The sequence below is a fragment of the Curtobacterium sp. MCLR17_042 genome, assembly GCF_003234695.1.
Classification (GTDB): Bacteria; Actinomycetota; Actinomycetes; order Actinomycetales; family Microbacteriaceae; genus Curtobacterium; species Curtobacterium flaccumfaciens.
Window position 1 is genome coordinate 1 of sequence record NZ_QKTD01000010.1, and the last position, 55829, is coordinate 55829.

55 protein-coding genes (1 of these 55 running past the window's edge) are annotated in these 55829 nt (G+C 71.8%); 34 read left to right on the top strand and 21 right to left on the bottom strand.

What is annotated here, in order from left to right; genetic code table 11:
* Positions 1-751: 751 nt before the first annotated feature.
* The 4 genes from DEJ02_RS10945 to DEJ02_RS10960 all read right to left on the bottom strand — a co-directional run bounded on the left by DEJ02_RS10945 (position 752) and on the right by DEJ02_RS10960 (position 3591).
* Positions 752-961 carry a cold-shock protein gene (locus DEJ02_RS10945; RefSeq protein ID WP_071405807.1) on the bottom strand — a complete coding sequence of 70 codons (210 nt, stop codon included), beginning with the start codon at positions 959-961 and terminating at the stop codon, positions 752-754.
* 16 nt (positions 962-977) lie between these two features.
* Positions 978-2087, bottom strand: coding sequence for an acyl-CoA desaturase (locus DEJ02_RS10950; protein WP_110864824.1), 1110 nt, complete (start codon positions 2085-2087; stop codon positions 978-980).
* 134 nt (positions 2088-2221) lie between these two features.
* Positions 2222-3265, bottom strand: a complete 1044-nt coding sequence (locus tag DEJ02_RS10955) for an AraC family transcriptional regulator (RefSeq protein ID WP_111033096.1) — start codon at positions 3263-3265, stop codon at positions 2222-2224.
* A complete protein-coding gene (locus DEJ02_RS10960; protein WP_111033097.1) occupies positions 3259-3591 on the bottom strand; it encodes a hypothetical protein in 333 nt (110 codons plus the stop codon). Before DEJ02_RS10960 ends, DEJ02_RS10955 begins: the two co-directional genes overlap by 7 nt.
* Positions 3592-3773: 182 nt before the next feature.
* Here DEJ02_RS10960 and DEJ02_RS10965 point away from each other — a divergent pair, with 182 nt between their 5' ends.
* Genes DEJ02_RS10965 through DEJ02_RS10980 form a run of 4 tightly spaced genes read left to right on the top strand, consistent with a single transcriptional unit; the run spans position 3774 to position 7079 of the window.
* Positions 3774-4562, top strand: coding sequence for a helix-turn-helix transcriptional regulator (locus DEJ02_RS10965; protein ID WP_111033098.1), 789 nt, complete (start codon positions 3774-3776; stop codon positions 4560-4562).
* Positions 4555-5268, top strand: a complete 714-nt coding sequence (locus DEJ02_RS10970) for a GAF and ANTAR domain-containing protein (RefSeq protein ID WP_111033099.1) — start codon at positions 4555-4557, stop codon at positions 5266-5268. Before DEJ02_RS10965 ends, DEJ02_RS10970 begins: the two co-directional genes overlap by 8 nt.
* Positions 5265-5978, top strand: coding sequence for a GAF and ANTAR domain-containing protein (locus DEJ02_RS10975; RefSeq protein ID WP_071405801.1), 714 nt, complete (start codon positions 5265-5267; stop codon positions 5976-5978). Before DEJ02_RS10970 ends, DEJ02_RS10975 begins: the two co-directional genes overlap by 4 nt.
* Before the next feature lie 54 nt (positions 5979-6032).
* Positions 6033-7079 carry a LacI family DNA-binding transcriptional regulator gene (locus tag DEJ02_RS10980; RefSeq protein WP_111033100.1) on the top strand — a complete coding sequence of 349 codons (1047 nt, stop codon included), beginning with the start codon at positions 6033-6035 and terminating at the stop codon, positions 7077-7079.
* Between the two features lie 71 nt (positions 7080-7150).
* Here DEJ02_RS10980 and DEJ02_RS10985 read toward each other — a convergent pair whose 3' ends face one another.
* The 4 genes from DEJ02_RS10985 to DEJ02_RS11000 are packed head-to-tail and all read right to left on the bottom strand — an operon-like array spanning position 7151 to position 12839.
* On the bottom strand, positions 7151-9652 hold the full coding sequence (locus DEJ02_RS10985) for a TIM-barrel domain-containing protein (protein ID WP_111033101.1): 2502 nt from the start codon (positions 9650-9652) through the stop codon (positions 7151-7153).
* 10 nt (positions 9653-9662) lie between these two features.
* On the bottom strand, positions 9663-10574 hold the full coding sequence (locus DEJ02_RS10990; RefSeq protein WP_111033102.1) for a carbohydrate ABC transporter permease: 912 nt from the start codon (positions 10572-10574) through the stop codon (positions 9663-9665).
* Complete coding sequence (locus tag DEJ02_RS10995; protein WP_111033103.1) at positions 10571-11542, bottom strand: carbohydrate ABC transporter permease; 972 nt, start codon at positions 11540-11542, stop codon at positions 10571-10573. Before DEJ02_RS10995 ends, DEJ02_RS10990 begins: the two co-directional genes overlap by 4 nt.
* Positions 11543-11567: 25 nt before the next feature.
* Positions 11568-12839, bottom strand: coding sequence for an ABC transporter substrate-binding protein (locus DEJ02_RS11000; RefSeq protein WP_111033104.1), 1272 nt, complete (start codon positions 12837-12839; stop codon positions 11568-11570).
* Between the two features lie 365 nt (positions 12840-13204).
* Here DEJ02_RS11000 and DEJ02_RS11005 point away from each other — a divergent pair, with 365 nt between their 5' ends.
* Both DEJ02_RS11005 and DEJ02_RS11010 read left to right on the top strand, forming a co-directional pair.
* Entirely contained in the window at positions 13205-13489 is a 285-nt protein-coding gene (locus tag DEJ02_RS11005; RefSeq protein WP_111033105.1) for a YrhK family protein, read from the top strand.
* A 54-nt stretch (positions 13490-13543) separates the two neighbouring features.
* Positions 13544-15373, top strand: coding sequence for a BCCT family transporter (locus tag DEJ02_RS11010; protein ID WP_258378721.1), 1830 nt, complete (start codon positions 13544-13546; stop codon positions 15371-15373).
* Between the two features lie 156 nt (positions 15374-15529).
* Here the strand turns inward: DEJ02_RS11010 and DEJ02_RS11015 are convergent, their stop codons facing one another.
* On the bottom strand, positions 15530-16684 hold the full coding sequence (locus DEJ02_RS11015; protein WP_111033107.1) for a low temperature requirement protein A: 1155 nt from the start codon (positions 16682-16684) through the stop codon (positions 15530-15532).
* A gap of 151 nt (positions 16685-16835) precedes the next feature.
* Between DEJ02_RS11015 and DEJ02_RS11020 the strand changes: the two genes are divergently transcribed.
* Both DEJ02_RS11020 and DEJ02_RS11025 read left to right on the top strand, forming a co-directional pair.
* A complete protein-coding gene (locus DEJ02_RS11020) occupies positions 16836-22307 on the top strand; it encodes a discoidin domain-containing protein (RefSeq protein WP_111033108.1) in 5472 nt (1823 codons plus the stop codon).
* Positions 22308-22340: 33 nt separating this feature from the next.
* Positions 22341-23087, top strand: a complete 747-nt coding sequence (locus DEJ02_RS11025; RefSeq protein ID WP_111033109.1) for an NAD(P)-binding domain-containing protein — start codon at positions 22341-22343, stop codon at positions 23085-23087.
* Here the strand turns inward: DEJ02_RS11025 and DEJ02_RS11030 are convergent.
* Complete coding sequence (locus DEJ02_RS11030) at positions 23084-23467, bottom strand: helix-turn-helix transcriptional regulator (protein ID WP_111030386.1); 384 nt, start codon at positions 23465-23467, stop codon at positions 23084-23086. The genes DEJ02_RS11025 and DEJ02_RS11030 overlap by 4 nt on opposite strands.
* 89 nt (positions 23468-23556) lie before the next feature.
* Here DEJ02_RS11030 and DEJ02_RS11035 point away from each other — a divergent pair, with 89 nt between their 5' ends.
* The 11 genes from DEJ02_RS11035 to DEJ02_RS11085 all read left to right on the top strand — a co-directional run bounded on the left by DEJ02_RS11035 (position 23557) and on the right by DEJ02_RS11085 (position 34624).
* Positions 23557-24156: a type 1 glutamine amidotransferase domain-containing protein gene (locus DEJ02_RS11035; protein WP_220034783.1), complete on the top strand. Its 600-nt coding sequence runs from the start codon at positions 23557-23559 to the stop codon at positions 24154-24156.
* Positions 24149-25096 (top strand): SDR family NAD(P)-dependent oxidoreductase, encoded by a 948-nt coding sequence (locus DEJ02_RS11040; RefSeq protein ID WP_111033110.1) that lies wholly within the window; start codon positions 24149-24151, stop codon positions 25094-25096. The genes DEJ02_RS11035 and DEJ02_RS11040 overlap by 8 nt, the downstream gene beginning before the upstream one ends.
* A gap of 82 nt (positions 25097-25178) precedes the next feature.
* A complete protein-coding gene (locus tag DEJ02_RS11045) occupies positions 25179-26138 on the top strand; it encodes an alpha/beta hydrolase (protein ID WP_111033111.1) in 960 nt (319 codons plus the stop codon).
* Positions 26131-26622, top strand: coding sequence for a nuclear transport factor 2 family protein (locus DEJ02_RS11050; protein WP_181440331.1), 492 nt, complete (start codon positions 26131-26133; stop codon positions 26620-26622). Before DEJ02_RS11045 ends, DEJ02_RS11050 begins: the two co-directional genes overlap by 8 nt.
* Positions 26623-26678: 56 nt before the next feature.
* Positions 26679-27035 carry a nuclear transport factor 2 family protein gene (locus DEJ02_RS11055; protein WP_244993449.1) on the top strand — a complete coding sequence of 119 codons (357 nt, stop codon included), beginning with the start codon at positions 26679-26681 and terminating at the stop codon, positions 27033-27035.
* Positions 27036-27129: 94 nt separating this feature from the next.
* Positions 27130-27645, top strand: coding sequence for a MarR family winged helix-turn-helix transcriptional regulator (locus DEJ02_RS11060; RefSeq protein WP_111033113.1), 516 nt, complete (start codon positions 27130-27132; stop codon positions 27643-27645).
* A 72-nt stretch (positions 27646-27717) separates the two neighbouring features.
* Positions 27718-30537, top strand: coding sequence for a LuxR family transcriptional regulator (locus tag DEJ02_RS11065; protein WP_220038381.1), 2820 nt, complete (start codon positions 27718-27720; stop codon positions 30535-30537).
* Between the two features lie 129 nt (positions 30538-30666).
* Complete coding sequence (locus DEJ02_RS11070) at positions 30667-31359, top strand: hypothetical protein (protein ID WP_111033114.1); 693 nt, start codon at positions 30667-30669, stop codon at positions 31357-31359.
* Positions 31356-32090, top strand: coding sequence for an ABC transporter ATP-binding protein (locus DEJ02_RS11075; RefSeq protein ID WP_111033115.1), 735 nt, complete (start codon positions 31356-31358; stop codon positions 32088-32090). Before DEJ02_RS11070 ends, DEJ02_RS11075 begins: the two co-directional genes overlap by 4 nt.
* Position 32091: 1 nt before the next feature.
* A complete protein-coding gene (locus DEJ02_RS11080; RefSeq protein ID WP_111033116.1) occupies positions 32092-33462 on the top strand; it encodes an FtsX-like permease family protein in 1371 nt (456 codons plus the stop codon).
* Positions 33463-33484: 22 nt separating this feature from the next.
* Positions 33485-34624: a nucleotide disphospho-sugar-binding domain-containing protein gene (locus DEJ02_RS11085; protein ID WP_111033117.1), complete on the top strand. Its 1140-nt coding sequence runs from the start codon at positions 33485-33487 to the stop codon at positions 34622-34624.
* A gap of 12 nt (positions 34625-34636) precedes the next feature.
* Here the strand turns inward: DEJ02_RS11085 and DEJ02_RS11090 are convergent, their stop codons facing one another.
* Complete coding sequence (locus DEJ02_RS11090) at positions 34637-35236, bottom strand: TetR/AcrR family transcriptional regulator (protein ID WP_220038382.1); 600 nt, start codon at positions 35234-35236, stop codon at positions 34637-34639.
* 24 nt (positions 35237-35260) lie between these two features.
* Here DEJ02_RS11090 and DEJ02_RS11095 point away from each other — a divergent pair, with 24 nt between their 5' ends.
* From DEJ02_RS11095 to DEJ02_RS11110, 4 genes are all read left to right on the top strand, one after another.
* Positions 35261-36316 carry a hypothetical protein gene (locus DEJ02_RS11095; RefSeq protein WP_146249268.1) on the top strand — a complete coding sequence of 352 codons (1056 nt, stop codon included), beginning with the start codon at positions 35261-35263 and terminating at the stop codon, positions 36314-36316.
* A 144-nt stretch (positions 36317-36460) separates the two neighbouring features.
* Complete coding sequence (locus DEJ02_RS11100) at positions 36461-36733, top strand: hypothetical protein (protein WP_146249269.1); 273 nt, start codon at positions 36461-36463, stop codon at positions 36731-36733.
* Positions 36734-36807: 74 nt separating this feature from the next.
* Complete coding sequence (locus DEJ02_RS11105) at positions 36808-37053, top strand: hypothetical protein (protein WP_111033121.1); 246 nt, start codon at positions 36808-36810, stop codon at positions 37051-37053.
* 5 nt (positions 37054-37058) lie between these two features.
* Positions 37059-37367: a hypothetical protein gene (locus DEJ02_RS11110; protein WP_111033122.1), complete on the top strand. Its 309-nt coding sequence runs from the start codon at positions 37059-37061 to the stop codon at positions 37365-37367.
* Here DEJ02_RS11110 and DEJ02_RS11115 read toward each other — a convergent pair.
* Together DEJ02_RS11115 and DEJ02_RS11120 are read right to left on the bottom strand one after the other, a co-directional pair.
* Positions 37336-38256, bottom strand: coding sequence for an NmrA family NAD(P)-binding protein (locus tag DEJ02_RS11115; RefSeq protein WP_111033123.1), 921 nt, complete (start codon positions 38254-38256; stop codon positions 37336-37338). The genes DEJ02_RS11110 and DEJ02_RS11115 overlap by 32 nt on opposite strands.
* Positions 38253-38846: a MarR family winged helix-turn-helix transcriptional regulator gene (locus tag DEJ02_RS11120; protein WP_071404274.1), complete on the bottom strand. Its 594-nt coding sequence runs from the start codon at positions 38844-38846 to the stop codon at positions 38253-38255. The genes DEJ02_RS11115 and DEJ02_RS11120 overlap by 4 nt, the downstream gene beginning before the upstream one ends.
* 93 nt (positions 38847-38939) lie before the next feature.
* Between DEJ02_RS11120 and DEJ02_RS11125 the strand changes: the two genes are divergently transcribed.
* Positions 38940-40121 (top strand): epoxide hydrolase family protein, encoded by a 1182-nt coding sequence (locus DEJ02_RS11125; RefSeq protein WP_111033124.1) that lies wholly within the window; start codon positions 38940-38942, stop codon positions 40119-40121.
* On the opposite strand, the gene DEJ02_RS11130 is transcribed toward DEJ02_RS11125, so the two are convergent.
* From DEJ02_RS11130 to DEJ02_RS11145, 4 genes are read right to left on the bottom strand one after another with little or no spacing between them, the layout of a single operon-like run.
* The gene (locus DEJ02_RS11130) at positions 40027-40674 is read right to left on the bottom strand and encodes a signal peptidase I (RefSeq protein ID WP_181440332.1); all 648 of its coding nucleotides are present in this window, start codon (positions 40672-40674) and stop codon (positions 40027-40029) included. The two genes, DEJ02_RS11125 and DEJ02_RS11130, sit on opposite strands and share 95 nt — an antisense overlap.
* A complete protein-coding gene (locus DEJ02_RS11135; RefSeq protein WP_111033126.1) occupies positions 40671-41939 on the bottom strand; it encodes an RICIN domain-containing protein in 1269 nt (422 codons plus the stop codon). The genes DEJ02_RS11130 and DEJ02_RS11135 overlap by 4 nt, the downstream gene beginning before the upstream one ends.
* Complete coding sequence (locus DEJ02_RS11140; protein ID WP_111033127.1) at positions 41936-42487, bottom strand: hypothetical protein; 552 nt, start codon at positions 42485-42487, stop codon at positions 41936-41938. The genes DEJ02_RS11135 and DEJ02_RS11140 overlap by 4 nt, the downstream gene beginning before the upstream one ends.
* A 23-nt stretch (positions 42488-42510) precedes the next feature.
* Positions 42511-43080 carry an alternate-type signal peptide domain-containing protein gene (locus tag DEJ02_RS11145; protein WP_111033128.1) on the bottom strand — a complete coding sequence of 190 codons (570 nt, stop codon included), beginning with the start codon at positions 43078-43080 and terminating at the stop codon, positions 42511-42513.
* A gap of 339 nt (positions 43081-43419) precedes the next feature.
* Between DEJ02_RS11145 and DEJ02_RS11150 the strand changes: the two genes are divergently transcribed.
* Genes DEJ02_RS11150 through DEJ02_RS11160 form a run of 3 tightly spaced genes read left to right on the top strand, consistent with a single transcriptional unit; the run spans position 43420 to position 45982 of the window.
* Positions 43420-44067, top strand: a complete 648-nt coding sequence (locus DEJ02_RS11150; protein WP_111033129.1) for a MerR family transcriptional regulator — start codon at positions 43420-43422, stop codon at positions 44065-44067.
* Positions 44064-45026, top strand: coding sequence for an NAD-dependent epimerase/dehydratase family protein (locus DEJ02_RS11155; protein WP_111033130.1), 963 nt, complete (start codon positions 44064-44066; stop codon positions 45024-45026). Before DEJ02_RS11150 ends, DEJ02_RS11155 begins: the two co-directional genes overlap by 4 nt.
* Complete coding sequence (locus DEJ02_RS11160) at positions 45023-45982, top strand: hypothetical protein (protein WP_258378722.1); 960 nt, start codon at positions 45023-45025, stop codon at positions 45980-45982. The genes DEJ02_RS11155 and DEJ02_RS11160 overlap by 4 nt, the downstream gene beginning before the upstream one ends.
* 4 nt (positions 45983-45986) lie before the next feature.
* Here the strand turns inward: DEJ02_RS11160 and DEJ02_RS11165 are convergent, their stop codons facing one another.
* Positions 45987-46553 (bottom strand): TetR/AcrR family transcriptional regulator, encoded by a 567-nt coding sequence (locus DEJ02_RS11165; protein WP_111033131.1) that lies wholly within the window; start codon positions 46551-46553, stop codon positions 45987-45989.
* Between the two features lie 78 nt (positions 46554-46631).
* On the opposite strand from DEJ02_RS11165, the gene DEJ02_RS11170 reads away from it, so the two are divergent.
* The 5 genes from DEJ02_RS11170 (at position 46632) to DEJ02_RS11190 (ending at position 52337) form a co-directional block, all read left to right on the top strand.
* Positions 46632-47567, top strand: coding sequence for a ketopantoate reductase family protein (locus DEJ02_RS11170; RefSeq protein WP_111033132.1), 936 nt, complete (start codon positions 46632-46634; stop codon positions 47565-47567).
* Positions 47568-47683: 116 nt separating this feature from the next.
* Positions 47684-48856, top strand: coding sequence for an ROK family transcriptional regulator (locus tag DEJ02_RS11175; protein ID WP_111033133.1), 1173 nt, complete (start codon positions 47684-47686; stop codon positions 48854-48856).
* A gap of 206 nt (positions 48857-49062) precedes the next feature.
* The gene (locus tag DEJ02_RS11180) at positions 49063-50178 is read left to right on the top strand and encodes a sugar ABC transporter substrate-binding protein (RefSeq protein ID WP_111033134.1); all 1116 of its coding nucleotides are present in this window, start codon (positions 49063-49065) and stop codon (positions 50176-50178) included.
* 129 nt (positions 50179-50307) lie between these two features.
* Positions 50308-51072 carry an ATP-binding cassette domain-containing protein gene (locus DEJ02_RS11185; protein WP_110864792.1) on the top strand — a complete coding sequence of 255 codons (765 nt, stop codon included), beginning with the start codon at positions 50308-50310 and terminating at the stop codon, positions 51070-51072.
* Complete coding sequence (locus DEJ02_RS11190; RefSeq protein WP_071404281.1) at positions 51069-52337, top strand: sugar ABC transporter permease; 1269 nt, start codon at positions 51069-51071, stop codon at positions 52335-52337. The genes DEJ02_RS11185 and DEJ02_RS11190 overlap by 4 nt, the downstream gene beginning before the upstream one ends.
* Positions 52338-52420: 83 nt before the next feature.
* On the opposite strand, the gene DEJ02_RS11195 is transcribed toward DEJ02_RS11190, so the two are convergent.
* The 3 genes from DEJ02_RS11195 to DEJ02_RS11205 all read right to left on the bottom strand — a co-directional run bounded on the left by DEJ02_RS11195 (position 52421) and on the right by DEJ02_RS11205 (position 55104).
* Entirely contained in the window at positions 52421-53428 is a 1008-nt protein-coding gene (locus tag DEJ02_RS11195) for an SPFH domain-containing protein (protein WP_152377666.1), read from the bottom strand.
* A gap of 213 nt (positions 53429-53641) precedes the next feature.
* A complete protein-coding gene (locus tag DEJ02_RS11200) occupies positions 53642-54241 on the bottom strand; it encodes a hypothetical protein (RefSeq protein ID WP_146249271.1) in 600 nt (199 codons plus the stop codon).
* Positions 54238-55104, bottom strand: coding sequence for an SMP-30/gluconolactonase/LRE family protein (locus DEJ02_RS11205; protein WP_111033136.1), 867 nt, complete (start codon positions 55102-55104; stop codon positions 54238-54240). Before DEJ02_RS11205 ends, DEJ02_RS11200 begins: the two co-directional genes overlap by 4 nt.
* A gap of 70 nt (positions 55105-55174) precedes the next feature.
* On the opposite strand from DEJ02_RS11205, the gene DEJ02_RS11210 reads away from it, so the two are divergent.
* Positions 55175-55567 (top strand): VOC family protein, encoded by a 393-nt coding sequence (locus DEJ02_RS11210; protein WP_111033137.1) that lies wholly within the window; start codon positions 55175-55177, stop codon positions 55565-55567.
* A 63-nt stretch (positions 55568-55630) separates the two neighbouring features.
* Positions 55631-55829 carry the beginning of an LLM class flavin-dependent oxidoreductase gene (locus DEJ02_RS11215; RefSeq protein WP_111033138.1) on the top strand. Its footprint extends 851 nt past the window's final position, so only the first 199 of its 1050 coding nucleotides appear in the window; it begins with the start codon at positions 55631-55633; the stop codon falls past the right edge of the window.

Below are 55829 nucleotides of genomic sequence, written 5' to 3' on the forward strand. Positions count from 1 at the left end.
ACATCTCCGAAGACGCCGCCGGCCTGCTGAACAAGACCTTCGGCACCGACGCCGTCAAGCGCGGCCTCCTCGTCGGCACCGCCACCATCACCGCACAGATCAAGTAACACCCCGCACCACCACAATCGGCCCGGACCACGCAGCAGCGTGGCCCGGGCCGACTTGCGTCGCGCGTCGAGCAGAACCGGGCGTACCTGGCGGAACCGGGCATACCTGGCGGAACCGGGCGTACCTGCTGGAACCGGGCGTACCTGGCGGAAACGGGCGTACCTGGCGAGTTCTTTCGACCAGGTACGCCCGTTCTTGCAAACCAACACGCGCGCGATGGGAAAGAACGGGCGCACACGACGGACGGGAGGCCCAGTGCCAGCTGGCACCGGGCCTCCCGTCCGTCATGTGCGGACGCCGGGCCGGCGGCCGCCGTCATTACGGGCTGGGCGACACCTCACGTGCTCACGTCCGCGTGGTCTGTCGCTCAGCGCGAAACACAGCACAGCCGGCAGCTATGGACCGGGCGCAGGCGGCACGACGGCCGTGCCGGGAGGGATGGTGCCAGCTGGCACCGGGCCTCCCGTCCGTCATGTGGGTGCGCCGGCCGGCGGCTCCTGCCGAGACTCGGTTCCGCGGACAGGTTGCGGGTGCCGGGACGCGCGGTCTGTCCAGCGGAGCGAGGCTCGGCCAGCGACGGCGACGCGCACAACGAGCAACGCCCCGACCGGACCGGTCGGGGCGTTGCTCGTGGTGGTGCCGATCAGCGGATGATCGAGATGTTGTCCGCCTGCGGGCCCTTCTTGCCGGGCCCGATCTCGTACTGCACGTGGTCGTCCTGGGCGAGCGGCCGGGAGCCTGTCGCCGCGACGATGCTGGAGAAGTGCGCGAACAGGTCCTGGGACCCGTCGTCGGGGTGGATGAAGCCGAACCCCTTGCTGTGGTCGAACCACTTGACGGTGCCCGTGGGCATGGCGGTCAGCACGGCGTCAGTGGATGCGCAGCTGCGCGACCATGGGGCACGCGAAGGGATCGCGGGCGGCGAGGCCGACGCGGTTGAGGTACCGGACGACGATCCCGTACGAGCGCAGCAGCGTCGTCTCGGTGTACGGCACGTCGAGGGTGTCGCAGTGGTCACGCACCAGCAGGCGGGCCTGCTTCAGCGCCGGACGCGGCATCGACGGGAACAGGTGGTGCTCGACCTGGTAGTTCAGGCCACCCATCAGGAACGACACCCACCAGCCGCCACGGATGTTGCGCGAGGTGCGCACCTGGCGGGAGAAGAAGTCGACCTTCGCGTCGTGGGCGATGGTCGGCATGCCCTTGTGGTTCGGGGCGAACGAAGCACCCATCATCACGCCGAACACGGCCAGCTGCACCCCCAGGAACGCACACGCCATCCCGAACGGCAGGAACCAGAACACCACCGTCAGGTAGATCGCGAAACGGGCCACCAGCAGGGCGCCTTCGATGAGGCGGTGCTTCTTGTCGGCCTTGGTGCCGTTGCCGGTGACGATGGACATCACGGCGTAGCGGTGCAGGTTCAGGCCCTCGAGCGTGAGGAGGGGGAAGAAGAGCCACCCCTGGAAGCGCATGAAGGTCTTCATGGCGCCACCCTTGACGGCGGCGGCGTCCTCCGGCAGGAAGCGGATGCCGTCGGGGGCGATGTCGGGGTCCTTACCGACGGTGTTCGGGTTGCCGTGGTGGCGGGTGTGCTTGTTCATCCACCACGAGTAGCTGAGGCCCACGAGGAACGTGCCGAGCCAGCGGCCCGCACGGTCGTTCCACTTCTGGGACTCGAACACCTGACGGTGCGCGGCCTCGTGCGACAGGAACGCGAACTGCGTGAACAGCACGCCCAGCGCGCCGGCCACGATGAGCTGGAACCACGAGTCGCCGAGGAACGCGAACGCGACCCAGGTGAGGGCGAGGCTGCCGACGAGTGCGCCGAACAGTGCCCAGTAGAAACCGGTACGACGGCGCAGGAGGCCGTTCTCCTTCACCTGCGCCAGGAGCGCGGAGTAGGTCGAGGTGCCCTTGCGGGCCCCCGTAGCGGGACGAGTGCGGGTGTAACCCGGAGCGAGCGGAGTGGTGGTCATGTGGACCGCCTTCCGGTACGGATCGGTCCTTCAACCGGTTCGAGGGAGTTCACGCGATTGCGCTTGCGGCGACCCTAGGGGCCGAACTTGCGTGTTCACCGTGGTGTCCAGAACACGTTGCGCAGTGCTCGAACTCAGCCCGCGTGGCGCTCCGGACCGTCGGCGCACCGATCGGACGATGCGCGCAACGTCTGCCCCGGGTACTCCCCGAACCGACGGAAGTACGTGCCCGAGAACCGCCCCAGGTGCCGGAAGCCCCAGGCCATCGCGGCCTCGCTCACACTGGTCTCGTGCCGGCTGCTGGACTCCAGTGCCGCGCGCACCCGGTCGAGCCGCATCTGCAGCAGGAACGTCATCGGCGAGACACCGTGTTCCCGCATGAAGGCCGTCTGCAGGGTCCGCGGACTCACGCCCACGGCGTCGCAGATGTCGGCGAGGCACAGCATCCGCTCGCAGTGTCCGTCGAGGTAGGCCTCGGCGAGCTCGACCGTCGACGGCGTCACCGCACGGCGGAGGACCGCGGATGTCCGCACGCCGAAGGCTCCGACCACGGCTTCGACCAGCGCGACCTGGGCGGCGCTCCGAGTGCCCGAGGTGAACCCGTCGCGGGTCGCGGTGACCGCCACCTGCTCGACGCACCGGCGCAGGTGTTCGAGGGCCGCGACGGCGGGCTCGGCGCCCCGGGTCGGCAGGTCGGGCGCTGCTGCTCCCAGCGACGAACACACCTGGTCGAGGAGCGTCCGGTCGATGCTCACGAGCTGCAGCGTGCCCTTCGGGGCGTGCACGGAGAACTCCCCCGACGTCGGCATCAGGACGGGCGTGCCGGGTCGGGTCTCGAGGACGACGCCGTCCTCGACGGCGATGCGGACACCGCCGGTGCTCGACCACCCGACGACGATGCGGTCGAGGGGCTCGAAGACCCCGGAGAAGCCGGAGGTCGCCGACGCTGTGACGAGACTCACGCAACCGTCGCGGCGGGTCCGGTAGCGGAACCGGAACGGCAGCCGGAAGGCGTCGTCCTCGACGTCGAAGCGCACGTCTCGACCGTGCCCGGCCTGGGCGAGCACGCGCGCGGCGAAGGTGCGGTCGGTCCCGGATCGTTCGGTGCGCCGGCGCCGGTCGTCGATCCGCGCGGTGACGGTCCGGGCGGCGTCGGTCCCGTGGACCGCGGTCAGCACGGTGCCTCGTCGACGGGCTGTCCGCAGCGGTGTTCGAACCAGGCGCGGGCGTCCTGCAGGCTCGCGCGCCGGTCGTGCTCGTGCAGCGTCGCCATGAGCGTGCAGTCGAAACCGTCCACCGTGCGCTCGATGAAGCCGAGGAGCATGTCGGGGTCGCCCCAGGCGGCCGCCGCGTCGACGACGCGCCAGCACCCGGCGTCGACCGGCTGGACGCGGATGTCCGTCGGGTCCGTCGCGGCGAGCGCACGGATCCGATCGGTGTGGACGATCTGCTGCCAGACGGCGGCCTCGGTCATCACGGTCGTGGATCCCTGGCGGTGTCCCATCGCGCCTCCCTGTCGGTTCGATGTGGCGCACTGCTCCACCGCAGTGCGCGAGACACTTTCAGTATCGGCAGGACGATTCCGGTCATGTCAGGGGTTGACTTCGTACCGCGCAAGGTGGATCATCCGTCGCCTCGATCGGTGCCCTGGGAGCGCGCCATCGGCGGGTCCCGTACGGTCGGCGCATGAGCGACGGGAGCAGCGCGACCCAGGACGGCCCGCCCCGACTCTCGCGTGCGGTCCGGGATGCGATGCGGTTCGTCCACGAGCAGGCTGCGACCCACATCACCGTCGCCGACGTCGCCGCGGCCGTGCAGCTGTCGCCGCGGAGCCTGCAGAAGCGGTTCCAGGCCGAGATCGGGCAGTCCCCGGGAACCTTCCTGCGCGCCGTGCGCCTGGAGGGGGTCCGTCGCGACCTGCAGGAAGCCTCCGGTGCGCCGGACCGGCGGACGATCGCGGAGATCGCCGAACGCTGGCAGTTCAGCAACGCGGGCCGGATGGCTGCGGCGTTCCGTGCGGCGTACGGCATCGCGCCCTCGTCGGCGCTGCGGTCCTTCGTTCCCGAGGACGACGAGGACGGCGCACCGAGCCTGTCGGACCGGAGCCAGCGACGCTTCCGCCTGGTGCTCGACTGCGAGGTCGACGTCGACGACGCGAAGGCGGTGCTCGCCGGTGCCCTGCAACGCGCGGGGGCCGGTCCGTGGCGTGATTACCGGCCGGACGGCGGCAGCGAGGACCTGATGGCGTTCCTGCTCGGCAACGCGGTGCGGACGGTGGTCCGTGAGACCTCCGGCGTGACGCTGGTGGCCCTGGACGCGATGCTCCGGGTGCAGGACGAGCAGGGGTCGTACCCGCCCGCAGAGCTGCCGGCCTGGCGCGCCGGCCCACCGCCGAACGTGCCTGCGCCGTCCGGATCGTCCGACACCGACCAGCGCGTAGGATCGAGAGACGGCAGGGAAGGCGCCCATGGATGACGCATTCGAGCGTGCACTCCGTGCGCTCCGGTCGGCGGAGATCGCCGACGACGAACTCAGTCGGCCGTTCGCGCTCGCGCTGCCGATGGGCGGTGTCTCGATCTCCACGTTCGGTGAACTGTGCCCGAGCGAGACCGTGTCCGCGTCGGACGAGGTCGCCACCCGCGTCGACGAGATCCAGTTCGACCTGTCCGAGGGACCCTGCTGGACCGCGCTCGCGACCGATGCCCCGGTGCTGGAGACGGATCTCGTGCAGCGCCCGAACGCCGCGTGGCCCGCCTTCAACGATGCAGTTCGGAGCGAACCCGTCGGCGCGGTCTTCGCGTTCCCGGTCGCCTTCGGGCCGTTCCCGCTCGGCGCGGTCGACGTGTACGTGCCGGAGCCCGCGACGATCGAGGACGACACCGTGCGGCAGGCCATGACCCTCGCCTCGGCCGTCAGCCGCCGGGTCCTGCGCCGGGCGCTCCGCTCCATCGCGGACGAGGACGACGCCCTGCTCGACCGCAGCCCGTCGTCGCGGCGCGTGGTGCACCAGGCCACCGGGGTCGTGCTCGCGCAGCTCGACATCAGCCCCGAGGACGCCTACCTGCTGCTGCAGGGCCACGCCTTCGCCCGCCGGACGACGATGCGGCGGGTGGCGGAGGAGATCCTCGACGGCACGGTCCGGTTCGAGAAGCGAGGCGACCTGATCGAGGAGGTCCAGTGACGACGGCAGGCAGAGAAGCCCGGATCCTCGAGACGTTCACGTCGCTCGCCGACACCCTGGTGGACGCCTACGACGTCGTGGAACTGCTGCAGACCCTGGTCGAGACGTGCGCCGACGTGCTCGGCATCGACGCCGCGGGCATCCTGCTGGCGAACGACGACCAGGAGCTCGAGGTCGTGGCCTCCACCTCCGAGGCGACCCGTCTCGTCGAGGTGCTGCAGCTCGATGCCGAGGCCGGCCCCTGCATGACCTCGTTCGCGACCGGACGGGTCGTGACGTGCCCGGACATCGAGGTCGCCCCGGCGGAGTGGGCGATGTTCCGCACGGGTGCGCTCGCGCTCGGGTTCCGGTCCGTGCACGCCGTCCCGCTCCGGCTGGGGAGCAACGTCATCGGCACGCTCAACCTGTTCGGGGCCGGCGTCGGTGCCCTCGCGGAGTCGGACCTGCGCGTCGCCCGGGCCCTGGCGGACGTGGCCACGATCGGCATCCTGCACGAACGGTCGCTGCGCGAGCACGAGGTCGTCCGCGCGCAGCTGCAGCGGACCATCGGGTCACGCGAGGTCATCGAGCAGGCCAAGGGCGTCGTGTCGTACCTGCGCGGTGTCTCGATCGAGGACGCCTTCGCGGTGATCCGTGGGTACGCGCTCGAGCACCACGAGCCGCTCTCCGAGGTCGCCCGCGCGATCGTGCAGCGCCGACTCGTCCCCTGACGAGCCCGGCCGGTCCGCCGGGTCCGGTGCCCCTCCGCCCGCTACGGTGAGCGGATGGGCAAGGTCACGCTGCAGGACGTCGCCGCGCACGCCGGCGTCTCGATGAAGACCGTGTCCAACGTAGTCCGCGGCTACCAGCACGTCAGCGACCCGATGCGCAGCCGGGTGCAGGCCGCGATCGACGAGCTGGGCTACCGCCCGAACGTCTCGGGGCGGTCCCTGGCGACCGGACGCTCGAACATGCTCGCCTTCGCGTTCCCCGACCTGCGGCGTCCGTACTTCGCCGAACTGGCCCACGTGTTCTCGCGGGTGTGTGCCGACCGCGGCTACCAGCTCCTGCTCGAGGAGACCGGCGGCGACCCCGACGGTGAACGCTCGGCGGTGCGGGGACGCGAGGCCGGTGTGGTCGACGGGGTCGTGATCCACCCGCAGGTGCTCACGCCCGAGGCGATCGACCGGATCCGCGGGGACACCGCCGTGGTGTTCCTCGGCGAGGACGTCCGGCCCCCGCACGCCGACCAGGTCGTCATCGACAACGCCGGGGCCGCCACCGAGGCCGTCGCGCACCTCGTGGCGCTCGGCTGCCGCCGCATCGGGTTCTTCGGGCACGAGACCGGCCCGTCGTCGCGCACGTCCGGACTGCGTCTGGACGGCTACCGCGCCGGACTCGTCGCCGCGGGCCTGTCGCTCGACGACGCGCTGCTGGTCCCCCGCGAGGTCGGTGACGCCGCCGGCGCCGAGGTCGCCTTCGGCGCCGCGCTCGACGCCGGACTCCGCGTCGACGGTCTGCTCTGCCGCGACGACCTGGCCGCGCTCGGGGCGCTCCGGGCGATGCGCCTGCGCGGACTGGACGCCCCCGGCGACGTCGCCGTCGTCGGGTGGGACGCGGTCGGCCTCGGGTCGAGCCTGGTGCCGAGCCTGACCTCCGTCGCGCCCGACACGGTCGCCCTCGCAGACACCGCACTCGACCTGCTGGTCGAGCGGATGGACGGCTCCGACGTGCCGGGCCGGCTGGTCACGGTCGGCCACCGCTTGCTCGTCGGGGAGAGCGCGCCGTACGCGGACGGCACGTCGGACCGGGCGGCGCACCAGGGCGCGTGAAGGGCGGACGGGAGGCACGGCGCGCGCCCGGCCACGAGCCTCCAGTCCGCCTTTTCCCCCGTCGCGTGCCGTCAGCGGCCTGCGGGAGCCGACTCCCCCGGGTGCACGCTGCCGAGCAGCTCGACGACGACGTCCCGCAGGGCGTCGGGCAGGCCGACGGTGCCGAGCTCGACGATGCGGTCCGCACGCGGCAGGTCCTTCGCCACGACCTCCCACGCCTCGAGCTTCTCCGGGTTGCCGGCCTGCGCGCCCTCGAGGACCCGCCGCACGGCCTCCCGTGCGTCGACACCGACGACCGGAGCGCCGACCAGCGTGACCGATCCGCCCGACGCCGAGTCGACGGACACGTCGACCGAGAACCGGTCGGCCGAGCGTGCCGAAGTCGGTTGCCCGTCGGCCGGTACGGCGAGGAACGTGATCCGCCAGTCGCGGTGGGCGGGGACGACGTCGAGGGCCCCGGTGGTGGCGTGCACCCGGAACTCGGCGTGCTCTGGATCCCAGGTCAGGCGGGTCCGGGCGGTGCGGCTGCCCTCGCCCTCGTGGTCCTCGACCAGGGTGAACTCGCCGGGCGCACCCGGTGCGACGAGGACCTCGAACGCCGTCGGGTTGACGGTGGCGTCGAGCTGGTCCTCCGCGGCGAGCGGCAGGACCCCACCGGCGCGCAGCAGGACCGGCACCGCGTCGAGCGTGCGGTGCAGGTCGACGAACCGGTCACCCGCGTACACCGTGCCGGTGAAGACGTCGGTCCAGGTGCCCGGCGGCAGCCAGCCCCGGGCGACCCCGTGCCGGCTGACCGGGTCGCGCGGTGCCACGATCGGGGCGACGAGCAGCTCCGAGCCGAACGCGTAGGTGTTCGGCACCCGGTACGCCTCGTCGCGGCGCGGCTCCAGGTGGTAGAGCGGCCGGACCAGCGCGGTGCCCTCGGCGGTGCCGTGGTTCATCGTGTGCAGGTACGGCACCAGGCGGTGACGGAAGCGGAGCGCCTCCCCCATCGCGGCACGGGCCTCGGCCGGGAACACCCACGGCTCCTTGCGGATGAACGGGTTGTTCGCGGAGTGCAGGCGCATGATCGGCGAGAACACCCCGAACTGCACCCAGCGGGTGGCGAGCTCGTCGTCGCGGACGCCGCGGGTGTGGCCGCCGATGTCGTGGCTCCACCAGGGGTAGCCGATGTTCGCGGCGGTGGCGGTGAACTCGGGCTGGAACGCCAGGGACGCCCACGACACGACGGCGTCGCCGGAGAACCCGACGGCGTACCGGTGGCTGCCGGGCCCGGCGTAGCGCGAGAAGGTCATGCCGTCGACGGGGGCCGGGACTGCGGTTGTGTCGGTGTTGGTGTCCGCGGTGGTGTCCGCGGTCGTGTCGGCGGTTGCGTCGCCGGACGCCGCGTGTCGCGCCGAGTCGAGCAGGTGGAAGTGGTTGAGCAGCCACAGCGGGTCCACACCGGGCAGCCCGGTCTCACGACCCTGCTGCCAGTCGATCCACCAGAAGTCGACGCCCTGCTCCTCGAGTGGGCGGTGCAGCTGCTCGAAGTAGGCCTGCAGGAACCGCCGGTCCGTCGGGTCGAACGGGATCGGCTGCTCGGTCTCCGGATCGACGCCCATCGCCCGGGCCACCGCGGGGTAGGCGTCCTCGAACGCCCGCACGCCGTCGGCCGGGTGCAGGTTCAGCGTCGTGCGCATCCCCCGGCGGTGGAGCTCGGCGAGGAAGGCCTCGGGATCCGGGAACAGCGACGGCTCCCACGAGTACCCCGTCCAGCCGTTGCCGAAGCGTGGCGGGACCGAGTCCACCCGGTGCCAGTCCATGTCGATGACGGCGACCGAGAACGGCAGGTGTTCGTCGGCGAAGCGGTCCAGCAGCTCGAGGTACGAGGTGTCGCTGTACGGGTGGTACCGGCTCCACCAGTTGCCGAGTGCCCACCGCGGCATCCGTGAGGGCGGCCCGGAGACGGCGTGGTACGTGCGGAGCGCGGCGTCGTAGTCGCGGCCGTACGCGAAGACCGTGACGTCGCGGCGCCCGGGGACCCGTGTGCCGATCCAACCATCGTCGGCGAACAGGAACGACTCGCTGTCGTCGAGCGCGGTGATGCCGTCGCGGGCCAGGATCCCCGGTTCGAGCGGCATCCGGCCGTCGACGTCGTCGAGGGTGCGACCGGTGCCGCCGAGGTCGCGCGGCTCCTGCCCCCAGCGCCAGCGGTTGGCGTCGGGGCCGGTGGTCTCGACCACCAGGCCGCTCGGGCTGAAGGGGCGGCCGTCGTAGCGCAGGCGGGCGCGGTCGGTGGTGACGACGACACCGGCGGCGGCGGTGCCGTCGGCGGCGGTGCGCTCCACGGTGAACGCCGGCACCGGCAGGCGACGGCGCATCGCGAAGGTCGACGCGCGGTCCTCGAACCCGCCGTCGTCGCTCCACTCGATGCGGAACGCCCCGGCGTCGAGCACGGTGATGCGCCAGTGGTCGCCGGTGACGACGGCTGCGGGGTCGGCGACCGGGTCCGACCCCGGGAACGGACGGATGGTGGGGAGGACCGCGCCGGTGGTGCCGGTGGTGCTGGTGCGGGTGGTGCTGCTGCTCACGTGGTGCCTCTCAGCTCTTGACCGCGCCCTGCGTCACGCCGCTGATGACCCAGCGCTGCGCGAACAGGTAGACGATGATCGTGGGCGCCATCGCCATCAGGTACGAGGCGAAGGCGACGTTGTAGTTGGTGCCGAACTGACTCTGGAAGATGTTCTGCACCACGGGCAGGGTCTGCAACCCCGGATCCGCCGTGATGAGCGACGGCATCATGAAGTCGTTCCACGATGCCAGGAACGCGAAGATACCGACCGTCGCGTTCATCGGGCCGAGGAGCGGCAGGATGATCCGCCAGAAGATCTGCCACGTGGACGCCCCGTCGATGCGGGCGCTCTCCTCGAGTTCGACCGGGATCGACCGCAGGTACGCCGAGTAGAGCAGCACGCTGAACGACAGTTGGAACATGGCGTGCAGGATCCCGACGCCGACCGGGTTGTCGAGGCCGATCTCGGCGGTCAGCTTGATCTGCGGCAGTGCCACCACCGGGAACGGCAGGAACATCGCCGCGAGCAGGTAGACGAACGAGTACCGGAAGAACCGCTTGTGCCAGTTCCGGACGATCGCGTACGAGGCGAACGAGCTGAGCAGCAGCGTGGCGACGACGGTGAGCGCCGCGACGCCCAGGGACACCGAGAAGGACACCGGGAACCGGGTCAGCTGCCAGGCCTCGGCGAACGAGCCCGGGTTGAACGGGAACGGCAGCGAGAGCGCGTTGCCGTCGACGGACTGCTCGGTGGTCTTGAACGCCATCGAGAGCGTCACGTACAGCGGGATCAGCACGGTCAGCGACGCGAGGCCGAGGACCACGGTCAGCGTCCAGTTCGTGCCGCCCAGTCGTCGGCGGGGGCCACGGCCGGAACGTCCGCCGCCGCCGGTGGTCACGGCGCGGGTGTCGGTCGGGGGTCGGGTGTCGATGGCGGTCATGCGAGTCGCAGGTTCCTTCCGCGGGTCGCCGCGAGCTGCAGCACGGAGATGAGGACGGTGATGATGAAGAACACGGTCGCGTTCGCCATCTGGTAGGCGTAGTCGCCGCCGGTGAAGCCGCCGAAGATGGTCATCGCGACGCTGCTCGTCGCGCTGCCGGGGCCGCCGTTGGTCAGACCGACGATCACGTCGTAGGCGCCGAGGTAGCCCTTCACGCCGAGCACGGTGTTGATGACGATGAAGCCGCCGAGCAGCGGGAGCGTGATCGAGCGGAGCTGCTTCCAGCCGGTCGCGCCGTCGAGCGCACTGGCCTCGTACAGCTCCTCGGGGATGGACGTCAGGCCCGCCGTGTAGATGAGGAGCGCGCCGGGCACGGTCTGCCAGGCGGACACGATCACGATCGCCAGCCAGGCGAGGTTCGGGTCGCCGAGGATGCTCTGCTCGAGCGGGCCGAAGCCGACGCTCGTGGCCAGGGCCGGCACGGTGTTCGAGAACAGGAAGTTGAACACGTAGGCGACGATGATCCCCGAGATCACCATCGGGATGACGAACACCGACCGCAACCCGGCGGCGAACCGGATCTTCTTCGCCAGGGCGATCGCCAGGGACAGCGCGACGACCTGCGTGACGACGACGGTGACGGCCGCGAAGCCGAGCGTGAAGCCGTACGACGCCAGGATCGCCGGGTCGGAGACGAGCGCCTTGTAGTTCTCGACGCCGATGAAGTCCCACTGCCCGAACCCGAGGTAGTCGGTGAAGCTGTAGAAGACGCCGACGCAGGCGGGGGCGACGACGAACGCCGTGAACAGCACGAGGGCCGGCACGAGGAACAGGTAGTACATGCCCTCCGTGCGGCTGAGTGAACCGACACCGCGGGAACCCACACGCCGGTGCGTGCGGGCTGCGTCGGTCGCCGGTCCGGAGGTGTCCGGGTCGGTGTCGCGGGAGAGCGGGGTCTGCATGGTCATGGTGACTCCTGTGTCCTGGTCCGGCTCAGACCGTCGCGGAACGGCCGGCGAGCCGCCGCCAGTCCGAGTCGAGCCGCTGCAGCATCGAGGTGAAGTCCCCGCTCCGGATCGCCGACTGCAGGTAGTTGCCGAGCGGGATCGACGTGGGGATGAAGGTGCCGGCGCCCTGGTAGAACGCCGCGTCGTCGACGTACTGCTGCAGGCCGGCGAGGCGCTCGTCCTGCTGCGGGGGTGCGTCGATGCGGGGCGAGTACGCCAGGTTGTCGCGGTTGTAGGCGTCGATGACCTCGGGCTGCATGAGGAACTCGACGAGCTCCTTCGCCTGCTCCGGGTGCTCGGACGCCGTGGGGATCCAGAGCCCGAGGTCGATGTTGACCCGGGCCTTGCGGTCGGCCGGGTCGTTCGACACCGGCAGGGCGAAGGTGCCGACGGGCAGCTTGTCGTCGATCAGCGCGATCTGCCCGAGCGCCCACGGGCCCTGCAGGTACATCGCCGCCTCGCCCTTGCCGAACGCCAGGTTGCCGTCGGCGTAGGCCCGGGTGGCGTGGTCGCGGTTGAAGAACGACGAGATGGTCTTCGCCCGCTCCATCGGCACCGCGAAGTCCTGCTCGAACGACACCTCGGAGTCTGGGCCGACGTCGGCGCCGAGGGCCTTCATCTTGCGGAAGAACGAGCCGGTGTCGACGAGGCTGCCCACCGAGTAGTCGAACAGGCCCTGCCAGAGCGTCCAGGTGTCCCGGTCGGTGGCGTAGATCGGCGTGATGCCGGCCCTCTGCAGCGTCCGGCAGACCTCGACGAACTCGTCCCACGTCGTCGGGACCGGCAGGTCGTGCTCGGCGAAGATCCGCTTGTTGTAGATCACCCCGGCCGCCGCGAGCGAGTACGGCAGCACGCTCGTGCGGTCCTCGAACTTCGCGTACTGGTTCGTCAGGGTGTCGATGTCCGGTCGGACCCGCGCCGCCGACGGCAGGTCACTGAGGTCGCTGAGCACGCCGCGCGAGATGTACCGCGCCAGCTCGAGGTTGTCGTTGAAGCACCCGACGTCCGCCGGTTCGCCGCGGACGAACTGCGGGGCGATGGCCGCCGTGCTGTCGTGCACGACCGACAAGCCGGCGTGCTCCCCCTCGAACTTCCGCAGCAGCTTGTCGAAGTACGCGATGACCTCCTGCTTCTGTTCGTAGAAGCGGAGCGTCGTGGCACCACCGGCGGCACGCCCCGGGGTCGCGCACCCGGCGAGCGCCATCGTGCCGAGTGCGATGCCACCGGCCGCGCCCGCGAGGAACCCCCGCCGGCTCACCGCCGCCTGGAGTGTTGCGGTCCTGCTTCCCACCATCGGGTCTCTCCCTCGTCGCGCATCGTCGCGCAGGCTCCTGTTTACAGCGCTGTAAAGCGTACGTCAACGTTGTAATCGCATGTGGCAGTGGTCAGTGCGCCCCACGGACGGGAGGCACGGCGCCAGCCCGCCCCGCGCCTCCCGTCCGCCGTGCAGCGCGTCCACGGACGCGCGCCGCCACTTGGTGCGAGGTTGCGCACTCCGTGCGAGGGCCGGAGCGCCGCACGGAATGCGGAACCTCGCACGGGGCGTGCCGCACGCATGACGCGAGCACGGCCGCGCGCCGCCGCGCCCGGACGGACACGGCACGGAGCTGGCAGGATCGTCTGATGGCTGAGGACGAACGGGACATCGCACTCCGGGTGGGGCACGAGGAGCTCCGCATCCGCGGGGTCTACGAGACCATCAGCATCATCAACGACGTGATGGTGGCGCTCTGGTTCATCGTCGGCAGCGTCCTCTTCTTCTCCGAGAGCACCACGACGGCCGGCACCTGGCTGTTCCTGACCGGGAGCATCCAGCTGCTCATCCGTCCCGTCATCCGGCTGTCGCGGAGACTGCACCTGGGTCGGGTCGGCCGGGGGAACCCCACGGAGTCCGCGCGCGATTTCTGAACCACGACACGCCTGGGCGAACACACAGGAACGCGAGCAGGCACCATGGACTGCATGGCAAGCACCACTCCTCCCCTGCCCGGACCCGTGACCACGACACCGCAGTTGCGGCGGTGGGTGTTCTGGCCCGCCGCCGTCATCGTACTGGGGTTCGTGGCGTTCACCTTGATCTCCCCCTCGACCGCCGAGGCGCTGTTCCTCGGTCTGCAGGACGGGATCGTCAAGAACTTCAGCTGGTACTACGTGCTGATCGCTGCGTTCTTCGTCGGCTTCTCGCTGTTCGTCGGCTTCAGCCGCTTCGGTGACATCAAGCTCGGCAAGGACCAGGACGAGCCCGAGTTCTCGACCGGTTCCTGGTTCGCACTGCTCTTCGCCGCCGGCATGGGCATCGGTCTCGTGTTCTACGGCGTCTCCGAGCCCCTCAGCCACTTCGCCTCCCCGCGCCCCGGCGTCACCGGGAACGAGAAGGAACTCGCGCAGCAGGCACTGACCCAGACGTTCCTGCACTGGGGCCTGCACGCGTGGGCGATCTACGTCGTCCTCGGCCTGGCCCTGGCGTACGCGATCCACCGTCGGGGTCGCCCGGTGTCGATCCGCTGGGCCCTCGAGCCGCTGCTCGGCAACCGCGTCCGCGGTGGCTGGGGCAACCTGATCGACGTCATCGCCCTGGTCGGCACGCTGTTCGGCGTCGCGACCTCGCTCGGCCTCGGCGTCATCCAGATCGGTGCCGGACTCGAGAGCGCCGGCATCGCCGACAGCAGCATCGTCAGCCAGATCGCGATCATCGCGGTGATCACCGCCGTCACGATCGTCTCGCTCGTCACCGGCGTGACCAAGGGCATGAAGATCCTGTCGAACTTCAACCTGCTGCTCGCCGCCGCACTGCTGCTGTTCGTGCTCATCGTCGGCCCGACGCAGTTCCTGCTCCGCGACTTCGTGCAATCGATCGGCTCCTACCTGCAGAACATCGTCGGCCTGTCGTTCAACGTCACCGCGCAGCAGGGCGCCGAGGGCGAGGCCTGGCAGGGCGCCTGGACCACCTTCTACTGGGGCTGGTGGATGTCGTGGGCGCCGTTCGTCGGTGTCTTCATCGCCCGTATCTCCAAGGGCCGCACGGTCCGCCAGTTCGTGTTCGGCGTCCTGCTGGTGCCGACCGCGCTCACCTTCCTGTGGTTCGCCGTCCTCGGTGGCACCGCGATCCACCGCCAGACCGATGGCTCGGGTGGCCTGATCGGCTCGGACGGCTCGGTCGACATCGAGGGGTCACTGTTCGCGGTCCTCGGTGACCTGCCCGCCGGCATGGTCCTGACCTACGGCGCGATCCTGCTCATCGGCGTGTTCTTCGTGACCTCGTCGGACTCCGGGTCGCTCGTGATGGCGATGATCGCGTCGGGCGGTGACATCGAGCCGAAGAACTGGCTGCGGGTCTTCTTCGCCGGTGTCGCTGCGATGCTCGCCGTCGCCCTGCTGCTCAGCGGTGGACTGAACGCCCTGAAGACGGCGGCGATCACGACCGCGTTGCCGTTCAGCATCGTCCTGCTGCTCACCTGTTGGTCGACGATCATCGCCTTCACCCGCGAGCGCCGTGCCTACGACAAGGCCGAGCGCGAGGTGCTGCTCGAGCACGTCGGCGCCTACTACGGCCTCGAGGTCGAGGCGCCGACCGAGCGTCCGGCACGGTCCGGCCTCGGCCGTCCGTGGGCCGCGGTGAAGAACCGTGTGCGCGGCGGCCGCGGAACCGCGGCCCCGACGGTGGGCGCGGGAGCGCTCGAGGACTTCCCGGTGCGGCCCGAGTCGATCTCGGCCGACCCTGCGGTCGACCCGAGCCTCGACGCGCGACCGGCAGCGGACGACGGGCCCGCGACGGAGCAGCCGGAGCGCTGACGGGCGGCGCGCGCGGTGTGGTGCGAGGTCCCGTAGTCGGTGCGACGAACGTGCCCTCGCACCGGAGACGGAACCGCGCACGGGCGGTCGACGCGACCACCTGACGGACGGGAGGCACGGTGCCAGCTGGCACCGTGCCTCCCGTCCGTCAGTGCGTCAGGTCTCGGTCCGTGCGGACGCGACCTCGAGGGTCACGACGACCGCCACCACGGCGAGCGCCGTGACCGGCAGCGACACCGCCGGCACCGCGATCGACGCGAGGACCACGAGCACCAGGGCCACCACGACGGCGTTGGCCCGTGCCGACAGCGACGGCCGGATCGCGAGCGCCCAGATCGACAGCACGAACACCGCGACCGGCACCGCGACGGTCGCGGCGACCGAGGCGGACGACAGCGCGACGTGTCCGGCGTCGGCGCTGACCGCGACCTCGATGCCGGCGGGCAGGGCACCGGCGGCGGCGAAGACGAAGTAGTGGCCGTAGCCGAACACGAGCGCGGTCGGCAGCGAGCGGATGTGCGCGTGCTGCTCGCGGGAGAAGTAGATCCACCACATGCCGACGGTGATCACCAGCCCGCACCCTGCGAGCGCCAGCAGGGCCCCGAGGTGCTCGGTGTGCGCGAGAGCGTCGATCACCGCACCGGCCGAGGCCACCAGCCCCTCGCCCAGGACGATGAGGGTGAACAGGGAGAACCGCTCGGCCAGGTGCCGGGTGTGCCACGGGGCCGTCCCCGTCGAGGTCTGCGCCCAGATCGGCACCGACAGCTCGGCGAGCACGAGGAACGGTGCGGCGTACCCCCAGACGTCGTCGGGCAGGGCCAGGGAGACCACCCAGAGCACCTGCACGACGGTGACGCCGACGGCGTGCAGGGTCGCTGTCCGCCGGTACCGGGTGGAGGACGCGGCGGCGCGGATCCACTGCCCGACCAGGGCCAGCCGCATGACGACGTAGCCGATGACGCCGATCGTGAAGTCGTTCTCGACCATGGCCGCGTGCACCCCGGCGGCGAGGACGAGCACCCCGGCCATCTGCACGAAGGTCATCGCCCGGTAGAGCCAGTCGTCGGTGTCGAACGACGTGGCGAACCAGGTGAAGTTCATCCACGCCCACCAGATCGAGAAGAACACCAGCCCGTAGGCCAGGACGGCGGAGGCGACGTGTCCCTCGAGCTCGATCTCGTGCAGGTTCGTCGCGGCGAAGCCGACCGCGACGACGAACACCAGGTCGAACAGGAGCTCCAGCGGGCTCGCGGCCCGGTGTCGCTGGTCGGGGTCGCGCGGCACCATCCGGCGCAGTCCGATGGTCGGCATGGGGCCAACGGTAGGGCATCCCCAGAACGCGGACTGCTGACGGCGGGACCGGCCCTGCCGATCTGTCCTTGTGCAGGCCCCGCACCACCAGACCCAGCCCGTCTCGGCCGTGTACGTCGTGTCCGGCCGAACCCCTCCGACAGGAGTCCCGGTGACCTCACCGCGTCCCGCCGTCCGTCCCAGGTCGTTCCGCCGAGCGGCCGTCAGCGCCACCGCCGGCGCACTGACCGCCGCCACGCTGCTCGCGTTCGCCGTCACCCCGGCGCACGCCGCGACCTCGGACACCCCGCGCTCACCGGCCGATCCGACCGCTGCGGTGGCCGCACCACAGGAACAGCCTGGAGGCTCGTCCCGCGTCGGTCCCGCCGCGGACGGCGTGCAGGTGGGTTCCGGCTCCTACGCGCCGGCCCCGCCGGACGAGATCACGGACATCGCCGACGTGCGGAAGACGCTGGACCAGCGGCTGTACATCGACCCGTCGAAGGCCGGCGAGCCGGTGCCGACGAACCAGTGGTGGACGGACCTGCTGGTCAGCAAGTACTCCGGCGACATGTGGGCGTACCCGTTCGTCTCGTCGAACAGTGCCGCGGGCACGAAGCTCACGATCCCGACGCGGTGGAACAGCGACGGCACGGCGATGCGCCTGGAGTCCCCCGTGACGGTGGGCGGGACGGTGGAGCCGACCCCCGACGCGAGCGACCGCACCCTCGCCGACTTCGAGGACGGCCTGCCCGACGGCTGGACCGCGACCGGTGACGCCTTCACCGCCACCGCCACCGGGACGGCCGCCGGGCAGAGCACGGTCTCCGGGTGGCTCGGCGGACGCTTCCTGAACTCGTTCAGCGACGAGGACGGCGACGGCGCGACCGGCACGCTCACGTCGCCGGCGTTCACGATCGACCGTTCGACCCTGGCGTTCCTGGTCGGCGGTGGCCGGCACCCCGACCACGAAGCCGTGCAGCTCCTGGTCGACGGCGACGTCGTGGCGAGCAGCACCGGGACGGACAGCGAACAGCTGCGCTGGGACAGCTGGGACGTCTCCGCCCACCGAGGGCAGTCCGCGCAGCTGCGGATCGTCGATGACCTGCGTGCCGGGTGGGCACACGTGCTGGTCGACCAGGTCCTGCTCACCGACGCCCCGGACGGCCTCGCTGACCGCTTCGCGACCACGTTCCGGGCGAAGCAGGCCGATGCGCTCCGCTGGGGCGACTGGAACGTCAGCTGGCGGATGCCGCAGGACGGCCCGGGCGGACAGTACATGGACGTCACGAGCGTGCAGGGTTCGCCGTACGAGTGGTTCGAGTTCCACGGCATGACCCCGCGCCTCACCCTGCAGGACGGTGCCGAGATCACCGACGGAGACGGCGAACCGCTCGACCTGCCGGTGACGACGGACCGGTTCGAGATCCGCCAGGACGGCCACGTCTTCGGCGTGCACGCCCCCGACGGGACGACCTTCACCCGGGTCGGCAACGCGCTGGAGGCCTCGTCGGGCACGCCCTACCTGGTGCTCAGCGCGGTGCCCGAGCATGGCCTTTCTCTGGACGACCTGCACCGCACCGCCTTCGCGGTCCCCCGTGACACGACGATGACGTACTCGTACGACGCGGCGGCGGCGAACGTCCGCCAGCAGTGGTCGATCCGCACCGACACGCTGCAGGGCGACAACCACGACACCGTGCAGGGCTGGCTGCAGCACCAGTACGCCGACGCCACCACGAACCTGCGCTTCACCGGCGCCACCTACGAGACCCCGCGCGGCACCATGCGGACCACCGTCGGCCACGACGGCTGGACCCTGGACTACGCGTTCACGGGCATCACGCCGATCGGTGCCACGCCCGAGGCGGTCGGCGACGACCCGTACTCCGAGGAGGTCATGCGCGAGTACCTGCACGAGTACGCCGCGAAGACGACGTACGGCGGGGACACCTACTGGGGCGGCAAGGACGTCCTGCAGCTCGCCGAGTACATGACGATCGCGCGGCAGATCGGTGCCACCGAGGACGCCCGGACGCTGCAGGACACCCTCGAACGCGCCCTGACCGACTGGTACACGTACACGGACGGCGAAGCGGAGCACTTCTTCGCGATGTACCCGACGTGGAAGGCCCTGATCGGGTTCGCCGACTCGTACGGGTCGGCCCAGTTCAACGACAACCACTTCCACTACGGGTACTTCGCCGTCGCGACCGCCATGCTCGGCCGGGTCGACCACGAGTGGGCCGCGAAGTACCAGGGCATGGCGACACTCGTGGCGAAGCAGTACGCGAACTGGGACCGCGACGACGCCCGGTTCCCGCACATGCGCACGTTCGGCGTCTGGGAGGGCCGGTCGAACGCCGGCGGTGTGTCGTCACCCGGCGGCAACAACCAGGAGTCGTCGTCCGAGGCGATCCAGTCCGAGGCGGGGCTCTTCCTGCTCGGCTCGGTCCTCGGCGACGAGGAGATGCAGGCCGCCGGTGCGGTGCAGTACGTCACCGAGCGCGCGGCCGTCCGCGACTACTGGCAGAACGTCCGCGGCAACCCCGCCTCGGCGTCGTACGACGGCAACGGCGCGTTCCCGGACGAGTACGAGCACGGGCAGGCGGGGATCCTGTTCGACTCCGGGCAGGCCCACGCGACGTACTTCTCCGGCGACCCCGCCTGGATCTCCGGCATCCAGTGGATGCCGATCGCCCCGTGGTTCGACTACTTCGGCTGGGACCCGGGCTTCTCGAAGGCCCTGATGCGCGAGATGATGGCCGCCCGCCCGGAGTCCATCGGGCAGGCCGGGGTCAGGGACGGCAACGCGGCACGCATCCAGATGCTCACGAAGAAGTGGTGGGGCGTCGGCAGCTACGGCGACGTGAAGATCACCCGCGACCGCCCGGCCGCGATCGGTGAGCTGCAGGACGCGATCCGTGCGGTCGAGACGAACCACCCCGGGTACGTCACCCGGCGAACCGCGGCGAACCCCCTGTACGACCCGGCCACCGACACCCTGCTGGTGAGCGTGGACGACGACGGACGGGTGGTGTTCCCCGACCGGTACTGGACCCCGGAGAACCTGCCCGACTCGCTGGTGCCCTCCGAGCTCGACGGTCCCACCGCCGACCGGAAGCCCCAGGACTGGCCGACGCCGTCCCCGCTGATGCCGTTCCTGGTGGACGACTTCCGCGCCGACACCGCGACCATCGACCAGCTGTACGGCGTCGACCTCACCGACCACACCCCGGGCGAGGACACCGAGCACGCCGCGCGGGTGTTCAGCGGCATGGGTGACGCCCTCGGCAACGTCGTGCTCGGGTTCCTCGGGCAGTACGACCCGGACACCTACGCCGACGTGCACGCCGCACTGTGGGCGGCCGACGACCCGGCCGTGACCGGACAGTCGATGGCCGGCCTCGTCTACCACCAGGCGATGTCGAACCGGACCGTCGGCACCGAGGTCACCGACCGGCACACCTCGGACCCGCTCAGCCAGGTGTTCCGCGCACCGGACGGCACGATCAGCTACGTGCTCGACAACCCCGACACCGTGCAGCACACGTACGACGTCTACGAGGGCACCGAGGTGATCGGCCAGATCGCGGTCCCGGCGCAGACGCAGATCACGTCGCACCTGGACGCGCGGCTCACCGAGGTGGTCGTCAGCACCGAGGGCGCCCCGAAGACGATCGTCCCCGGTGCGACCACGACCTTCACCGCGACCGGCTACGACCAGTACGGCGCCACCGTCGCCCTGGACGACGTCACCTGGTCGACCGACACCGGCACGATCAGCGCCGAGGGCGTCCACCGCGCATCGGAGCGCGCGGAGCAGGCGACGGTCACCGCCACGATCGGCGGCGTGCACGGGTCGTACGCCTTCCGGGTCGCACCGGCACCGGTCCTCACCGGGTTCGACGTCACGCCCGGTTTCGGCCGGCTCGTCGTCGGGACGCCACAGCGGTTCCGTGCCGCCGGCCACGACCAGTACGGCGACCCGGCGGCCCTGCCTGCCGACGTCGCCTGGTCGTACACCGGTGCCGGAAGCGCCGGGAACGACGGCATCGTGACGACCACCGCCGCGGGCTCCGGGTACGTCGTCGCGACCGGTGGCGGTGTCGAGGGCTCGGCGGTCGTCGCCTCGGTGATGTCGATCCCCGACGCCGCAGCGGGTGCCGACGTCGACGCGAGCTCCTCGGACGGCGGGAACGTCGCCGGGAAGGCCGTCGACGGGGACCGCAGCACCCGGTGGGAGAGCGCGCACGGTGTGGACGAGGTCGACTACACGATCGACCTCGGGCGGCTGACCGACGTCGACACCGTGCGGGTGGACTGGGAGAACGCGGCCGCCGCACGGTACGTGCTGCAGGTCAGGGACACCGCCGACGGCCCCTGGCGCGACGTGCGGACCGTCGACAAGACCACCGCCGACGCGGACACGGTGTCCGTGGGCGCGACCGCCCGGTTCGTGCGCCTGCACCTGACCGATCGCCTCACCGGGTACGGGTACTCCATCTGGGAGGTGCACGTGTCCGGCACCCCGGCGGCCTCGACCGTCGACGTCGAGGACGTCCTCGTCGCGCCGCGCAACGCGACCGTCCGCACCGGTGACACGGTCCGGATGGCGGCCTACGGATTCGACCGCCACGGGTTCGGCGGGCGGCTCGCCGCGGACCGCCCGGAGTGGGCCGTCGACGGCGGCGGAAGTGTCGAACCGGGCGGCGTCGTCACCGCAGCGACCGAGGGCGGCGTGACCGCGACGGTCACGGCCACCGTGCCAGGAGCATCCGGGACGGCCACCGTCACGACCCTCGACGAGGCGACCGACGGTGACGACGACGGCGGAACGGCACCCGCCCGCGCTCGCGACATTGCCGCCGGCAAGCCCGTCACCACCTCGTCGGACGAGCGCAGTGACCTGTCCGGCGGCAACGCGGTCGACGGCGACGCCCGGACCCGGTGGGCGAGCGCAGCACGTGACGGCGAGTGGGTGGCCGTCGACCTCGGGCAGGTCGTGCCGATCGACCAGGTGCAGCTCGACTGGGAGGCCGCGTGGGCCGAGGCCTACCGCGTCCAGGTCCGCGACGACGAAGACGCCCCCTGGCGGACCGTCGCGGAAGAAGCCCACGGGACCGGCGGCGAGGTGATCCACCGGTTGGAGGGCGACGACGTCACCGGCCGCTGGGTCCGGGTCGTCGCAGACCGCCGGCACACCGCGTTCGGTGTCTCCCTCTGGGACCTCCGCGTCACCTCGACGCAGGGCGAACCGACGCCGGACCTGGCACGACGGGCGACCGTGTCGTCATCGGCCGACGAGGGCGACGGCGTCCCCGCACGGAACGCCGTGGACGGCGACCCGGGATCGCGCTGGGCGAGCGGGCACACCGACGACCAGTGGCTCGCCGTCGACCTCCGCGCACCGCAGCGCCTGCACGGCGCGGTGCTCCGGTGGGAGGACGCCTTCGGACGCTCCTACCGGATCGAGGCGCGGAACGCGGGCGACGACGGGTGGACGACGCTCGCCACCGAGACCGACGGTGACGGCGGGACCGACCGGCACGCCCTGGACGGCTCGTGGCGGTACGTCCGCGTGCACGGTGTCGAACGGGCGACCCCGTACGGCTACTCGCTGTACGACCTCGAGATCCGGTAGCCGGGGCAGCACCCGTCGGACGACGCCGCCGCGGTGCGGTTACGTCGTCCGACGGATGCCTCCGACCGGCCGGACCACGGATCCTGGCGGGACACCACCCGCACCACGTCAGGAGCACGGACCATGACCAGCACCCCCCTCGAGACCCTCGGCATCATCGGCGCCGGCAACGTCGGCGCGCAGATCGCCCGCCGCGCGATCGCCGTCGGTCTCGACGTCGTCCTCGCGAACTCCCGCGGGCCCGAGACGCTCGAGTCCCTGATCGACGAGCTCTCCCCCGGTGCCGGAGCAGCCACCGTCGCCGACGCCGCCCGGGCCGGTGACGTGGTCGTCGTCTCGATCCCGATCAACGGCTACCGGGACCTGCCGGCCCAGGCGTTCGCGGGCAAGGTCGTCGTCGACACCGGCAACTACTACCCGGAGTTCTTCGGACCGGTGGACGAGCTCGAGCAGGGCGCGGTGCCGACCACCTCCGAGCTGCTCCAGCAGTCGCTGCCGGATGCTCGCGTCATCAAGGCGTTCAACAACCTCGGCGCCGCCGACGTCACCACGGACGGGTCCCCCGCCGGAACACCGGGGCGCCGAGCCCTGACCGTCGCCGGGGACGACGCGGACGCGAAGGCCGTCGTCACCGAGCTGCTCGACCGGTTCGGGTTCGACGTGGTCGACGTGGGACCGCTGAGCGAGGGCTGGCGGTACGAACGCGACCAGCCGGCGTACGGCGTGCGGCACGACCGGGCCGGCATGACCGCCGCTCTGGCGGCAGCGGCTCGCCGCTAGCCCGCCGCCGCCACCCCGGGCGCCGCCTGCGCCTCGGGGTCGTCCCGCACCGCAGCCGCGACGAGGGTGTCGAGCAGCCCGGGCCAGCGCGCCTCGAGCGCGTCCCGGCGCAGCTGCACGGCGTGCTCGCGTCCCGTCACACGGGTCCGGGTCAGTCCGGACTCGCGCAGCACCTTGAAGTGGTGCGAGAGCGTCGTCTTGTGGATGTCGAGTCGGTAGTCGGTGAGGTTGCACGGGTGGTAGTCGCCGTCCGACAGTCGCTCGATGATCACGAGTCGCGCGGGGTCACCGGCCGCCCGGAGCACCCGAACGAGTTCGAGGTCGTCGACGTCGGGCAGCGGGAAGGGATCGTGCCCGACCTTCGGCTCTTCGTTTGACATGCATCAAACCTATCAGGAATGATCTCAATGGTTTGATGCTTGTCAAACAAAGCCGAGGCAACGACCTCGGAACCGAAGGAGTGACCACCGTGCCCACCACCACCGACCCCCGCGTCACCGACAACCGTGCCGCGATCCGCGCCGACCGACCGCCCATCGGCCGCATCGCGATCGTCACCGCGGACCGCGTCGAGGACGTCGAGTTCTTCTACCCCTACTACCGGTTCGTCGAGGCCGGCTACGACGTCGACGTCCTGACGCCCGACGGCGGGACCGTCACCGGGTACGTCGGCCTGTCCCTGCGGACCGGGCTGCAGCGCGTCGCGGACGCCACCGCCGAGCACTACGACGCGGTCTTCATCCCCGGCGGCCTGGCCCCGGCCGAGGTCCGGACCGTCCCCGAGGCCCTGGCGTTCCTCCGGGACTTCGCCGCCACGGGCCGACTCATCGGTGCCGTGTGCCACGGACCCCAGGTCCTGGCCTCCGCCGGGCTGGTCGACGGACGCAGCCTGACGTCCTGGCACGAGGTCGCCGACGAGGTCCGTGCGGCCGGCGGCACCTGGATCGACGAGCCGGTCGTCGAGGACGGCCAGTTCGTCACCGCCCGGAAGCCCGGCGACATGCCGCAGCAGCTGGCCCGGATCCTCGAGCGGCTCGCCACGGTACGGACGGAGCGCGACGATGTCTGACCCCGTCCGCACCCCCTTCTCCGCGTCCGCCACCGCGGCCGACGTCCTCGCCGACGTGGACCTGCACGGCCGCCGGTACCTGGTGACCGGCGGCGCCTCCGGCATCGGTGCGGAGACCGCCCGCGCCCTCGCCGGCGCCGGAGCCGAGGTCGTCGTCGGGGTGCGCGACACGGTCCGCGCGGACGCGGCGTTCGCCGACCTGGAGGCCCGTGGCCGGGTCGTGCCGCGTGCGCTCGACCTCAGCGACCTCGGTTCCGTGCGCCGCTTCACCGACGCGTGGCAGGGCACGGTCGACGGGGTGGTCGCCAACGCCGGCGTGATGGCCCTGCCCGAGAAGCAACTCGCCGCATCGGGTTGGGAGATGCAGCTCGCGACGAACCACCTCGGCCACTTCGCCCTGCTGCTCGGGCTGCGGGAGCACCTGTTCGCCGCCGGGTCCGCCCGGGTGGTGACGGTGAGCTCGACCGCGCACCTGCGCTCCCCGTTCCACTTCGAGGACCCGCACTTCGCCGTGCGTCCGTACGACCGGTGGGCCGCCTACGCGCAGTCGAAGACGGCCGACGTGCTCCTCGCGGTGGGCGTCGCGGACCGCTGGGCGGAGCACGGCGTCACCGCGAACGCGGTGATGCCCGGCTGGATCACGACCCGGCTGCAGCGCCACCTCGACGACGCGACACTCCGGGCGATGGGCGCACTCGACGACGACGGCAACCGGATCGAGCAGCCGTTCTTCAAGACCCCGGCGCAGGGCGCGGCGACGTCGGCACTGCTGGTCGCCTCCCCGCTGGTCGCCGGCGTGACCGGGCGGTACTTCGAGGACAACCAGGAGTCGCCCGTGCTCGACGACGGCACCGGCCACGACCGCGGGGTGGCGCGGTACGCGCTGGACCACGGTGAGGCGGAGCGGCTCTGGACGCTGGCTTCCGGATACGTCACCTGACGGATGCTGCCGGGACGGGCCTCCTGTCAGCGTGGAGCACGCCACGCACCATCCGTCACCAGCGATCCACGAGGAGCCCACCATGACCGGAAACCCGAAGCACATCGCCCTGGAGCCCGCCGCCCAGGAGTTCGTCGACGCGACGTCGAACCCGCCGTTCCTGAACGACCTGCCGCCCGCCGAGGGACGCAAGGCGGTCGACTCCGTGCAGGACTCCCCCATCTTCAAGCCCGAGGTCGACGAGGAGTGGCTGGAGATCGAGGGCGGTCCCACCGGCACCGTGAAGATCCGCCTGGTCAAGCCAGCCGGCACCACCGCGAACCTGCCCGTGATCCTGTACGTGCACGGTGCCGGCTGGGTCTTCGGCGACGCCCACACCCACGACCGCCTGGTGCGCGACCTCGCCATCGGGTCGAACGCCGCCGTCGTGTTCCCGGAGTACGACCGCTCCCCCGAGGTCGGCCACCCGGTCGCGCTCGAGCAGTCGTACGCTGCGGCCCGGTGGGTCGTCGAGGAGGGCGGCGAGAAGGGGTTGGACGCCTCGCGCTTCGCGGTCTCGGGTGACTCGGTGGGTGGCAACATGGCGATCGCCCTGGCGCTCCTCGCCGCCGAGCGCGGGGACGTCGAGTTCGTCAAGCTCGTCGCCTTCTACCCGGTGACGAACGCCGCGTTCGACACCGGCTCGTACGAGGACTTCGCCGAGGGCTACTTCCTCACCCGCGCCGGCATGCAGTGGTACTGGGACCAGTACACGACCGACGAGGCCGTGCGCGCCCTGCCCACGGTGTCGCCGCTCCGCGCACCGCTCGAGGTGCTCGCGACCCTGCCGGAGACCCTCGTCATCACCGGGGAGGCCGACGTGCTCCGCGACGAGGGCGAGGCCTTCGCGGCACGCCTGCGCGAGGCCGGCGTCAAGGCGACGAACGCCCGCTTCGGCGGCATCGTCCACGACTTCGTGATGGTGAACGCACTGCACGACACCGAGGCCGCGAAGCACGCGCTGATGCTCGCCACCGCGTCGCTCCGTGCTGCCCTTGCCTGAGCAGGAGCGTGCCCGCGCGGGCACCCCGGACAAGCTCGAGACGCTCGTCGCGCGCGAGGAGATCCGGACGCTCCTGGCGACCTACGCCCGCGGGGCCGACCGACGCGACGCCGTGCTCGAGGCGTCCGTGTTCACCGAGGACGGGGTCGTCGCGCTGTACGAGGGCGACCCCTCCTCGCACGAGCCGGTCGACACGATCCACGGTCGGGAGCACCTGGCCGAGACGTTCGCCGGACTGATCGCCCGGTACGAGGTGACGACGTACCTCAACGGCCAGTCCACGATCCGGTTCACGGGACCCGACACCGCCGACGGCGAGACGTACTGCGTCGCGTTCCACGTCCTGCACGACGGCGGCGAGCGGGTGCTCCTGACGATGGCCATCCGCTACCTCGACCGGTTCGTCCGGGTCGAGGGCGGGTGGGCGATCGGGCACCGGGACCTGGTCTTCGACTGGACCGACCGGTCCCCGTCGCACACGTGACGAAGACCGCCACCACAGCACACCGCCACCGACCACCGACCACCGACGGAGACACCATGTCGCAACCGCTCGAATCGCTCATGCACGCCAACCTGTTCGAGGTGTTCGGGGAACGGGACCCGGACCGCCGCCGCGCCGCCATCGAGCGGACCTACGCCCCCGACGTCGAGTTCCTGGACCCCGACGAGGTCGTCACCGGCCACGACGCCCTGCACACCAAGGCGCAGCGCCTGCTCGACGAAGCCCCCGGGTTCGTGTTCTCGCCCGCCGGTCCGGTCTACGAGAACCACGGGATGGGGTACCTCGCCTGGCACTTCGGACCGGAGGGAGCGCCGCCCGTCGTGTCCGGGATGGACATCTGCTTCGTCGAGGGTGACCGCATCGCGAAGGTCTACACGCTGCTGACCAGCTGAACCCACCCGCAGACGCCCGACCCGCCGCAGCGCCAGGCACCCTGCGATGATGGTCGGGCGTCTGGACGGCGGGCGAGGCAGGAGGACACGGGCGATGTCGATGCAGCACGAGGTGCCCCCGGAGTCCCCGTACGCCTACATGAGCGCCGAGCAGGTGCGGACCTGGTACGCGTACATGAAGCTCCAGCTGCGCCTGCGGTACGAGATGAACCGGCAGTTGCGCGCGGACAGTGACATCTCGCTCGCCGACTACGACGTCCTCGTCGCGCTCACGAGCGAGCCGGGCGGCGAGATGACGATGTCGGCCCTGGCGACCCGCATCGGGTGGGAGCGCAGCCGCGCCTCGCACCACGCCAAACGCATGGCCGAACGCGGGTTCCTCGAGCTCCGTCGGAGCGAACACGACCGCCGCACCACGGCCGTCGCCCTGACCGACACGGGCTGGCGGACGCTCCGCGAAGCGACGCCGCGCCACACCGAACTCGTCAAGGACATGTTCTTCGGCGAGCTGCGCGAGGCCGAGCTGGCGGGCTTCGCCGACGTACTCGAGCGCGTGTACGAGTCGGTGCTCGAGCACGGCACCCTGCCCCGACCGGCCGACCACCCCTAGCTGCGCTTGCCCTCACGCACCAGCGCGACGTAACTTAGGTGAAAGATCACCTAAACGAGCGAAGGGCAGCGTGTGGACACCGAACGAGCCGTGTCACCGCCGCTCCCCGACCGTGCACTGTTCGGCCGCGCGGACGAACTCGCGGCCCTCACGCGCCTGCTCGACGACGTGGCGGCGGCGTCTGCCGACGGGGCAGCCGAGGACGAAGCGGCGGAGCGCGGCGCCGCGGTCCTGGTCGAGGGTGAGGCGGGCATCGGCAAGACGACGCTGCTCGCCGCCGTCGAGCGGCACGCGCGGCGGGCCGGCTTCCGCGTGCTGACCTGCACCGGCATCCAGGGGGCGAACAGCGTGGGCTTCGACGGCCTGCACGAGCTGCTCCACCCACTGCTGCCCTTCGCGTCCGCCCTGCCGCCGCGCCAGCGCACCGCACTGCTCACGGCCCTCGCGGTCGAGGACGGCCCGAGTCCGGACCGCCTGCTGGTGAGCACCGCGACGCTCGGGCTGCTCGAGGAGGCCGCGTCGCACCGCCCGGTGTTCGTCCGCGCCGAGGACCTGCAGTGGCTCGACCGGTCCACCACCGAGGTGCTCGACTTCGTGGGGCGCAGGCTCACGCACGCCGCGGTCGTCGTCATCGCGGCGGCCCGGACCGGACACGCCCCGAATGCCGCGCCCCCGTGCAGCTTCACGCGGTTCGAGCTCGGACCGCTCGCCGACGCCGCCGCCGAGGCCCTGCTCGACGCCCACGCCGGTACCCTGTCCACCTCGGTCCGCCGACGGGTGCTGGCCGAGGCCGGCGGCAACCCACTCGCCCTGCACGAACTGCCCGTCACCTGGACCACGGGCGGCCCGGCCACCATCGCATCCCGGCTCCCCACCACGCGGCGGCTCGAGCAGGCGTTCCTCGAGCAGGTCGCCGCCGTCCCGTCCGGCAGCCGCTCGTTCCTGCTGCTCGCCGCGGCGGCCGACGACGCGGGCCTGCAGGACGTCATGGCGGCGGCCCGCACGATGGACCTCGGGGTCGACGACCTCGAGCCGCTCGAGGAACTCGGGCTCCTCCGCACCGACCTCGTCTCCCTGCGCTTCCGACACCCGCTCCTGCGCTCGGCGGTGATCGGCAACGCCTCGGCCGCCGCACGGTCCGCGGCGCACCGGGCACTCGCGTCGGTGGTCACCGACGGCATGCGCGCCGCCTGGCACCGGGCTTCGGCGACGTTCGAGCGGGACGAGTCCATCGCCGCCGACCTCGAGACCGCCGCCGACCGCGCGGCACAGCGGGGTGCCCGCCCCGAGGCGGTCCGGGCCTACGAGCGTGCGGCCACCCTGTCGCAGGGCGTCACCGGTCGGGCACGTCGGCTGGGCCGAGCTGCCGAGACCGCACGGGCCGCCGGCATGACGGCCGAGGCGATCGAGCTCCTGGAGCAGGTCGACTCCCTCGCCGCCGACCCCGAGACGGTCACCGAGACCGCGGTCACGCAGACGGTGCTGAGCCTGACCACGGGTGCTGCCGGTCGACCGCGCATCGAACTCCGCCGGATCCGACCCGTGCTCGCCGGCCCGGAGCACGCGGACCGACTCGTGCGGGTGCTCTGGGCGGCGGCCCTCAACGCCCGCGGCCGCAACCTGCCGCGATCGGAGTGGCAGGACATCGAGGCGGCCCTGCTCGCGACACGCTCGGCGAGCCCGCTGAAGTCGGTGGCCCTCGCCGTGCTGGCGCCGCTCGGCTCCGCCCAGCACCTGCGCACCGAACTCGCACACCTGGTGCCGCAGCTCACCGAGCAACCGCTCGCGATGGCGTCCCTCGCGATCGCAGCCGAGTCCCAGCAGGACCTCGAGACCGCGCTGACGTGCTGGGAGCTGGCGTACGAGCGTGCACACCAGCTCGGCGCCGTCGCCGACGAGACCCAGGCGCTCCGCGGCCGGGCGACGGTGCTCATGCTGCGCGGGCGGGTGCGGGACGGTCTGGCCGACGCCGAGTACGCCGTCCGCATCGCCCGCGACGTCCAGCTCCCGCTCATCGCCGGGATGGCCTACGCCACGCTCGCCCGGGGCCACGCCCTGCTCGGCGACGACGAGGCCGCCTCGGCCGCCCTGCGCGAGGGCTCGGAGTTCGCGCACGGCGGGCGGCTCGCCCTGGCCAGCGCCGACGCGCGGTGGGCAGCGGGACTGGTCGCCCTCGGTCAGCGGCGCCACCGGGACGCCCAGATCGAGTTCACGCACATGACCGTCCACGCGACCCGGTCCCTGTGGGCGATCGCCGACCGCACCGAGGCCGCGGTCCGGGGCGGTCGGCCCGATTCGGTCGTCGAGAACCTCGCCGAGGCCGAGGCGGTCGCCCGTACCACCGGGTCCGCGCACCTGACCGCCCTCGTCGTGCGGAGCCGGGCCCTGCTCGCCGAGGGCACGGACGCGGCGGGAACCGACGGCGCGGGCGGCGCGGACCCGGAGTCCCTCTACGCCCGCGCGATCGAGACCGGTCGCCTCGCCGACGCCCCGGTCGAACTGGCCAGGACCCAGCTGCTGTTCGGCGAGTGGCTCCGCCGCGAGCGCCGGGTGGTCGAGGCACGGCTGCACCTCCGCGAGGCGCTCCACGCGTTCGACGCCGCCGGCACCGCTGGCTTCGCCGCCCGCGCCGCGGCGGAACTCCGCGCAGCCGGCGAGGCCCCGGAACGGGCCGACAGCACGACGGCGCCGACACGCGAACGGCTCACACCCCAGGAGCTGCAGATCGCGCGGCTCGCCGCCGCCGGCATGACGAACCGCGAGATCGCGGACCGCATCTACCTGTCGCACCGCACCGTCAGCACCCACCTGTACAAGGTGTTCCCCAAGCTCGGCGTGACGAGTCGCACCGAGCTCGCGGCCGCGCTGGCAGCGTCCGGTCCGACGGACTGACGCACCGGCCCACGGCCTGGAGGCACGGGTTACGTCACGCAACGGATGCGCCGTGGGCGGACCAGCTGCGAGCCTCGTGGCGGCGACCCGGCATCGGGTCGCGACCACGACGACCACCGGGAGGCGCCCATGCCGGAAGGCTCCGCCGACGACACCGCCGACCACGCGGCTGCGCGGCTGCCGGACGCGCCGAGCGCGTTCTTCACGGCCCTCGTGACCGAGCACTTCGTGCTCCAGACCGCGCGCGGCATCACCGTCTCGGAGTCGTCGACCCGGGCCGCGATCTACCTGACGACACTGTCGAGCGCCCTGGTGGCGTTCGGGTTCCTGGCCGACACCGACTTCGCCACGGGCTACCTCGCCGTGGTGATCCCGGTCGTCGTGCTGCTCGGGGTCTTCACCTACGAGCGACTCGTCCAGACCTCGCTGGAGGACGTGGTCGCCCTCGCCGCGATGCAGCGGATCCGCCGCTGGTACGGCACGATCCTGCCCGGCGCCCCGCGGTACTTCCCGGTGCCCGAGGACCGGATCGCGCCGAACGAGCTGCTCGACATCGGGCTCCGGCTGTCCTGGCGCGGGGTGTTCTTCACGCTGTCGAGCGCGATCGCGGTCGTGAACTGCATCGTCGCCGGTGCCGGGGCGGCACTGCTGACCGCGAGCACGTGGGCGCCGTCCGCGTCCCTGGCGACCGGGGTGGTCACGGCCGTCCTGCTCGCCGCTGTGCACGGGATCTACCAGGAGCGTCGGTACGCGCGGGTCCTCGGCATCCTGCGGTCCGACATCCGAGAACGACGACGAGAACGAGACGGACTGACACCATGACCGAACCCCTCCTGCAGGCACATGACCTGACGAAGTCGTTCCCCGGGCCGGAACAGTCGAGGGTCCCGGTGCTCCGGGGTGTCTCACTGTCCGTGCTGCCGGGCGAGTTCGTTGCCGTCGTCGGCCCCAGCGGCTCCGGCAAGTCGACGCTGCTGTACTGCCTGTCCGCCCTCGAGCCCTACGACAGCGGATCGGTGTCGATCGCCGGGCAACGCCTCGAGACCCTCCGACCGAAGCAACTGCAGGCACTCCGGCGTTCGACGGTCGGCTTCGTGTTCCAGTCCTTCAACCTCATCCCGTCGCTGACCGCGCGGCAGAACATCGCGCTGCCCGCCAGCCTCGCCCACCGGCCGGTCTCAGCAGCCCAGGTCGACGCCGCGCTCGCCTCGGTGGGACTCGCCGACCGCGGGGACCACCGACCGGGTGCGCTGTCCGGCGGGCAGCAGCAGCGGGTCGCGATCGCCCGGGTCCTGGCGTCCGAACCGCACGTCGTGTTCGCCGACGAGCCGACCGGCGCCCTCGACACCACCGCCGGTGACGCCGTCCTCGACCTGCTGCGCCGGGTGGCCGACGGTGACCGGTCAGTGGTGATGGTCACGCACGACCTCGAAGCGGCTGCGCGTGCCGACCGTGTGCTCGTCCTGCGCGACGGGGCCGTGCACCGCGAGCTGGCGCACCCGGACGCCGCCGAGGTCCTCAAAGCCCTGACCGCCGCCGCGCAGGAGGCCTGACGTGCTCCGACTCGTCCTGAGCGACCTGCGGCAGAACGCCGGCATCTGGATCGGCGCACTCGTCGTCAGCGCAGCCACCGCGGCGGCTGCCGCCATCGCGGCCGGGATGCTCGAGACCGGCTTCGCGATCATCGGGTCAGGCGGACCGACGGACCTGCTCCGGGCCGGCGGCCTCACCACGCTCGCGTCGCTCGTCGTCGTGCTGACGATCGTCGCCGTCACCGCGGTCCTCGGCAGCGTCACCCGCCTGACGATCGACCTGCAGCGGCGGGGCTACGCGCTCTGGCAGCTGGTGGGGGTGCCGTCCCGCACGGTGACGGCGGTCGTCCGGCTGCAGCTCGCCGTCGTGGCGCTGGTCGGCAGCACGATCGGCTGCCTCGTCGTGGCGCCGTTCGTGCCGGCGTTCCTGCACTTCGGCTTGTCGGAGTCCGACGGGCTCCGGGACCTCGACGAACGGTTCGGTCCGACGAGCGCTGTCTCGGTCGTGCTCGCCGTGACGGTCGTGGTCGTCCTGAGCAGTCTCCGGCCGTCGCGCCGAGCCGGTCTCGTCCGCCCGATCGAGGTCCTGCGGGAGCCCGAGTCCGTCCGCACCCGGACGACCTGGACCCGCTGGGCCGCGAGTGCCGTCGCACTGCTGCTCGCCGGGCTCCTGACCAGTTCGATCGTCGACGCCGGCGTCCGGACCGGAGGGCAGGTGCTGCTGATCGGGCCGCTCGTGACGGCGGCCTGCACCGCGATCGGCCCCGTGGTGTTCCCGGCCACCCTCCGAGCCTGGACCGCGGTGGTGCCCGCGCACCGATCGGCATCGTGGTTCCTCGCACGCAACGCCGCCGCGTTCTCCGTCGACCGGAGCAGCGCCACGGTGAGCGCGCTCGTCATCACGATCGCCCTGCCCGGCAGCCTCTTCGCCGGCTTCGACACCCTGGGTGACGCCGTGCACCGGACCACGGGGTCGTCGTCGGGTGGTGGACTCGACGTGCAGAGCGTCCTGCTCATGCTCGGCGGGCCGCTGCTCGTGTCGCTCTTCGGCGCGGCCGCCACCGTCCTGATGGCCGGACGCACCCGCGAGCAGGAGGCCGCGCTGGTCGAGGCCGCCGGCGGGTCCCGCGCCACCGTGCTCGCCCGCGCAGCGTGGGAGTCCGTCATCCTCGTCGGCACCGCGGTCCTCGTCGCCGCCGTCGTCCTCGTGCTGACCGCCTGCGGACAAGCCGTCGCGCTCGCGGTCACCGTCCCCGGCACGCAGCCCCACCTGGGCCTGCAGGCCGCCCTGCCCGCCGCCCTCGTGAGCCTCGTGCTCATGGTGGCCGCCGGCACGATCCCCCTCGTCACCGGACGCCGACGCAGCATCCCGCTCGTCCTCGCCGCCGACTGACCCCGAACCAGGAAGACCCCTCTTGCGCATCCTCTTCTCCGGCGTCCCCGCACTCGGACACCTCCTGCCCCTCGTCCCGCTCGCCCGTGCCGCACAGGCGGCCGGCCACGATGCCGCCCTGCTCACCAGTGGTGGGATGCGCGAGCCCCTGGCGACCGAACTGCCCACGGTGCCGGTCCTGGCGGCCGGACCCATGCCTCCCGACCTGTTCTCCGAAGTGGCCCGCCGCATCCCCGGCAGCGACCCCGCGAACCGGCCCGAGCCGGCGGCCGTCGCCGAGTTCTTCGCCGGCACCCGCGTCGACCTGACCGTCGACGACGCCGTGCGCGCAGCGCGCGGGTGGGCGCCCGACGTGGTCGTCGCGGACGCCGTCGACCTGGTCGGGCCGCTCGTCGCCGCGGAACTCGGCGTGCCGTACGCGATCGTCGCCTTCGGCCCCGAGGTCCCCGAGGAGTTCCGCCGCCCGATGGCCGAGCTCGTCCTCCCCCGCTACGCCGAGCGAGGAGTGGTGCCGACCCCGCCCATCGCCCTGCTCGACCCGACGCCGGTGTCGCTGCAGGCACCCGGGTGGACGCAGCCGCCCGTCACGATCCCGTTCCGCTCCGAACCGCACAGCCGACCGGACGCCGCCGCCGCCGAGCAGCCGCTCGCACCGGTCTCGGCGCGCGGAGGACGACCGCGGGTGCTCGTCACCCTCGGCACGGTCTTCGGCGACGCCGCGCTGCTGACGGCGATCCTCGACGGTTTCCAGCCCGACGAGGCCGACCTGGTGGCGACCGTCGGGGTCATCGGCGAGCGCCTCGACGACAGCGAGCACGTGCGCTTCGTGCCGTTCCGCCCGATGCGCGAGCTGCTCGAGGGCGTGGACCTGGTCGTCGCAGCGGCCGGTGCCGGCACGGTGCTCGCCGCGGCCAGCGTGGGCGTGCCGATGGTGCTGCTCCCGCAGGGCGCGGACCAGTTCATCAACGCTGCCCGTGCCGCCGAGGCCGGTGTCGCGGTCGTGGTCGACGAGCCGTCGGCGGTCGGCCCGGCGGTGCACCGGATGCTCGCGGAGCGCAGTCACTTCGCCGCGGCACGGCGACTGAGCGAGGAGACCGCGCAGCGCCCGAGCGCGACGGACGCCGTCAGGGAGCTCGTCGAACGGGTCGAGCGCGTCGCCTGACGACGGGTCTGGTCAGCGGTCGGTCGGCCCGGGTCCTGTGGGGTCCTGGTCGAACACCGTCTGGGTGAACCGCTGCGCGAGCGGGTCGTCCTGGTCCCCGAGCCGGATGCCGAGCAGCGTGTTGATGAGCATCCCCTTGGCCAGGAACGACTCCGCCGCGGACTCCGACAGCCCGGCCTCCTCGACCAGGAAGTGCAGGATCCGGGTGAAGCCGTCTCGGGCGACCGGTCCGACGACGGGGTCGGCACCGAGCATGTACGACTGCATCACGATGAGGTGCACGCCGTCCTCGGTCGCGAGCGCACGGTACGCAGCGCCGAGGCGGGACGCGACGGTGCCCGGCTGCCCGTCGTCGAGTGCCGCCCGGAACGCGTCGAGCACGGCTTCGAGGCACCCGTCGACGACGGCGAGGAACAGGTTCTCCTTCGAGCCGAACATCCGGACGACGTACGGCTGGCTGATGCCCGCGGCCTGGGCGATGCGCTCCGTGGTCGCGCCGTGGTACCCCTGCCGGGCGAACACGGCGGCCGCCGCGGTCAGGGTGGCCTCGCGCCGCTGGCTGCCGGCCATGCGCTCCGCACCCTTCGGGACCGGACCCCTTGCTGTCGTCATGCCGCGAGGGTATCATCCGATTCCATGAGTAATGAATCGATTACTAACAACGCTGCGAAGTCGGTCGGCTTCCCCCCGGTCCGCCGGGTGCTGCCCGTCCTCGTCACCCAGGTCCTGGTCGCGATGACCGTCGCCGGAGCGTTCGCCGGCCTGTACATCGGCCTGCAGAAGGCCCCGACACCACACCACCTGCCCATCGCCGTCGTCGGCACCCAGGTGGCCGACGCCGCCGGCGACGCACTCGGCGACCGCGCCGACGTGCGCACCGTCGGCTCCGCCTCCGACGCACGCGACCTCGTCCGGTCCCGCGACGCGGTCGCAGCCCTCGTCCCCGGCAGCGACGGCTGGACCCTGTACACGGCGGGCGCCGAGGGACGGAGTGCGACGACCGCCGCGACCACGATGCTCTCCGGGGTCGCGGCCGGTGCCGGTGCCTCGGTCGCCCACACACAGGACGTCGTCCCGCTCGCGACGAACGACGCCCAGGGCATCGCTGGGTTCTACCTGGTCTTCGGCACGACCCTGGCGGCGTTCATCCTGGCGCAGGTCATGAACTCACTCGGCGCCCTCGCGCGCCTCCGCACCCGGATCGCCGTCACGGTGGTCGGGAGCATCGCCGCGGCAGCCGTGGTCGCCGTCATCGCCGGGCCGATCGACGGTGCCGTCCCCGCAGCGACAGGCGCCGTGATCATGGTGCTCTCGCTCCTCGCCGTCGGCGTCTCGCTGTCCACGATGGCGATCACCTCGATCGTGGGACCGATGGGCGTGATCGTCTCGACGCTCCTCTTCACCACCCTCGGCAACGCCACGAGTGGCGCGACGATCAGCACCCACCTGTTGCCGCCCGTGCTCGCCACCGTCGGACAGGCCCTCCCACCGGGTGCCGCGTTCGGCGCCGTCACCGGGTTCAGCTACTTCGACGGGGGCGGCACGACGGGCGCGCTCCTCACGTTGGGTGCGTGGATAGTCGCCGCAGCCGTGTCCCTGTCGGTGGCGCACCGGGTGCGGACCGGCGCGGCACGGCGACGGGACGTCGCGGCGATCGTCGCACCGGTGCCGCCGGCCGCCGTCGTGGCGTGAGCGATGCGGTCACCGCGAGCGGCTGACGGACTGGAGGCCCGGTGCCAGCTGGCACCGGGCCTCCAGTCCGCCTGTCGGTGCGGTCGAGTCGTTGCCGGATCGAGACACCGGTCAGGCCGGTCATGCGGCATGGTTGAGCCACCGATGGCAGGCAGGACGGAGCGCACGGTGGAACGAGTGGTGGGGTGGGCCACGGTCGCGGTGGTCGTCGTCGTGACGGTGTCGATGTTGCTGCTGGTCCAGACGACCACTTGTCTCGACGCCGTCCCCGGAGCGGGCACGAGCTCCTGCACGACCACGCCGATGATCGGTGCCGCCGGCACGTGGGTCGCGGCTGTCACCGGCGCCGTCGCGCTCGCGGTCTGCGTCTGGCAGATCGTCCGGGCGGCCCGAGCCGGCCGCGTGCCGAGCGACTGATGCCGCTCCGGGAATGTGCGCCGGAACGGCCGTGCGAGGATTCGTCAACGGCACTTCCGAGGGGAACGACCACCATGACCACAGCCCGCACACTCCACTGGGTCAGCACCGTGCTCCTCGCCGTGGGGTTCCTCGGCGTCGGGGCGCTGATGTACGACGCGTCCTACGGCCCGGAGGGCGGCGGCGCGAACATCGGCCTCGGCCTCGTCCTCGTCCCGTGTCTCGGATCAGGCGTGGTCGGGCTCGCACTGGGGGCCGCAGCCTTGGTCGCCAGGTGGTGGGGCACCCGGGCCGAGCGCCCGCGGACTGCGGTCCGGTGACACAGATGTCCGCCCCGTCCGCTGCGCGTCCCTGGACGCTGATCGCCGTCGCGGTACTGGTGGGCTGGGCGATCGTGACGGCACTGCTGTTCCCGGTCACGGGGATGGACGAGCACGAGGGGCCCGGCGACCAGGTCTGGCGGACCTCGTCGAGCGCGCTCGGCGTGCCGCTCTCACCGGAGTGGGACGTCCTCGTCTGGCTCGCCGCGCTCGCACTGGTGCCGGTCGTCGTCGTCGGTCTCGCGTTCCTGTTCCGCCGCCGGAGACCGCACACCGCGCCCGTCAGTCCGTCGCCGGGTGGCCCTGTCCGCTGAGGTGTGCGCGGAGCACGTCACGGACACTCGTCCACGACTGCACGCCGTAGCGGTCGTTGTCGACGTGGTGCAGCTGTGCCTGCCCGCTGAACATGCTGACGAAGTACTGCATCCCCTGCCATGCCGGGAACGTCTCGTCGGGGTTCTTCGACAGGCGCCGGCCGACGGCGCTCATCGCGGACAGGGTGCCGGCGGTGCCGGCCCACTGCAGCCGGAAGCGCTCCCCCGTCAGCTCGCCCATGGTGCGTGCGACGTCGCGTGCGGTGACCTGGTCGCCCGCCATCTCGATCACCCGCGGAGCGTCGTCGTCCAGGGCGGCGAGCGCCGTGACCCGGGCGACGTCGTCCTTCGTGGTGAAGTCGAGCACCTGGTCCGCCGACGACCAGAACAGCACGAGCCGACGGCCGGACAGGATCATCGGGGCCTCGCCGGTCAGCAGGTCGGTGAACATGCCGGTCAGGATCGAGGTCGCCTGCACCGGGGCCGCGTCGAGGTCGGCGGCGAACTCGCGCCGCAGCTCGAAGTTGCGGTTGGTGCCGGGTGCGATCCGCCGGTAGTCGGCCGAGTAGTCGGACGGGATGAACCGCCGGACGCCCGCCGCCACGGTCGCCGCGAGCAGCGCGCGCTGGGCGTCGACGATCACCGGACGGGTCCCGCTCACGGCGGAGACCACGACGTCGGCCCCGCTCACGGCCCGGGTCAGGGCGTCGTGGTCGCCGTACTCGGCGGCGACGACGTCGACACGGGGGTCATCGCCGAAGCGCTCTCCGGCGGTCCTGCTGCCGGGCCGGGTGAGGACCCGTACTCGCACGTCGTGCTGGGTGAGCTCGCGGACGATGCGGTGCCCGAGGTCGCCGGTGGCGCCGGCGACGAGGATGGTGGTGGTCATGGGCGGGGCCTCACTGCAGTGGTGGTCGACGTGGTCGTCGCGGTGCGCCGTCGGGATCGCTCCGGGACGGCGAGGGGGTGTTGGAACGTGGGGTCCGCCTGGTCCGGTCCGGCGGTGCCGAGCCCGGCGGTGAGCGCGACGCGGGCCAGCAGCCGGCGCAGTGTCGTCTGTTCGTCGTCGTCGAGGTGCCGCATGAGCACGCCCTCGGCGCCGCGCAGGGCGGACCGCGTCCGGGCGAGCAGGGCACGCCCGGCGTCGGTGGGGTGGACCTGCCGCACCCGCCGGTCCGTCGGGGCAGGGCGGCGTTCGACGAACCCGCCCGCCTCGAGCGCGTCGACGATGTAGGTCATCTGGGTCTTGTCGATCCCGAGGCGCTGCGCGAGCCCGAGTTGCGACGACGGCTCCTCGGTCGTGGTCGCGACGAGCACCTGGTAACCACGGGGACCACCCGGCACGTCGGCGACCGCCTCGCTGCCCAGCCGTGTGAAGCCCTGGAGCGCCAGCGGCAGCGCCCACCCGAGTTCGGATTCGATCCCTTCGGCACCCCAGTCGATCTCGGGGAGTGCGTCGGTCGGCGTCGGACTGTCCATACCGGAGACCGTACCGGAACAAGATCGTCTTGTGCAAAGATCATCTGCGATCAAGACGGAAAGCCGTCGCGACGCCAAGCACCCGAGGACCCTATGTCGGACACCGCAGCCATCACCCCGTTCACCCTCGACGTCCCCCAGGCGGAACTCGACGACCTGCGCCGCCGTCTCCTGACCACCCGCTGGCCCGATGCCGAGACCGTCGAGGACACCTCGCAGGGACCCCGACTCGAGAAGGTCCGCGCCCTCGTCGAACGCTGGACGACGGAGTACGACTGGCGCCGGACCGAGGCGCTGCTGAACGACTGGGGCCAGTACACGACCCACATCGACGCGCTCGAGGTCCACTTCCTGCACGTCCGGTCCGCCGTCCCCGGCGCCCGCCCGCTCCTGCTCACCCACGGCTGGCCCGGTTCCGTCCTGGAGTTCCGCCACGCGATCGGTCCACTCACCGACCCCGTGGCGCACGGCGGCGACGCGGCGGACGCGTTCCACGTCGTGATCCCGAGCCTGCCCGGGTTCGGCTTCTCCGGGAAGCCGACGACGACCGGGTGGAACACCGCCCGGACCGCGAGGGCCTGGTCGGTACTGATGGCCCGGCTCGGGTACACCGACTGGTTCGCCCAGGGCGGCGACCTCGGCGCCACCGTCACCGCGGAGCTCGCGGCCCTGCAGGCCGCCGGGGACATCGGGCTCGCCGGGATCCACCTCAACATGGCGCTGTTCATGCCGACGGACGACGAAGTCCGGAACGCCTCCCCCGACGAGCAGGTCATGCTGCAGGAGAGCGGCCACTACTGGCGGGAGCTGTCGGCCTACTCGCAGCAGATGTCGACCCGCCCGCAGACCATCGGCTACTCGTTGGCGGACTCCCCCGTCGGGCTGGCGTCGTGGATCTACGCGATGTTCCAGGATGTCGGCGGCTCCCACGACGTACACGGCGACGCCGAACGGATCTTCCCGCTCGACGAGATCATCGACGACGTCATGCTGTACTGGCTGCCGAACACCGCCGCGTCCGCGGCGCGCATCTACTGGGAGGCGACGCGGACCGGCTGGGCCACCCCGGGCACCGTCGAGGAACCGCTGACCCTGCCGGTCGGCCTGAGCATCATGCCCGGCGAGTACGTCCGCCGGTCGCGCCGCTGGGCAGCGCGCCGGTACACCGACCTGGTGTTCTTCAACGAGGTCCCGCGCGGCGGCCACTTCGCGATGCTCGAACAGCCGGAGCTGCTCGTCGACGACGTCCGTGCGACGTTCCGCGGGCTCCGGTGACGGCGACCGAGCGGATCACCAGCAGCAGGGCGTACCCGATCATCCCGCCGCCCAGCGTCGGCACGAGCCAGGCCCGCGTATCGCCCGCGACGGCGGTGTTCACGAACCCCAGGCCGGGGATCGAGTACCAGACACGGCCCATGACCTGCGCGGCGACGACCCGTTCGGGATCGACGGCGGAGTTGTTGTCGCCCTTGAACGTGAACAGGCGGCGACCATCGGCCCCGATCGCGACGGCGACCACCCGGTGCGAGATCACGCCGGGCCGATCGACCCGGATCTGGTAGGTGACGATGTCGCCGACACCGATGTCCGAGGGGTCCACCGGGCGGACTACCGCCAGGGTGCCCGGTGGCATCCCCGGTTCCATCGAGCTCGTCAGCACGGTGAGCGGCACCGAACCGGTGATCCGCGGCACCAGGATCGCCAGCGCCGCGAGCCCGACCACGACGATCAGGAGCAGGACCGCGGCCGTCTGCCCCAGCAGCCGGAGGGCGCCCGACCAGCGGGCTCCCTGCGGCTGCGGCGGCGGCTGCGGCACTGCGGTCGTCACGACGTCGCCCGGAGGGAGAACAGCTGGAGTCCGGACGTGCTGCAGTCGGCCACGGTCATCGGGTTGGTGGTGGCGGATCCGTTCGACGCCGTCAGGCAGAGGTCGTTCCGGTTGCGGAACCGGAAGAGCCCACTGCCCGCGCCGACCGCTTCGGCCGTCCACTTCTGGGCGCTGATGTCGTTGTCGGGACGGAGCAGGGCGGACCGGTCGCTCGGGGCGTCCCAGTACAGCGACGGGTTCGAGGGCGACGTGATCCGGAGCCAGGCGTCCTCGGGAGTGAAGCGCCAGGTCTGCGCCGCGCTGGTCGTGCAGGACGTCGTGGTGATCGGCGAGCCGGAGGCCGACCCACCACTCGCGACGCACGTGCCGGTGGCGTCGTTCCGCAGGACGTACCGGCTCGTGGACGTGTACCAGCCGGTGGCGTGCTGGATGCCGGGAGACGACGGCGACGCGTGGCCGCCCGTGCCGCTGGCGACCGCTCGCACCGTGTACGCGTAGTACTTCGAGACCTGCAGACCGGTGTCGGTGAAGGACCGGACGGACGCCGACGTCACGCTGACCAGGACGCCGTCCCGGTACACGGCGTAGGAACCGATGCCGCTGGCGTCCGCGGGCGCTGCCCAGGTGACGGTGATGCTGCTGTCGGTCTCGGCGGTCTTCGACGGCACCGACGGGGTGACGGTGTCGGCGACGCTCTGGGCGGCGCGGGCGTGCGCTGTGCCGACCCAGGCCCCCTGACGGGCGGTGACGGTCGCGTCCAGGGTGGTCGAGCCTCCGGAGAGGTCGAAGCGCTGGCCCTGGCTGACCGACGTCCGCACACAGGTCGAACGGCTCGCGCCGGCGGCGAGGGTGGCGACCACGGGGGCGATCGTCGTGCCCGAACCGGTTATCGCCGCACTCGACGGAGCACCGGAGCAGGGGTTGGCGTTCGTGGACTGCCAGACGTCGATCCGGACGGCGCTCGACACCGCGGATCCGGCGGTCGCTGCGAGCGACAACGAGGTGGTGGCGGGGACGGACCCCGAGTTCGACACCGTGACGAGCGCCGTGTGGGACAGCGCGGCCGAGGAGTACGTGGCGGCGAGGTCCTCGACACCGCGGATGCCGACCGAGACGGAGCCGGTCGTCGCGGCGGCCCGGACGGACTGTGCCGGGGCGGTCCACGTCGCCCACGCCGTCCCGCCGCTCACGAGTTCGAGCGCGACGACCGCGGCGGCCGTCGCTCCGAGCAGGAGCACGCGTCGACGCGGAGTGCGGTCGGTCATGATCCTGCCTGCGTCCCGCTGATGGTCGTGGTGAAGTCGGTGGAGAGGCCCTGCTGCGATGCGGCTGCGTCGGCCGGCATCGCGACGGCGAGACAGAGGACGACGGCGGCGCCCGGGGGCAGTGCGATGCCCGCGGACCGCGGCGAGGTCGAGTCGAGCGTGCCGGACCACGTGGGGCGGACGCTGCCGGCCCGGCACACGGCCGCCGACGTCGCAGCACCGACGGTCACCCGCAGGTCACTGCGGACACCGGAGGCCGACGTCGTCGTGCCGGCTCGCGCCATCGCGACGCCGAGGTCGAGGGGGACGTCGCCGGTGTTCGTCGCGGTGACCACGCCGAACTCGGTGGCACCGGGGTAGAGGGGTGCGGACGGCAGCGCGAGACTGCTCAGTGACAGGTCCGCGGACCCGGCGGTGATCGTCGCGGGCTCGGTCGAGGACCGGGCGCTGAGGAGGGCGAACGTGCCACCGTCGGTGGAGATGGCGACGACCGCCACGATCCCCACCGCGGCGACGGCGAGCAACGTCGCCGTCGGCCAGCCGGTCATCGCGCCCCCTCGGCGCCGGCGGCTCACGCCTGGGTCAGGGTCACGGCGATGGCGTCGAGGTCGACCGACCCGTTCTGCGTGCCGTCCTCGACACCGGGGGTGGTGCTCTTCGGGAAGGCGATGGTCACGCCGACGCGGACGTCCTGCTGCGAGCCGGTCTGCCCGGTCACCGTGTACGGCGCAGCGGCACCGGAGACCCCGTCACCGGACGCGGTGAGCACCGCGTTCGCCGACAGGTACTTCGCCAGTGCGACGTCCGCCGGGGCCGACGTCGAGGTGGCCTCGACCGATGCCGGGTCCACGGCCAGGGTGGCCTTCAGGCCCTTGCCGTTCGCGGTGACGACCATGTCCTGCGAGTAGGTGACGACGTCACCCGGCACGATCGGGTAGCCGTCCAGCGTCGAGAGCGGCGACCCGCCGTTGACGGTCCAGCTCGCCGCCTGCGTGGTCGGCTTGATCGAGAGCGCGCCGGCGACGATGGTGCCCCCGGCAGTCTCGGCGCTGGAGTTCCAGAGCGCGAAGGTGCCGGCGCCTCCGAGCAGGAGGGCGACGCCCGCTGCGCCGATGATCGAGGCGGTGATGATCTTCTTCATGGTGTGCTCTCTGCGACGTCGAACGTCGGATCTGCGTCGACCACGTGCGGGCGGACAGCTCGATGAGCTGCCGGCAGCCAGGCCCCGGGGAAGGGCGCGGCGCATCGACCGGAGAACGTGGTGCTCGACCTGCTGGGAGCGGCAAGTGCAGGCGACGAAGCCCTGCGAGCAGGGACCCGCCGACGGCCGGTCGTGCTGCTTCGCTGAGTATGACATGACAATGACCCACGTGCCGATCTGCGCGGAGACACAGGCGGACTGGCAGGTTGACACACCCTCACCTGCCCACCCAGAGGCGAGAGCCTTGTGGACACAAGTAGATACCGCTACTCTCCGATAGTGCGAATATCTGAACTTGCGCGAGCGGCGTCCACGCCGGTCACCGCCGTCAAGTACTACCAACGCGAAGGCCTGCTGCCTCCCGGCGAGAAGTCGGCGCCGAACCAGACCGCCTACGACGACCGGCACGTCGAACGGGTCCGGCTCGTCCGGGCACTCCTGGAGACCGGCGGGCTCTCGGTCGCCGTGACGAAGCAGGTCCTGGCCGTGCTCGATGCCGAGACCGCACCGCTGGCCGAGGTCTTCGCCGTCGCCCAGTACGCGATGACCACCCCGCGCTCCCCCGAGTCCGAGGCGACCCCGGAGGCCCGTACCCGGATCGAGGAACGGGTGTCGGCCGCCGGCTGGTGCGCGACGTCGGACAACCCGGGACTCGAGACCGCGGCTCGGGCGCTCGACGGGCTGCGCACGATCGGGTTCGACGCTCCGGACGACTACCTCGACGCCTACGTGTCGGCAGCGGCGAGCGCGGCACGGGCCGACGTCGCAGCACTGCAGCACCGCGACGGCCGGACCGCGATGGCGGAGTTGATGGTGATCGGCACCGTCCTCGGCGATCCGCTCTTCGCAGGACTCCGGCGCCTGGCGCAGCAGGACGCCACCCACGACCTGTTCCCCGTCGCCGACACGGACGAGGCCGGCGCATGACCGCTCCGCTGCACGTCGTCCTGGGCGGCAACGGTGTCGTCGGGCGCGAGACGCTCCGAGCCCTCCGCGAGCACGACGTCACCGCCGTGTCCGTCGGCCGGCGCCCGTCGACACCAGCAACGGCAGGCAACAACGAGAGCGAGAGCGCCGACGCCCGCACCGACCACGTCATCGCCGACCTGCTCGACCCCACCGCCGTCCGCCGCGCACTGCACGGCGCCGACGTCGCGTACCTCGTCGCCGGACTGCCGTACTCGTCGAGGGTCTGGACGGACCAGTGGCCGCGGATCGTCGACAACACCGTCGAGGCAGCCCTGGCCGAGGGCACCCACCTGGTGTACCTCGACAACGTCTACGCCTACGGCCGCGTGTCCGGGCCGATGACCGAGGCGACCCCGATCAACCCCTCCGGCCGGAAGGGTGCGGTGCGCGCAGCCGCCCTCGAACAGCTGCGGACCGCGGCCGACCGCGGACTGGCCGTCACCATCGGGCGGAGCGCCGACTTCACCGGCCCCGGGGCGACGACGAGCGTGTTCAACGGGTTCGTCGTCGATCGGATCGCCGCCGGCAAGCGGCCGACCTGGCTGCTCGACGCCGACCAGCCGCACTCCCTCACCGCCACGACCGACATCGGCGACGCGCTCGTGGTCCTCGGCACCGACGGCCGTGCGACGGGCGGGACCTGGCACCTGCCGACCGCCCCGGCGCTGACGGGGCGGCAGTACGTCGAGCTCGCCGGGGTACCCGCCGCTCGCACGGCCGTGATGTCGTCGGCCACGCTGCGCTTCGGCGCCCTGTTCAACACGTCCGCCCGCGAGACGCTCGAGCTGCGGTACCAGTACACCGACCCCTACGTCTTCGACTCGTCGGCGTTCGAGCAGACCTTCGGTGTGCACCCGACCCCCACCGCCGACGTCGTGGCCGCCGCCCTGCTGCACGCCCGGAGCGTGACCCGGTGATCGCCGCCGTCCGCCGAGCGGTCGCGTGGCACCCGGCACTCATGGCCGTGGCCGGCCTGATGGTCGTGTCCACCGCGGTCTGCCTCGTCGGACTCGTCGTGGATCCCCGGACCATCCTCGGGGCGCCGGCGTGGGCGAAGCCGCTGAAGTTCTCGCTGTCGATCCTGCTCTACGCCGTCACGTGGGCGTGGCTCATCGCCCACCTGCCGAAGTGGCGGACGCTGGCTCGCCGACTCGGCACCGTGGTCGCCGTGGCCCTGGTGGTGGAACAGGTGCTCATCGCGTGGGCCGCCGCCACCGGCACGACGAGTCACTTCAACGTGTCGAACAGCGTGCACGTGGTGGTGTGGGCGGTGATGGCGGTGGCGATCACGACGCTCTACCTCTGCACCTTCGTCACCTCGATCGCACTGTTCTTCCTGCGCCTGCCCACCCCGGCACTGACGGTCGCCGTCCGCGCCGGTGCCGTCATCGCGCTCCTCGGCATCGGGGTCGCGTTCCTGATGACCGGCCCGACCCCCACCCAGCTCACCGCGCCCGACGGGATCGTCGGCGCCCACACCGTCGGGATCGCGGACGGCGGCCCCGGGGTGCCGCTGCTCGGGTGGAGCACCGTCGGCGGCGACTACCGGGTCGCCCACTTCGTCGGCATGCACGCCCTGCAGGTGCTCCCGCTCGTGGCGCTCCTGGTCGCCGCCGCCGGTCGGCGCCTGCCGTGGCTGGCGCACCCGACCACGCAGGTGCGGATCGTGGTCGTCGTCGCGGTCGCGTGGGCGGCGGGCACCGTGCTCCTCACCGTGCAGGCCGCGGTCGGACAGTCGGTGGTCCACCCCGCCGGCGCGGTGGGCGCGGTGGCGTGGTCACTCGTCGTGCTCGCCGCAACTGCGAGCGCGGCCGTGCTGCTCCGTGCCCGCCTGCTCCGTGCCCGCACCGCTCCGGCGGCGCGACTGCACTGACGGATCAGCGGACCCGGAGCCCTCGGGAGATCAGGTCGGCGGCAGCACGGGCTTCCGTCGCCCACCCGGGGCGATCGATCCCGGCCCCGATGCCGTGCAGCAGCATGAGCACCGTCCCGGGGGCGACGTCGGACCGGACGGCCCCGTCGGCGGCAGCGCGCGCCATCAACTCGGCGAGCGTCCGCTCCAGGTCTCCCCCGCCCTCGGCCTGCGTGGTGGCGTCGACCACGGCGGCGAGGGTGCGCGCGAGCCCCGCGTGGTCGACCACGTACTCCACGAACCCGTGCAGGAAGTCGTCGAGGCTCTCAGCCGCTGGTCGCGTCGAGTCACGAGCACGGCGGCAGAGGACGTCGACCTCACCCCGGTAGACCGCAGCCGCCAGCGCTTCGCGTGTCGGGAAGTGTCGGTAGAGGGTGCCGACGCCGACTCCCGCGCGTCCGGCGAAGTCGTCGAACCGGAGCTGCTCGTCACGCTCGAACGCCGTCCGGGCAGCGGCCACGATCGCGTCACGGTTCCGACGGGCGTCGGCGCGCATCGGCTTCTCGGCAGGCAGGGGTTCCTCGACCGGCACGGGCGCTCCTTGACAAGTGGAAACAATCTCCATATCTTCAAAGTGGAGATCGTCTCCAGACTAGCGGACGGGTGCCTGATGCGGATCCTCATGCTCGGCCGGGGCGTCATCGCCACGATCTACGGCCAGGCCTTCCAACGTTCCGGGCACCAGGTCGACCACCTGGTGCGGCCCGGGCGCGCTGCCGAGTACGGCGACACCGTGCAGACCGACGTCATCGACGGCCGCCGCGGACCGCTGGGGTGGCGGACCCGATCGACGTCACCGACGCGACTGGTCGAGTCGATCGACACGGACGACGCGTACGACCTCGTCGTCCTCAGCGTCGGTCACCACCGGCTGCAGGAGGCCGTCGCCACCCTGGCACCGCACATCGGCGACGCCACCGTGCTGGTCCTCGGCAACGTGTGGGACGAACCCCTCGCCGCGGTCGCACCGCTCGCCGCGGACCGGGTGCTGTTCGGGTTCCCGGGAGCCGGCGGCGGGTTCGACGCCGACGGGGTCCTGCACGGCGCCGTCCTCCGGTCGATCCGGCTCGGGACGACCGGCGCGACTCCGGACCGACGGGAGCTGGTGCGGTCGGTGTTCCAGCGGGCGGGCTTCACCGTGCAGGACGAGGACGACATCCGCGGATGGCTGTGGCTGCACTTCGTGCTCGACGCCGGCATGTTCGCACAGGCACTGCGCAGCGGCGGCATGGCGACGATGGTCGGGGACCGGCGCGCGCTCCGCGACGCGTTCCTGACCGGCCGCGAGCTCCTCCCGGTCCTGGAGGCACGGGGCGTCGACCTCTCCCGACACCGCTCCACGACCCTGCCCGTCCGACTGCCGGGGACGACGGCAACACTCGTCGCCGCGGCCACGGCACTGGTGCCGATCGCCCGCGCGAGCCTCGCGGCACACGACGACCCCTCCGCCGCCGAACCCCTGGCGGTCCTCGAGGACGTCCGCCGCACCGCCGGCGCGCTCGGCATCCCGACCCCGCGCCTCGACCGGACGGCGCCACGCGTCTGACGACAGGCGCGGGCCGTGGACGGGACCACCCACGGCATGGAGGCACGGTGCCAGCTGGCACCGTGCCTCCAGGCCGTCACGGCGAGCGTTCCGGACCCGCCCGTTACGCTGTCCCCGTGTCAGAGCCGCGCCGCAGTCCGGGGAACCAAGCTTCACTGCGTGAAGCCAACCGGGGCCGGGTCGTCAGCGCGGTGAAGCGGCACGGTGGGCTGACGCAGGTCGAGCTCGCCGGGGTGACCGGGCTCTCCCCCGCAACCGTCTCGAACATCGTCAAGGAACTCGTCGCGACCGGCGCCCTGCACGCGACGCCGAGCACCTCGAGCGGCCGCCGGGCGCTCCGCGTGACCCTGCCGCACGGCCTCGGGCTGGTCGCCGGGGTGCACGTCTCGCCGCGGCACCTGCGGCTGGCGCTGTCGGACCTGAACGGCGCCGTCCTGGCCGAGCGGCACATGCCCCTGGCGCGGGACCACCGGGCGGACGCCGAGCTCGACAAGACCGCGCTGCTGGTGCTGGACATGGTGGAGTCGATCGAGTCGTCGATGGACGAGGTGCTCGCAGTCGGCCTCGCCGTGGCCGCCCCGATCGACGCCCGCACCGGGATGACGGCGCGCGGCGGGATCCTGCGGGGCTGGGACGGCATCGCGCTCGGCCAGTCGCTCGCCCGGCGGATGGACAAGCCCGTGCAGGTCGACAACTCCGCCAACCTCGCCGCCCTGGCCGAACACCGGAGCGGGGCGGCACGCGGCCGCGACACCGTGGTGACGCTCGACGTCGGCAACGGCATCGGTGCCGGACTCGTGCTGGGCGGGCGCCTGTTCCGCGGGCACCACGGCATCGCCGGCGAATTCGGACACACCCCCGTCCTGCCGAACGGACCCCTGTGCCGGTGCGGCAACCGCGGGTGCCTCGAGGCGATCGCCGGCGCACCCGCGGTGCTCGAGGGCGTCCGCGACGAGGTCGGCACCCTGAAGCTGGCGGACCTGATCCTGCGCGCGATGGGCGGCGACCAGGTCTGCATGCGCGCAGTGGCCGACGCCGGGCGCGCGATCGGTTCGGCAGCGGTGGGACTCTGCAACGTCCTCGACCCGGAGCGGGTGGTGGTCACGGGCGAGTTCGCACGGGCCGGGGAACTCCTGCTCGGCCCGATGCGGCAGGCCCTCGAGTCGTCGCTGATCGTCGACGTGGACGGCACGCCGGACGTGGTGCAGGGGCAGCTCGGCGAGAAGGCCTCGGTGACCGGCGCGCTGGCCCTGGCGATCGAGGCCGTGGACGTGACGCGCGCACGCTAGGCGGAGACGCGCCGGGCCGTGCCGGCCGGGGCACCCCGTGCAGGCCGGGGCGCTCCGCGCTGCGCCGGCCGTGCCGCTCCGCGCCCTCCGGATAACGTTTTCGTCACGGCGCGCGGTCCTTGCGTTCAACTCTTGCAGCCAAGAACGCTCGCTGTCACACTCAGGGCACCGCCGATGGGGGCGGTCCACTGTTGGAGGACGTTTCAATGAAGAAATCCACCACACGAGCGATGCTGGGCGTCAGCGCCCTGCTGCTCGCGATCACCACCCTGGCGGGCTGTTCCAACGGCGCGGACGCCGGGACCGGTTCCGGCGGAGGCGGCGGCGACGCGTCGAAGGCCAAGATCGGCCTGCTCCTGCCCGACTCCGTCACCGCCCGCTACGCCAGCGCCGACCGTCCGCTCTTCACCGCCGAGGTGAAGAAGCAGTGCAGCGGCTGCTCGGTCATCTACGCGAACGCCGACGGCGACGCGTCGAAGCAGCTGCAGCAGGCCCAGTCGATGCTCACGCAGGGCGTCAAGGTCCTGGTCCTCGACCCGTTCGACGGCGAGGCCGCGGCGTCCATCGTCCAGCAGGCGAAGGCGAAGAAGGTGCCGGTGATCTCCTACGACCGGCTCATCAACAGCCCCGACCTGAGCTACTACATCTCGTTCGACAACGAGAAGGTCGGCGAGCTGCAGGGGCAGGCCCTGGTCGACGCCCTCAAGGCGAAGAAGGTCCCGGAGGGCTCGGGCATCATCATGGTGAACGGCTCCCCCACCGACAACAACGCCTCGCAGTTCAAGAAGGGCGCCCACTCGGTCATCGACGACAGCGGCTACAAGGTGCTCGCCGAGTACGACACCCCCGGATGGGACCCCGCCAAGGCGCAGGACTGGGCAGCCGGCCAGATCAGCAAGCTCGGCAAGGACAAGATCACCGGCGTCTACGCGGCGAACGACGACACCGGCGGCGGCGTCATCGCGGCGCTGAAGTCGGCCGGCGTCACCGAGCTCCCGCCCGTCACCGGGCAGGACGCCTCACTCGCGGGCATCCAGCGGATCCTCGCCGGTGAGCAGTACATGACCGTCTACAAGGCCTTCAAGCCCGAGGCGTCGAAGGCCGCCGACCTGGCGATCCAGTTCGCGAAGGGTGAGACCCCGAAGGGCGACACCACCGTCGACACCGCCGGCGGGGCCAGCGTCCAGTCGACGCTGCTCGACCCGGTCGCCGTCACCACGGACAACGTGCAGTCGACCGTGGTCAAGGACGGCCTGTACGAGGTGTCGAAGATCTGCACCGCGCAGTACAAGGCAGCCTGCGACAGCGCCGGCATCAAGTAGGTCCGACCCCCTCTGCCCGCCCGGTCCGACTGCGGACCGGGCGGGCCTCACCGATCGAGGACGACACCCGTGAGCACGACACCCGTGAGCAACGCGTCACCAGCAGCACACCCCTCCGCCGACCCGGTGATGTCCCTGCGCGGGATCACCAAGCGGTTCGGCGCCGTCCAGGCCCTCAGCGACATCGACTTCGACGTCTACCCGGGCGAGGTGGTCGCCATCGTCGGCGACAACGGCGCCGGCAAGTCGACGTTCGTGAAGATCCTCGCCGGGGTCTACACACCGGATGGTGGCACGATCACCTTCGGCGGCGACGAGGTCAGCGTCCCGAACCCCGCGGCGGCCCAGACCCTCGGCATCGCCACGGTGTTCCAGGACCTTGCCCTCGCCGACAACCTCGACGTGGTCTCGAACCTGTTCCTCGGGCGCGAGATCGCCCACCCCTTCCTCGACGAAGAGGAGATGGAGCGCCGCTCGTGGGAGCTCCTGCAGCAGCTCGCCGCGCGGATCCCGTCGGTGCGCATCCCGATCGCGTCGCTGTCCGGTGGGCAGCGGCAGACCGTGGCGATCGCCCGCTCGCTGATCGGCGACCCGCAGGTGGTCGTCCTCGACGAGCCCACCGCCGCACTCGGCGTCGCGCAGACCGCCGAGGTCCTCAACCTCGTCGAACGCCTGCGCGAGCGCGGCCTCGGCGTGGTCCTCATCAGCCACAACCTCGCGGACGTGCAGGCCGTCGCCGACCGGGTCGCGGTCCTGCGGCTCGGACGGAACAACGGCACGTTCCGCATCGACGACGTCTCCTACGAGGAGATCATCGCGGCCATCACCGGCGCCACCGACAACGCCGTCACCCGTCGCGCCGCCGCCCGCACCGAGCAGGAGACCAGCGCATGAGCAAGACCGACGAGACCCTCACCGCAGCGACCCCGACTCCTTCGGCCGCGGACCTGCAGGACGAGCGGCTCCTGCGCGACCAGGGGATCGGCGGCGCGGCGAAGGCCTTCGTCCGCCGGGTGCGCGGCGGTGACATCGGTTCGCTGCCGGTGGTCGTCGGGCTCATCGTCATCTGGGCGGTGTTCCAGGCGCTCTCCCCCGACTTCCTGTCCCCGGGCAACCTGGTCAACCTCGCCCTGCAGTGCGCCGCGGTCGGCACCATCGCGATCGGCATCGTCCTCGTGCTGCTGCTCGGCGAGATCGACCTGTCCGTCGGCAGCGTCAGCGGGCTCTCCGCCGCGATCCTCGGCCAGGGGCTCACGACGCTCGGCTGGCCCCTGTGGCTCGTGCTCACCGTCGCCCTGGCCGTCGGTGCCGCCGCCGGCCTGCTCTACGGCCTGCTGTTCACCCGCTTCGGGGTGCCGAGCTTCGTCATCACGCTCGCCGGTCTGCTCGGGTTCCTCGGGCTGCAGCTGCTCATCCTCGGCCCGAACGGCTCGATCAACCTGCCGTACGACTCCCCGATCGTGCAGTTCGCCTCGGCGTCGTACCTGCCGCCGTGGCTCGCGTACCTGCTCGCCGTCCTGGCCGCCGGAGGACTCTTCTTCACCGAGATCCGACGCGCTGCCCGCCGCCGCCGTGCCGGGCTGTCGACCGGCGCGATGTCGCTGACCATCGTGAAGGCCGTCGCCCTGTTCCTCGGCCTCGCGCTGATGGTCTGGTACCTGTCGCGCGACTTTGGCACCGGCACCTCGTTCGTGTTCTTCATCGTGCTGGTCGTGCTGATGAACTTCGTACTGAAGCGCACCCGTTGGGGCCGCTCGGTCTTCGCGGTCGGCGGCAACGTCGAGGCTGCACGGCGCTCCGGCATCCGGGTGAACCGCATCTACATCTCGGTGTTCATGCTGACCTCGCTCTTCGCCACCGTCGGCGGCATCCTCGCCGCCGCCCGACTGAACTCGGCGAGCCTGTCGTCCGGCGCCGGCGACACGAACCTCAACGCGATCGCCGCAGCCGTCATCGGCGGGACCAGCCTGTTCGGTGGCCGTGGCAGCGCCTGGTCGGCACTGCTCGGCATCATCGTGATCCAGTCGATCTCGAACGGGCTCACCCTGCTGAGCCTCGACTCGTCGATCCGCTACATGATCACCGGCGCGGTCCTGCTGCTGGCCGTCATCATCGACTCGCTCTCGCGGCGCAGCCGCGCCAGTCACGGCGCGGCCTGAGCGGGGCCCTGGACCCCGCAACGCGGACGGACTGGAGGCACGGTGCCAGCTGGCACCGTGCCTCCGGTCCGTCTCGGCGAGCGCTACTTGCTCTTCGAACCCGAGGTCCCCGGCAGGCTGAGGATGTTGTCGGTGCCCTGCGGCACGACGATCAGGGAGCCGTTGTCGCCGGCGCTCTTGAGCGCCTCGATCTCGCGCTGCTTGAGCGCGGCGTCGGAGAGCGGGTGCTCGTTGAGGACCTCGTTCGCGTCGGCCTGACCCTGCGCCTCGGCGACCTGCTGCTGCGCCTGCACCTTCTTGGCATCCAGGAGCGCGCGCTCCTTCGTGACCTGGATCTGCGCCTGCTGCGCCGTGGCGTACGCGTCGATGACCGACTTGGGCGGGGTGATCTCCTGCAGGGCGAAGTTGTCGACGTGCACGCCCGAGCCCTTCCAGCGCGTCTCGAGCGCCTGGATCATCGCCTTCTCGACGGTGCCGCGTTTGGTGATGAGCTCGATGGTGGTGAAGTCGTTCGGCACCTGGCGGACGACGCTGCGCACCGAGTTGCCGATGAACTGCGTCTTGAAGTTCTCCTCGGTCTTGTACGACCGGTAGATGTCGGTGACCGACTTCGCGTCGATGCTGTACTGCAGGTTCAGGCTGACGTTCGACGAGACGCCGTCCTGGTCCTGCACAGTGACGTACGGGCCGGAGCGGACGTTGCCGTTGTTGTCCGAGTCGGAGCCGTTCACCGCGTTGATGTAGGTGACGGTCTGGTTCCGGATGTTGAACGTGTGGAGCGTCGCCCACGGTGCCTTGAAGTGGAACCCGGAGTCCGTGGTCTGCCCGACGATGTTGCCGGAGATGTCCACCTGGACCTTCGACTCGCCCGTGTCCTGCGCGTACAGGGTGCTGCCGAGCGTGAGCCCGACGAACAGGACGCCGGCGGCGGCCGCGGTCCACGTCGCGATGAGGTTCGGGCGGCGGGTCGGGACGGCGGGACGTGCCTCGCGACCGGGTGTGGCCGGTCGTGCGGGGGTGGAGTAGGTGCGTGTTCGGAAGAAGAGCGCGACGAGCGCGATGACGAGGAAGACGATGGCGGCGACGAACATGACGATCACTCCTGGATGCTTGTCCGTTGAGTCTGCCGTACCCGGAGGGGTGCGGGCGACGCGGGTGCGCGTGGTGGCGGGCGGTGCGCGCCGTCCGTGTCGCCCCTGTCGCCTGGCGCCGGTTCCGTCTGGTGCGAGGTTGCACACCTGGCGCGAGCCCGGATGCCTCGCACCACGTGTGCAACCTCGCACCGAGCGGCGCCCTCCCTTCGCTCAGGAGACGGGCGCGCCTGCCCGATCGATCTCGGCCAGGACTCGGCGGCTTCGACGCACGCCGATCACCGTCGCGACCGTGACGAACACCGCGATGACGGCGATGAACACCAGGAACGCCCAATCCGAACCGAACGTCGGGGCTGTGGCGCCTCCGAGTCCCAACAGGCTCAGCCCGGTGCCGATCAGGGTCGGGGCCAAGATCCGGGTGGAGCGTCGCTGCCACGCGAGCATCGCCCGCAAGAGTGGCACGGCCTCGGGCGGCACCGGTGCTCGTCCGCTGACCTGTCGGGTGACGGACTTGCGGTCCGCCGGGGCGAGCACGCCGAGCGGCTGTTGCGGCGTCTCGACGAGGTACGGCAGAAGCCTGCGGTGGCGTCGAGCACGGACCCATGCGGTCACGTTCACGACCGCTCCGGCCAGGGCGAACAGGAACCAGATCACCGAGTCGGTGCGGAGCACGGAGGGAACGCTGATGAACGCCCACAGGATCGACATGCCGGCGAACCCCGCCTGCTGCGACATGACGACCACCGTCGGCCCGTGCTCGACCAGGTACTCGGCACGACGCGTCGCCTCGGCGAGGTCGCTCGGGTTCACCACCCGGGGACCTCGACGCGCACCGAACTGATCCGACCGGCGCGCGTCGTCGCCGTCACCGCCGGGTCGTAGCTGTCGGCGGTCGCCAGGTAGAGGGTGCGGCCGTCCTCGCCACCGAGCGCACAGTCGATCGCGCAGTCCCCGGGTGCGTCGATGCGGTCCGTCACCTCGCCACCCTCGACGACCCGCAGGAACTCCCCCGTGTCGACCGAGCAGACCCAGATCGCGCCGTCACGGTCGACGGTGCTGCCGTCCGGGGTCACGCCACCGGGCAGGGCTGCCCACTCGCGCCGCCCGGTGAGCGAACCGTCGTCCTCGATGTCGAACGCGGTGAGCCGGCCACCCCACGTCTCGCTGACCACCAGCGTCCGGGTGCCGGGCAGGATGTTGGCGCTGTTCGGGAACACCAGGCCCTCGGCGGCCAGGCGGACCGAGCCGTCGGGGTCGATCACGTAGAGCGGGCCGGGGCGCAGTTCCTCACCCGCGTACAGGTCGTAGCCGAAGGCACCGATGTAGGTCCGGCCGGTCCGGGCGTCGACGACCAGGTCGTTCACGAGCGACGACTCGATCGTGGACAGGTCGGCGAACACCGAGGTGCTGCCGTCCGGCTCGACGGCGACGACCGTGCGGGACTCCATCGAGCTGATGATGAGCCGCCCGTCGGCCAGCCACCCGAGTCCCGACGACTGCCCGTCGACGGTGGCCTCGAGCCGCGGGCCGTCGGTCGAGGACGGGTCGACCGAGAACACCTCGCCGGTGTGCATGTCGGAGTACCAGAGCCGTCCGTCGTGCCAGCGGTTGCCCTCCGGGAAGCGGATGCCGGAGATGACGATGTCGGTCGCTGAGTCCAGGGTGATGTGCACGGATCCAGCCTGCCAGCGGGACCGGGAAGCTGCCCGGACGGATGCCGTGACGGCGGCCTAGGGTCGTCCCATGCCGGGTCGTCACCTCATCCACCACCTGGGCGTCTTCGCCAGCGACTTCGCCGCGAGCGACGCGTTCTACACCGCCGCCCTCGCGCCCCTCGGCATCGGAGCGGGCCACCGCACGGACGCCGTCGCCGAGTTCTGGCAGCACGGGGACGACACCCCGAGCGTCTCGCTCGAGACCGCCCGGACCCCCGAGGCGACGACGCGCGGACTCCACCTGGCGTTCGAGGCCGGATCACGGAGCGAGGTCGACGCCTTCCACCGCGAAGCCGTCGCCGCCGGCGGGGTGTCCCGGCACGAGCCGCGCTACTGGCCGGAGTACGGCGCGTACACCGCGTTCGTGTCCGACCCGGACGGGAACAACGTCGAAGCGCTGATCAAGGAGAGCGGCGACTGACCCGGCGGCTGCACGACGGTCATCGACAGCCGCAACGGACGACGCATCTGGCACGATCGACCCATGCCCCTCGACGGAACTCCCCTGCACCGGCTCGGCTTCCTGACGATCGGATCGTTCGACCCCGCACGACCGTCCGAGGGCCACGAGGACACCCTGCGCGTGATCGAGCGCGCCGAGGCCCTGGGCATCGACAGCGCCTGGCTGCGCCACCGGCACCTGCAGCACGGCATCTCCTCCCCCGTCGCGGTGATGGCGGCGG

What these genes read in the sequence shown, in the direction of transcription:
- DEJ02_RS10990 (WP_111033102.1), bottom strand. Translation starts at nt 10,574, where the DNA reads ATGACCGCCATCGACACCCGACCCCCGACCGACACCCGCGCCGTGACC.
- DEJ02_RS11120 (WP_071404274.1), bottom strand. Translation starts at nt 38,846, where the DNA reads ATGGACAGTCCGACGCCGACCGACGCACTCCCCGAGATCGACTGGGGT.
- DEJ02_RS11110 (WP_111033122.1), top strand. Translation starts at nt 37,059, where the DNA reads ATGTCCGCCCCGTCCGCTGCGCGTCCCTGGACGCTGATCGCCGTCGCG.
- DEJ02_RS10970 (WP_111033099.1), top strand. Translation starts at nt 4,555, where the DNA reads ATGGATGACGCATTCGAGCGTGCACTCCGTGCGCTCCGGTCGGCGGAG.
- DEJ02_RS10945 (WP_071405807.1), bottom strand. Translation starts at nt 961, where the DNA reads ATGCCCACGGGCACCGTCAAGTGGTTCGACCACAGCAAGGGGTTCGGC.
- DEJ02_RS11090 (WP_220038382.1), bottom strand. Translation starts at nt 35,236, where the DNA reads ATGACGACAGCAAGGGGTCCGGTCCCGAAGGGTGCGGAGCGCATGGCC.
- DEJ02_RS11100 (WP_146249269.1), top strand. Translation starts at nt 36,461, where the DNA reads ATGGCAGGCAGGACGGAGCGCACGGTGGAACGAGTGGTGGGGTGGGCC.
- DEJ02_RS11170 (WP_111033132.1), top strand. Translation starts at nt 46,632, where the DNA reads ATGCGGATCCTCATGCTCGGCCGGGGCGTCATCGCCACGATCTACGGC.
- DEJ02_RS11190 (WP_071404281.1), top strand. Translation starts at nt 51,069, where the DNA reads ATGAGCAAGACCGACGAGACCCTCACCGCAGCGACCCCGACTCCTTCG.
- DEJ02_RS11210 (WP_111033137.1), top strand. Translation starts at nt 55,175, where the DNA reads ATGCCGGGTCGTCACCTCATCCACCACCTGGGCGTCTTCGCCAGCGAC.
- DEJ02_RS11155 (WP_111033130.1), top strand. Translation starts at nt 44,064, where the DNA reads ATGACCGCTCCGCTGCACGTCGTCCTGGGCGGCAACGGTGTCGTCGGG.
- DEJ02_RS11115 (WP_111033123.1), bottom strand. Translation starts at nt 38,256, where the DNA reads ATGACCACCACCATCCTCGTCGCCGGCGCCACCGGCGACCTCGGGCAC.
- DEJ02_RS11145 (WP_111033128.1), bottom strand. Translation starts at nt 43,080, where the DNA reads ATGAAGAAGATCATCACCGCCTCGATCATCGGCGCAGCGGGCGTCGCC.
- DEJ02_RS11040 (WP_111033110.1), top strand. Translation starts at nt 24,149, where the DNA reads ATGTCTGACCCCGTCCGCACCCCCTTCTCCGCGTCCGCCACCGCGGCC.
- DEJ02_RS11010 (WP_258378721.1), top strand. Translation starts at nt 13,544, where the DNA reads ATGGCAAGCACCACTCCTCCCCTGCCCGGACCCGTGACCACGACACCG.
- DEJ02_RS11105 (WP_111033121.1), top strand. Translation starts at nt 36,808, where the DNA reads ATGACCACAGCCCGCACACTCCACTGGGTCAGCACCGTGCTCCTCGCC.
- DEJ02_RS11070 (WP_111033114.1), top strand. Translation starts at nt 30,667, where the DNA reads ATGCCGGAAGGCTCCGCCGACGACACCGCCGACCACGCGGCTGCGCGG.
- DEJ02_RS11075 (WP_111033115.1), top strand. Translation starts at nt 31,356, where the DNA reads ATGACCGAACCCCTCCTGCAGGCACATGACCTGACGAAGTCGTTCCCC.
- DEJ02_RS11180 (WP_111033134.1), top strand. Translation starts at nt 49,063, where the DNA reads ATGAAGAAATCCACCACACGAGCGATGCTGGGCGTCAGCGCCCTGCTG.
- DEJ02_RS11185 (WP_110864792.1), top strand. Translation starts at nt 50,308, where the DNA reads ATGTCCCTGCGCGGGATCACCAAGCGGTTCGGCGCCGTCCAGGCCCTC.
- DEJ02_RS11060 (WP_111033113.1), top strand. Translation starts at nt 27,130, where the DNA reads ATGTCGATGCAGCACGAGGTGCCCCCGGAGTCCCCGTACGCCTACATG.
- DEJ02_RS11005 (WP_111033105.1), top strand. Translation starts at nt 13,205, where the DNA reads ATGGCTGAGGACGAACGGGACATCGCACTCCGGGTGGGGCACGAGGAG.
- DEJ02_RS10995 (WP_111033103.1), bottom strand. Translation starts at nt 11,542, where the DNA reads ATGACCATGCAGACCCCGCTCTCCCGCGACACCGACCCGGACACCTCC.
- DEJ02_RS10950 (WP_110864824.1), bottom strand. Translation starts at nt 2,087, where the DNA reads ATGACCACCACTCCGCTCGCTCCGGGTTACACCCGCACTCGTCCCGCT.
- DEJ02_RS11195 (WP_152377666.1), bottom strand. Translation starts at nt 53,428, where the DNA reads ATGTTCGTCGCCGCCATCGTCTTCCTCGTCATCGCGCTCGTCGCGCTC.
- DEJ02_RS10960 (WP_111033097.1), bottom strand. Translation starts at nt 3,591, where the DNA reads ATGGGACACCGCCAGGGATCCACGACCGTGATGACCGAGGCCGCCGTC.
- DEJ02_RS10980 (WP_111033100.1), top strand. Translation starts at nt 6,033, where the DNA reads ATGGGCAAGGTCACGCTGCAGGACGTCGCCGCGCACGCCGGCGTCTCG.
- DEJ02_RS11140 (WP_111033127.1), bottom strand. Translation starts at nt 42,487, where the DNA reads ATGACCGGCTGGCCGACGGCGACGTTGCTCGCCGTCGCCGCGGTGGGG.
- DEJ02_RS11125 (WP_111033124.1), top strand. Translation starts at nt 38,940, where the DNA reads ATGTCGGACACCGCAGCCATCACCCCGTTCACCCTCGACGTCCCCCAG.
- DEJ02_RS11015 (WP_111033107.1), bottom strand. Translation starts at nt 16,684, where the DNA reads ATGCCGACCATCGGACTGCGCCGGATGGTGCCGCGCGACCCCGACCAG.
- DEJ02_RS11055 (WP_244993449.1), top strand. Translation starts at nt 26,679, where the DNA reads ATGTCGCAACCGCTCGAATCGCTCATGCACGCCAACCTGTTCGAGGTG.
- DEJ02_RS11135 (WP_111033126.1), bottom strand. Translation starts at nt 41,939, where the DNA reads ATGACCGACCGCACTCCGCGTCGACGCGTGCTCCTGCTCGGAGCGACG.
- DEJ02_RS10965 (WP_111033098.1), top strand. Translation starts at nt 3,774, where the DNA reads ATGAGCGACGGGAGCAGCGCGACCCAGGACGGCCCGCCCCGACTCTCG.
- DEJ02_RS11030 (WP_111030386.1), bottom strand. Translation starts at nt 23,467, where the DNA reads ATGTCAAACGAAGAGCCGAAGGTCGGGCACGATCCCTTCCCGCTGCCC.
- DEJ02_RS11045 (WP_111033111.1), top strand. Translation starts at nt 25,179, where the DNA reads ATGACCGGAAACCCGAAGCACATCGCCCTGGAGCCCGCCGCCCAGGAG.
- DEJ02_RS11095 (WP_146249268.1), top strand. Translation starts at nt 35,261, where the DNA reads ATGAGTAATGAATCGATTACTAACAACGCTGCGAAGTCGGTCGGCTTC.